Source organism: Leisingera sp. ANG-M1 (assembly GCF_000813745.1).
Taxonomy (GTDB): domain Bacteria; phylum Pseudomonadota; class Alphaproteobacteria; order Rhodobacterales; family Rhodobacteraceae; genus Leisingera.
In genome coordinates this window covers 222,274-270,628 of the sequence record NZ_JWLC01000007.1, presented here as the reverse complement: position 1 = coordinate 270,628, position 48,355 = coordinate 222,274, and the positions used below count along the sequence as shown (strand labels likewise).

59 protein-coding genes (1 of these 59 cut by a window edge) are annotated in these 48,355 nt (G+C 61.6%); 51 read left to right on the top strand and 8 right to left on the bottom strand.

Annotation, left to right across the window (positions count from 1 at the left end; all coding sequences use genetic code 11):
* Positions 1 to 253 precede the first annotated feature (253 nt).
* From RA19_RS06770 to RA19_RS06750, 5 genes are all read left to right on the top strand, one after another.
* Positions 254 to 1,447: a hypothetical protein gene (locus tag RA19_RS06770; RefSeq protein WP_039160818.1), complete on the top strand. Its 1,194-nt coding sequence runs from the start codon at positions 254 to 256 to the stop codon at positions 1,445 to 1,447.
* Positions 1,448 to 1,702: 255 nt separating this feature from the next.
* Complete coding sequence (rpsJ, locus tag RA19_RS06765; RefSeq protein ID WP_019298501.1) at positions 1,703 to 2,017, top strand: 30S ribosomal protein S10; 315 nt, start codon at positions 1,703 to 1,705, stop codon at positions 2,015 to 2,017.
* An 18-nt stretch (positions 2,018 to 2,035) separates the two neighbouring features.
* Entirely contained in the window at positions 2,036 to 2,740 is a 705-nt protein-coding gene (rplC, locus tag RA19_RS06760; RefSeq protein ID WP_039125998.1) for a 50S ribosomal protein L3, read from the top strand.
* Positions 2,737 to 3,354, top strand: a complete 618-nt coding sequence (gene rplD, locus RA19_RS06755; protein ID WP_039160816.1) for a 50S ribosomal protein L4 — start codon at positions 2,737 to 2,739, stop codon at positions 3,352 to 3,354. Before rplC ends, rplD begins: the two co-directional genes overlap by 4 nt.
* Positions 3,351 to 3,647 (top strand): 50S ribosomal protein L23, encoded by a 297-nt coding sequence (locus RA19_RS06750; RefSeq protein ID WP_039160813.1) that lies wholly within the window; start codon positions 3,351 to 3,353, stop codon positions 3,645 to 3,647. Before rplD ends, RA19_RS06750 begins: the two co-directional genes overlap by 4 nt.
* Before the next feature lie 459 nt (positions 3,648 to 4,106).
* Here RA19_RS06750 and RA19_RS26485 read toward each other — a convergent pair whose 3' ends face one another.
* Together RA19_RS26485 and RA19_RS06745 are read right to left on the bottom strand one after the other, a co-directional pair.
* A complete protein-coding gene (locus tag RA19_RS26485) occupies positions 4,107 to 4,307 on the bottom strand; it encodes a hypothetical protein (RefSeq protein WP_152615702.1) in 201 nt (66 codons plus the stop codon).
* Between the two features lie 10 nt (positions 4,308 to 4,317).
* Complete coding sequence (locus RA19_RS06745; protein ID WP_152615701.1) at positions 4,318 to 5,328, bottom strand: SDH family Clp fold serine proteinase; 1,011 nt, start codon at positions 5,326 to 5,328, stop codon at positions 4,318 to 4,320.
* A gap of 282 nt (positions 5,329 to 5,610) precedes the next feature.
* Here RA19_RS06745 and rplB point away from each other — a divergent pair, with 282 nt between their 5' ends.
* The 8 genes from rplB to RA19_RS06705 all read left to right on the top strand — a co-directional run bounded on the left by rplB (position 5,611) and on the right by RA19_RS06705 (position 10,402).
* Positions 5,611 to 6,453 carry a 50S ribosomal protein L2 gene (rplB, locus tag RA19_RS06740; RefSeq protein WP_039160811.1) on the top strand — a complete coding sequence of 281 codons (843 nt, stop codon included), beginning with the start codon at positions 5,611 to 5,613 and terminating at the stop codon, positions 6,451 to 6,453.
* Positions 6,454 to 6,456: 3 nt separating this feature from the next.
* Positions 6,457 to 6,735, top strand: coding sequence for a 30S ribosomal protein S19 (gene rpsS, locus RA19_RS06735; protein ID WP_024088539.1), 279 nt, complete (start codon positions 6,457 to 6,459; stop codon positions 6,733 to 6,735).
* A 3-nt stretch (positions 6,736 to 6,738) separates the two neighbouring features.
* A complete protein-coding gene (gene rplV / locus RA19_RS06730) occupies positions 6,739 to 7,119 on the top strand; it encodes a 50S ribosomal protein L22 (protein WP_008557868.1) in 381 nt (126 codons plus the stop codon).
* Positions 7,119 to 7,829, top strand: coding sequence for a 30S ribosomal protein S3 (gene rpsC / locus RA19_RS06725; protein ID WP_039160809.1), 711 nt, complete (start codon positions 7,119 to 7,121; stop codon positions 7,827 to 7,829). Before rplV ends, rpsC begins: the two co-directional genes overlap by 1 nt.
* A 12-nt stretch (positions 7,830 to 7,841) precedes the next feature.
* Positions 7,842 to 8,255, top strand: coding sequence for a 50S ribosomal protein L16 (rplP, locus tag RA19_RS06720; protein WP_039125980.1), 414 nt, complete (start codon positions 7,842 to 7,844; stop codon positions 8,253 to 8,255).
* Positions 8,256 to 8,613: 358 nt separating this feature from the next.
* Positions 8,614 to 8,865, top strand: coding sequence for a hypothetical protein (locus tag RA19_RS06715; protein WP_152615700.1), 252 nt, complete (start codon positions 8,614 to 8,616; stop codon positions 8,863 to 8,865).
* Between the two features lie 184 nt (positions 8,866 to 9,049).
* Positions 9,050 to 9,700 carry a sulfotransferase family 2 domain-containing protein gene (locus RA19_RS25690; protein WP_052261680.1) on the top strand — a complete coding sequence of 217 codons (651 nt, stop codon included), beginning with the start codon at positions 9,050 to 9,052 and terminating at the stop codon, positions 9,698 to 9,700.
* 81 nt (positions 9,701 to 9,781) lie between these two features.
* On the top strand, positions 9,782 to 10,402 hold the full coding sequence (locus RA19_RS06705; RefSeq protein WP_039160805.1) for a TIGR02466 family protein: 621 nt from the start codon (positions 9,782 to 9,784) through the stop codon (positions 10,400 to 10,402).
* Positions 10,403 to 10,474: 72 nt separating this feature from the next.
* On the opposite strand, the gene RA19_RS06700 is transcribed toward RA19_RS06705, so the two are convergent.
* The gene (locus RA19_RS06700) at positions 10,475 to 10,837 is read right to left on the bottom strand and encodes a DUF6122 family protein (RefSeq protein WP_241479032.1); all 363 of its coding nucleotides are present in this window, start codon (positions 10,835 to 10,837) and stop codon (positions 10,475 to 10,477) included.
* A gap of 115 nt (positions 10,838 to 10,952) precedes the next feature.
* Between RA19_RS06700 and RA19_RS06695 the strand changes: the two genes are divergently transcribed.
* The 37 genes from RA19_RS06695 (at position 10,953) to RA19_RS06515 (ending at position 44,106) form a co-directional block, all read left to right on the top strand.
* Complete coding sequence (locus tag RA19_RS06695) at positions 10,953 to 11,663, top strand: sulfotransferase family 2 domain-containing protein (RefSeq protein WP_039160803.1); 711 nt, start codon at positions 10,953 to 10,955, stop codon at positions 11,661 to 11,663.
* Between the two features lie 222 nt (positions 11,664 to 11,885).
* A complete protein-coding gene (rpmC, locus tag RA19_RS06690; RefSeq protein WP_039125973.1) occupies positions 11,886 to 12,086 on the top strand; it encodes a 50S ribosomal protein L29 in 201 nt (66 codons plus the stop codon).
* Between the two features lie 11 nt (positions 12,087 to 12,097).
* A complete protein-coding gene (gene rpsQ, locus RA19_RS06685) occupies positions 12,098 to 12,328 on the top strand; it encodes a 30S ribosomal protein S17 (protein ID WP_005621877.1) in 231 nt (76 codons plus the stop codon).
* Between the two features lie 100 nt (positions 12,329 to 12,428).
* Positions 12,429 to 12,797, top strand: coding sequence for a 50S ribosomal protein L14 (gene rplN / locus RA19_RS06680; protein ID WP_005621870.1), 369 nt, complete (start codon positions 12,429 to 12,431; stop codon positions 12,795 to 12,797).
* 2 nt (positions 12,798 to 12,799) lie between these two features.
* On the top strand, positions 12,800 to 13,105 hold the full coding sequence (rplX, locus tag RA19_RS06675; protein ID WP_039160800.1) for a 50S ribosomal protein L24: 306 nt from the start codon (positions 12,800 to 12,802) through the stop codon (positions 13,103 to 13,105).
* The gene (gene rplE, locus RA19_RS06670; protein WP_039160798.1) at positions 13,105 to 13,668 is read left to right on the top strand and encodes a 50S ribosomal protein L5; all 564 of its coding nucleotides are present in this window, start codon (positions 13,105 to 13,107) and stop codon (positions 13,666 to 13,668) included. Before rplX ends, rplE begins: the two co-directional genes overlap by 1 nt.
* Positions 13,669 to 13,687: 19 nt before the next feature.
* Positions 13,688 to 13,993 (top strand): 30S ribosomal protein S14, encoded by a 306-nt coding sequence (rpsN, locus tag RA19_RS06665; RefSeq protein WP_039125969.1) that lies wholly within the window; start codon positions 13,688 to 13,690, stop codon positions 13,991 to 13,993.
* A 13-nt stretch (positions 13,994 to 14,006) separates the two neighbouring features.
* On the top strand, positions 14,007 to 14,399 hold the full coding sequence (gene rpsH, locus RA19_RS06660; RefSeq protein WP_019297998.1) for a 30S ribosomal protein S8: 393 nt from the start codon (positions 14,007 to 14,009) through the stop codon (positions 14,397 to 14,399).
* Between the two features lie 13 nt (positions 14,400 to 14,412).
* Entirely contained in the window at positions 14,413 to 14,946 is a 534-nt protein-coding gene (gene rplF / locus RA19_RS06655) for a 50S ribosomal protein L6 (protein ID WP_039160796.1), read from the top strand.
* An 11-nt stretch (positions 14,947 to 14,957) separates the two neighbouring features.
* Positions 14,958 to 15,317, top strand: a complete 360-nt coding sequence (gene rplR, locus RA19_RS06650; RefSeq protein ID WP_039125967.1) for a 50S ribosomal protein L18 — start codon at positions 14,958 to 14,960, stop codon at positions 15,315 to 15,317.
* Positions 15,318 to 15,433: 116 nt separating this feature from the next.
* Positions 15,434 to 16,003, top strand: a complete 570-nt coding sequence (gene rpsE, locus RA19_RS06645; protein ID WP_039160792.1) for a 30S ribosomal protein S5 — start codon at positions 15,434 to 15,436, stop codon at positions 16,001 to 16,003.
* Between the two features lie 13 nt (positions 16,004 to 16,016).
* Complete coding sequence (gene rpmD, locus RA19_RS06640) at positions 16,017 to 16,205, top strand: 50S ribosomal protein L30 (RefSeq protein WP_039160789.1); 189 nt, start codon at positions 16,017 to 16,019, stop codon at positions 16,203 to 16,205.
* A 174-nt stretch (positions 16,206 to 16,379) separates the two neighbouring features.
* Positions 16,380 to 17,312 (top strand): hypothetical protein, encoded by a 933-nt coding sequence (locus RA19_RS06635; RefSeq protein WP_039160786.1) that lies wholly within the window; start codon positions 16,380 to 16,382, stop codon positions 17,310 to 17,312.
* Positions 17,313 to 17,552: 240 nt separating this feature from the next.
* A complete protein-coding gene (locus RA19_RS06630) occupies positions 17,553 to 17,762 on the top strand; it encodes a DUF1127 domain-containing protein (protein WP_039160784.1) in 210 nt (69 codons plus the stop codon).
* Positions 17,763 to 18,030: 268 nt separating this feature from the next.
* Positions 18,031 to 18,246 carry a DUF1127 domain-containing protein gene (locus RA19_RS06625; protein WP_039160781.1) on the top strand — a complete coding sequence of 72 codons (216 nt, stop codon included), beginning with the start codon at positions 18,031 to 18,033 and terminating at the stop codon, positions 18,244 to 18,246.
* 601 nt (positions 18,247 to 18,847) lie between these two features.
* Positions 18,848 to 19,483, top strand: a complete 636-nt coding sequence (locus RA19_RS06620) for a hypothetical protein (protein ID WP_152615699.1) — start codon at positions 18,848 to 18,850, stop codon at positions 19,481 to 19,483.
* A 155-nt stretch (positions 19,484 to 19,638) separates the two neighbouring features.
* Complete coding sequence (gene rplO / locus RA19_RS06615) at positions 19,639 to 20,109, top strand: 50S ribosomal protein L15 (protein WP_039125962.1); 471 nt, start codon at positions 19,639 to 19,641, stop codon at positions 20,107 to 20,109.
* 112 nt (positions 20,110 to 20,221) lie between these two features.
* Complete coding sequence (gene secY / locus RA19_RS06610; RefSeq protein ID WP_039160779.1) at positions 20,222 to 21,586, top strand: preprotein translocase subunit SecY; 1,365 nt, start codon at positions 20,222 to 20,224, stop codon at positions 21,584 to 21,586.
* Positions 21,583 to 22,230 carry an adenylate kinase gene (locus RA19_RS06605; protein WP_039160777.1) on the top strand — a complete coding sequence of 216 codons (648 nt, stop codon included), beginning with the start codon at positions 21,583 to 21,585 and terminating at the stop codon, positions 22,228 to 22,230. Before secY ends, RA19_RS06605 begins: the two co-directional genes overlap by 4 nt.
* A 409-nt stretch (positions 22,231 to 22,639) precedes the next feature.
* Complete coding sequence (gene rpsM, locus RA19_RS06600; protein WP_019298012.1) at positions 22,640 to 23,008, top strand: 30S ribosomal protein S13; 369 nt, start codon at positions 22,640 to 22,642, stop codon at positions 23,006 to 23,008.
* Between the two features lie 14 nt (positions 23,009 to 23,022).
* The gene (gene rpsK / locus RA19_RS06595; protein ID WP_008560534.1) at positions 23,023 to 23,412 is read left to right on the top strand and encodes a 30S ribosomal protein S11; all 390 of its coding nucleotides are present in this window, start codon (positions 23,023 to 23,025) and stop codon (positions 23,410 to 23,412) included.
* A 113-nt stretch (positions 23,413 to 23,525) separates the two neighbouring features.
* Positions 23,526 to 24,542, top strand: coding sequence for a DNA-directed RNA polymerase subunit alpha (locus tag RA19_RS06590; protein WP_039125959.1), 1,017 nt, complete (start codon positions 23,526 to 23,528; stop codon positions 24,540 to 24,542).
* A gap of 173 nt (positions 24,543 to 24,715) precedes the next feature.
* On the top strand, positions 24,716 to 25,144 hold the full coding sequence (gene rplQ, locus RA19_RS06585) for a 50S ribosomal protein L17 (protein ID WP_039125958.1): 429 nt from the start codon (positions 24,716 to 24,718) through the stop codon (positions 25,142 to 25,144).
* Positions 25,145 to 25,340: 196 nt separating this feature from the next.
* Positions 25,341 to 27,752, top strand: coding sequence for a CHASE3 domain-containing protein (locus RA19_RS06580; protein WP_039160774.1), 2,412 nt, complete (start codon positions 25,341 to 25,343; stop codon positions 27,750 to 27,752).
* Between the two features lie 267 nt (positions 27,753 to 28,019).
* Positions 28,020 to 30,920, top strand: a complete 2,901-nt coding sequence (locus tag RA19_RS06575; RefSeq protein ID WP_241479031.1) for a CHASE3 domain-containing protein — start codon at positions 28,020 to 28,022, stop codon at positions 30,918 to 30,920.
* A 319-nt stretch (positions 30,921 to 31,239) separates the two neighbouring features.
* Complete coding sequence (locus RA19_RS06570) at positions 31,240 to 32,325, top strand: 3-deoxy-7-phosphoheptulonate synthase (protein WP_039160771.1); 1,086 nt, start codon at positions 31,240 to 31,242, stop codon at positions 32,323 to 32,325.
* A 100-nt stretch (positions 32,326 to 32,425) separates the two neighbouring features.
* Entirely contained in the window at positions 32,426 to 33,475 is a 1,050-nt protein-coding gene (locus RA19_RS06565) for a TauD/TfdA family dioxygenase (RefSeq protein ID WP_039160768.1), read from the top strand.
* A gap of 154 nt (positions 33,476 to 33,629) precedes the next feature.
* Complete coding sequence (locus tag RA19_RS06560) at positions 33,630 to 35,018, top strand: trypsin-like peptidase domain-containing protein (RefSeq protein ID WP_039160766.1); 1,389 nt, start codon at positions 33,630 to 33,632, stop codon at positions 35,016 to 35,018.
* Between the two features lie 86 nt (positions 35,019 to 35,104).
* Complete coding sequence (locus tag RA19_RS06555; protein ID WP_039160764.1) at positions 35,105 to 36,409, top strand: replication-associated recombination protein A; 1,305 nt, start codon at positions 35,105 to 35,107, stop codon at positions 36,407 to 36,409.
* A 187-nt stretch (positions 36,410 to 36,596) separates the two neighbouring features.
* The gene (gene crcB, locus RA19_RS06550) at positions 36,597 to 36,977 is read left to right on the top strand and encodes a fluoride efflux transporter CrcB (protein WP_039160763.1); all 381 of its coding nucleotides are present in this window, start codon (positions 36,597 to 36,599) and stop codon (positions 36,975 to 36,977) included.
* Entirely contained in the window at positions 36,974 to 38,020 is a 1,047-nt protein-coding gene (locus RA19_RS06545; RefSeq protein ID WP_039160761.1) for an RluA family pseudouridine synthase, read from the top strand. The genes crcB and RA19_RS06545 overlap by 4 nt, the downstream gene beginning before the upstream one ends.
* Positions 38,017 to 38,685, top strand: a complete 669-nt coding sequence (locus RA19_RS06540; RefSeq protein ID WP_039160758.1) for an HAD family hydrolase — start codon at positions 38,017 to 38,019, stop codon at positions 38,683 to 38,685. Before RA19_RS06545 ends, RA19_RS06540 begins: the two co-directional genes overlap by 4 nt.
* A 3-nt stretch (positions 38,686 to 38,688) precedes the next feature.
* The gene (locus RA19_RS06535; protein WP_039160755.1) at positions 38,689 to 39,393 is read left to right on the top strand and encodes an ATP12 family chaperone protein; all 705 of its coding nucleotides are present in this window, start codon (positions 38,689 to 38,691) and stop codon (positions 39,391 to 39,393) included.
* 232 nt (positions 39,394 to 39,625) lie between these two features.
* The gene (locus tag RA19_RS06530) at positions 39,626 to 40,642 is read left to right on the top strand and encodes an amino acid ABC transporter substrate-binding protein (protein WP_039160753.1); all 1,017 of its coding nucleotides are present in this window, start codon (positions 39,626 to 39,628) and stop codon (positions 40,640 to 40,642) included.
* A gap of 125 nt (positions 40,643 to 40,767) precedes the next feature.
* Positions 40,768 to 42,000 (top strand): amino acid ABC transporter permease, encoded by a 1,233-nt coding sequence (locus tag RA19_RS06525; RefSeq protein WP_039160751.1) that lies wholly within the window; start codon positions 40,768 to 40,770, stop codon positions 41,998 to 42,000.
* Between the two features lie 3 nt (positions 42,001 to 42,003).
* Positions 42,004 to 43,302: an amino acid ABC transporter permease gene (locus RA19_RS06520; RefSeq protein ID WP_039160749.1), complete on the top strand. Its 1,299-nt coding sequence runs from the start codon at positions 42,004 to 42,006 to the stop codon at positions 43,300 to 43,302.
* Positions 43,303 to 43,314: 12 nt separating this feature from the next.
* Positions 43,315 to 44,106: an amino acid ABC transporter ATP-binding protein gene (locus RA19_RS06515; protein ID WP_039132239.1), complete on the top strand. Its 792-nt coding sequence runs from the start codon at positions 43,315 to 43,317 to the stop codon at positions 44,104 to 44,106.
* A 53-nt stretch (positions 44,107 to 44,159) separates the two neighbouring features.
* On the opposite strand, the gene RA19_RS06510 is transcribed toward RA19_RS06515, so the two are convergent.
* From RA19_RS06510 to argB, 5 genes are all read right to left on the bottom strand, one after another.
* On the bottom strand, positions 44,160 to 44,606 hold the full coding sequence (locus RA19_RS06510; RefSeq protein WP_039160747.1) for a DUF411 domain-containing protein: 447 nt from the start codon (positions 44,604 to 44,606) through the stop codon (positions 44,160 to 44,162).
* A 100-nt stretch (positions 44,607 to 44,706) separates the two neighbouring features.
* Positions 44,707 to 45,204 carry a SixA phosphatase family protein gene (locus tag RA19_RS06505; protein ID WP_039160745.1) on the bottom strand — a complete coding sequence of 166 codons (498 nt, stop codon included), beginning with the start codon at positions 45,202 to 45,204 and terminating at the stop codon, positions 44,707 to 44,709.
* Positions 45,201 to 45,902 carry a hypothetical protein gene (locus tag RA19_RS06500; protein WP_039160742.1) on the bottom strand — a complete coding sequence of 234 codons (702 nt, stop codon included), beginning with the start codon at positions 45,900 to 45,902 and terminating at the stop codon, positions 45,201 to 45,203. Before RA19_RS06500 ends, RA19_RS06505 begins: the two co-directional genes overlap by 4 nt.
* 109 nt (positions 45,903 to 46,011) lie before the next feature.
* Positions 46,012 to 46,806, bottom strand: a complete 795-nt coding sequence (locus RA19_RS06495; protein ID WP_039160868.1) for a sterol desaturase family protein — start codon at positions 46,804 to 46,806, stop codon at positions 46,012 to 46,014.
* A gap of 133 nt (positions 46,807 to 46,939) precedes the next feature.
* Positions 46,940 to 47,800, bottom strand: a complete 861-nt coding sequence (gene argB / locus RA19_RS06490) for an acetylglutamate kinase (protein WP_039160866.1) — start codon at positions 47,798 to 47,800, stop codon at positions 46,940 to 46,942.
* Positions 47,801 to 47,935: 135 nt separating this feature from the next.
* Here argB and RA19_RS06485 point away from each other — a divergent pair, with 135 nt between their 5' ends.
* Positions 47,936 to 48,355, top strand: the 5' portion of a protein-coding gene (locus RA19_RS06485; protein ID WP_039160740.1) for an SDR family NAD(P)-dependent oxidoreductase. Its footprint extends 309 nt past the window's final position; 420 of the gene's 729 nt are visible here — the first part of the coding sequence; it begins with the start codon at positions 47,936 to 47,938; its stop codon lies off the right edge, out of view.

Below are 48,355 nucleotides of genomic sequence, written 5' to 3'. Positions count from 1 at the left end.
CGTCGGCGCCGGCGTTGTGTCGAAGATCATCGAGTAATCAGCAGCGCTGATACTTGATGGAAAGGGTCGCTCATCCGAGCGGCCCTTTTTCTATGCGGCTCGAGACTCTTCGAGAGTTCGAGGGCCTAGATGCTGGACCTTGAATAGCACTCGTATAGGTGGCTGGGATGTCGCCAAATTCATGCCATAATAGTTTCACGTTCCAAGCTTTTTCCGCCGTCAAGAAAGGGGAAAGCTTTTAAGGAGTCTTTGAGTGGGACGTGTAATCTATTTGTTTCTGATCGCCCCTTGGTGGGTATACGCAGCGGCGGCTGCAGGTTTCTTGTATTTGAGTGAGCAAGTTTATCAGAACGAGTTGAAAGAACGGGCCGATGCCACAGCTGCACTGGCCCAGCCCGTTCCAGACCGGGTGGACTTGTCTGCTTTTGACAGGCAGAACGATGTCGGTCTGGCGGACGAGGTGCACATTGCTGGCTGGATCAATACGGATTTCAATTATCATCTTCGCAAAACCAAGAAAGGCAGCGTCCGCGCAGAAGGGTATATGTATGTGTTGCAAGGGGCCTCTGACACTTCGAGCACTAAACAGGTCCGTGCCATTATTTTGATGTCAGAGCGTGAGAAAGCTGATTTCATCCGCCGGATCTCCGAGTTTCAGGTCCCCGGTAAGCTGGACGAGACTGGGCATTTGTACTTTGCGTTCAATGGAGTGAGAACTAATGAAGGATCATTTTCAGACCTTGTTAACGATGCCTTCAAAGAACAGGGGCTGACGAAGGGGCCGGACTTCATTGTCGTCGAACCGTTTTGGGAAGGCCGGGAAAAGGGATTGACCTACACGGGCGATCCTCAAAGGTTTCGCGAGAAGCTGTGGAAGCTTTCCGGTGTTCTGCTTGTACTGGCAGCGATCAAATTCGGATTGGCGCGCCGCAGCAAGCGGCGGCAGAGTGAACGGGACGCGGCCAGTGTCGAACGCGCAATCTTCGCCAGTTCTCCCGTCGCCAGCGCTGGCGAGAAAGGTGCCGGGTTTGGCAGGCCGGACCTCGGAATGTCTCAGCCGAAAACGCTGCGCCAGATTGCAGCAAAGGTGCAGAAAACGTCAGCTGAAAGGCCCGGTCCTGAACTTCAGTTCGAGGCCAGTAGGGAGGCCCTTGGATTGGCAAAGGCAGGGTTTCTGCAGCGCTTCATCAAGGCGTCCAGAAAATCCCAGATCATCCTCTTGGGGATGGTGTTTGTTCTTCCGCTTTGTGTAATGAAACCCGCCTTTGGAGGAGTTCTTCTTCCTGTCGCGCTTCTGGTCTACATCTACTGGTCAATTGGCACCAAGGTTGCCTCATCAGTGAGGGAGGCATTGGAGGAGGTGGGCCTTCTCAAACCCAGAATTTCCAGCTTGGCAAAGCAAGACCCTTTCAGCCGGCTGGAAGCCCAGGCAAGGAATGTCCGATAGCGCAAATTAGGGCAGTTGGCCTGACTGCCCTAACTATCTGGACAAGATGATAAACAAACTCCAAATCCACCGCTCTCCCCAAACGCAACCGTTTCGGTGCGAAACCCCTTGCCACACTGCCTTTTCAGGCGTATAGGGCGCGAGTTCGCTGATGCGAATTGGGGCGGGATGATTCCCGCCTTTTGGGTTCGATGAGGGGTTGCGGTGGTCGCAGGCCCTCCTCTCAACCCCAACGCCTGAATAAAAGGCTGTACGATGCAAAGCCAAAACATCCGTATCCGGCTGAAGGCATTTGACTATCGCGTGCTGGATGCGTCCACGCAAGAGATCGTCAACACTGCCAAGCGGACCGGCGCGCAAGTGCGCGGCCCGATCCCGATGCCGAACAAGATCGAGAAATTCACTGTTCTGCGTGGCCCCCACGTTGACAAGAAATCCCGCGACCAGTTCGAGATCCGCACCCACAAGCGCCTTCTCGACATCGTCGACCCGACCCCGCAGACCGTGGACGCGCTGATGAAGCTCGACCTGGCCGCCGGCGTTGACGTCGAAATCAAGCTGCAGTCGTAAGATCGGAGGGTATAGATTATGCGTTCCGGTATTATCGCTAAAAAAGTGGGCATGACCCGCCTGTTCCTGGAAGACGGCAAGCAGATCCCTGTGACCGTTCTGTCCCTGGACGGCCTGCAGGTTGTTGCTCAGCGCACCGAAGAAAAAGACGGCTACACCGCTGTTCAGCTGGGTGCAGGCTCCGCCAAGGCAAAGCGCACCTCGCAAGCCATGCGCGGCCACTTCGCCGCTGCCAAGGTTGAACCCAAGCGTAAGCTGGCCGAATTCCGCGTTCCCGCGGATGGCCTGATCGAAGTCGGCGCCGAAATCTCGGCCGAACACTTCCTGGCTGGCCAGAAAGTGGACGTCACCGGCACCTCGATCGGTAAAGGCTTTGCAGGTGCCATGAAGCGTCACAACTTCGGCGGTCTGCGCGCCTCGCACGGTGTGTCGATCTCGCACCGTTCGCACGGTTCGACCGGTCAGTGTCAGGACCCCGGCCGCGTCTTCAAAGGCAAGAAAATGGCCGGCCACATGGGTGCAGCCCGTGTGACCACCCAGAACCTGGAAGTGGTGAAAACCGACGCCGAGCGCGGCCTGGTCTTCATCAAGGGCGCCGTACCGGGCCCGAAATCCGGCTGGGTTACCGTCAAGGACGCCGTGAAGAAGAAAGCCCCCGAGGGCCTGCCTTTCCCGGCCGCTCTGAAAACTGCGGAAGCTCCCGCGGAAGGTGGTGAAGCATGAAACTTGACGTGATCAAACTCGACGGCGCCAAAGCCGGTGAAGTTGAACTGTCGGAAGACCTGTTCGGCCTGGAGCCGCGTGCGGACATCCTGCACCGCGTGGTCCGCTGGCAGCGCAACAACGCGCAGGCCGGCACCCACAAGGTGAAGACCCGTTCGGAAACCTCCTACTCGACCAAGAAGATCTACCGCCAGAAGGGCACCGGCGGCGCACGCCACGGCGACCGCAACGCGCCGATCTTCCGCAAGGGTGGTATCTACAAGGGTCCGACCCCGCGTTCGCACGGCCACGAGCTGACCAAGAAGTTCCGCAAGCTGGGCCTGCGTCACGCGCTGTCCGCCAAAGCAAAAGCGGGCGAGCTGGTCATCATCGAGGACGCAGCAGCTGAGGGCAAGACCGCCGCTCTGGCCAAACAGGTGAAGAACCTGGGCTGGAAACGCGCTCTGGTCATCGACGGCGCTTCGGTCAACGAAGGCTTCCTGCAAGCGTCGCGCAACATCGAAGGTCTGGACATTCTGCCGACCATCGGTGCCAACGTCTATGACATCCTGAAGCGTGACACCCTGGTGATCACCAAAGCAGGTGTCGAAGCACTGGAGGCTCGCCTGAAATGAGCGCGAAAGCAGAACACTACGACGTGATCCGCAAGCCGATCATCACCGAGAAATCCACCATGGCGTCCGAGAACGGCGCAGTGGTTTTCGAAGTGGCGATCGACTCCAACAAGCCGATGATCAAAGAAGCTGTCGAAGCTCTCTTTGGCGTCAAGGTGAAAGCGGTCAACACCACCGTCACCAAGGGCAAGGTCAAGCGTTTCCGCGGCCAGATGGGCAAGCGTAAAGACGTGAAAAAAGCCTATGTCACCCTGGAAGAAGGCAACACCATCGACGTGTCCACCGGACTCTGATATCTGCCTTTTTGACAAGATTGAGAGGCCCTCGCGCAAGCGGGGGCCTTTTGCGTTGGGGCAGGGGGCTTGGGCATGGCGGGGCTCCTTGTGGCGGCGGTGGCTCAAGGTATAGCTACTGCCGGTTAAGATCCGCGAAGCCTTGCGTGCGGTGGGCGCGCAACACCCGTCAATGCACTTCGCTGCAATCTTGCTCCCAGGCGCTGAATCAAGGCCGCAGGCCGCCGCGCCAGCGCCGTCCCGCCCCCATGGGGCGGCGCTTTGGCTGGTGGTGTGCCTGTCGGTGAGGTCGTACGGATTTGGCCGGGATAAACTGCCAAACGCCACGTTGCTAGCGCCACCCCGCGGGACGGCGCTGGCGCTCTTGGTGGCTAAACTTTCGAGATATGGCTGTGTTCAAAAGAAAAACCCCGCAGGATTGCGGGGCTTGATAGCAGTTGGATCAGGATGAATGTGGTGTCAGCCTGCCGAGTGTACAACGGTACGACGCGCTTCAAGGCTACGCCGCCGCTCAAAAGGCGAAGCAAGGTCATAGCCCTTGGATTTTGTGCCGTTTTCACGCAGCCCTCTAATTGCCGAAAGCGCTTCTTCGAGTGTGTGTAGGTCTCGTTCGACTTGCGGATTCGAGGCGATCACAGACTTCATGTTAAGGTTTTCCATGATGTTCTCCCTATAGAAGCGTTATAGTGTGTCTGTTCTGAAACACAATATCTTTGCCACGACGTTGCATGTAGTCCTGTAGGAGCCGGTGGTATTTGCCAATTGCGTCGTTTTTTTGAGCATCGGCGCCAAAGTCTTCCACAACAAGGTTAAGATCACGTTGAAGGACAGCCATTGAAATTCCGCGTGAGTGAGATTTCCAACGGTCTGTTGAGTTAAGTTTGGTGCCAATCTCTTCAGCTCTGTCCGCCTTCATGTCATCAGTAACGGGCATTCCTCGGCCTTCAGTTCGAGTCCAGTCTTTGAACTTGTACTTAGTGAGCCAGTCTACCAGCAGGGCAGTTGAGAGGTCGCGGGCCTTTTCAAAAGAGTCGAGTTCAGCTGGATCAAACTTTTCAATCATGAACGCCATTTCGGCAGCAGATAGGGAACCTGCCTGAGACTTGGCCACGAGCTCTTCATACTTGTTAAGATACCCCAAGGCAGGGACGAAGAAGCCGCTAGTTTGGCTCCGTACTTGGGGGTCTACGGGGCCAAGAACGGAATAATAGTCCATGTAAATATTGTCGCCGCACATGACTAGAACGGTACCTGCAGACATGGCGCGGTTTGGAACGATAAAGTTGATTTCACCTTGGGGGTAATGATGTCTCAATACATCGGCGATGCGTTCAACCACTTCAATCGAGCCACCATCTGTTTCCAAAACCACACTTAGGTCCTTGTTGCGTTCGGATCCGTCAGTGGCGATTTCTTCGGTAAATGTGCGGACGATGTCGTCAATTCCCGCATACATCGGGGCTACAATCGTGATGACATCACTTTGCATGGTGGCTTCAAGGTGAGTAAGCCTCTGATGCAGCTCGTGTTCAATGTAATGGTTTGAAGTTGTAATATCCAATTTTCGACCCAATGTTTGTCGTGCCTTCTTGCCTATACTTTGCTCATAAGTAGTGATGACTTGCAACCTTTTGAAGATCACCTCGTTTGCTGTGCGCGCGTAGGGTGCGAATTTTCCCAACAGAAGATTTCTAACCTCAGGCAACGCCTTATTGAAGGAATGAGAGAAGCGTGCATTCCTTCGAGCAACTCTTTGTAAGCCCCTAGACTCCCCCAGACACCTCTGCTACACGCCATCCATCCTGAAGGCCCCGGATTCGCTCCGGGGTCGTTACGTTTGTCAGGATGTGTGAACTCGGGGACCTTCGGGGCCCTAAAACTTTGGCACCTACGGGGGCCTTAAACATAGCTGGGCCAAAGACAATAACCTAAGGCCTGGCACGCTAAACGGAAGACAGAAAGCATGGCACTTAAGTCGTATAAGCCGACGACGCCGGGCCAGCGTGGGCTGGTTCTGATCGACCGTTCGGAGCTTTGGAAAGGGCGTCCGGTCAAGTCTCTCACTGAGGGTCTGACCAAATCGGGCGGCCGGAACAACACCGGACGGATTACTTCCCGCCGCCGCGGCGGCGGCGCAAAGCGTCTCTACCGGATCGTTGACTTCAAACGGAATAAATTTGATGTCGCCGCAACCGTCGAGCGCATCGAGTATGACCCCAACCGTACTGCCTTCATCGCGCTGGTGAAGTATGACGACGGCGAGCAGGCCTATATCCTGGCTCCGCAGCGTCTGGCAGTCGGCGATCAGGTCATCGCCTCCGCAAAGGCAGACATCAAGCCGGGCAACGCAATGCCGTTCTCGGGCATGCCGATCGGTACCATCGTCCACAACATCGAGATGAAACCGGGCAAAGGCGGCCAGATCGCCCGCGCAGCCGGCACCTACGCTCAGTTTGTTGGCCGTGACGGCGGATACGCTCAGATCCGCCTGTCCTCGGGCGAACTGCGCCTCGTGCGTCAGGAATGCATGGCCACCGTTGGTGCCGTGTCGAACCCCGACAACTCGAACCAGAACTTTGGTAAAGCCGGCCGCATGCGCCACAAGGGCAAGCGCCCGTCTGTGCGTGGTGTGGTTATGAACCCGATCGACCACCCGCACGGTGGTGGTGAAGGCCGGACCTCCGGTGGCCGCCATCCGGTGACCCCCTGGGGCAAGCCGACCAAAGGCAAGCGCACCCGCAACAAGAACAAGGCGTCGCAGAAGCTCATCATCCGCTCGCGTCACGCCAAGAAGAAAGGCCGCTAATCCATGGCACGTTCCGTATGGAAAGGCCCCTTCGTTGATGCTTATGTCCTGAAAAAGGCCGAAGCAGCGCGTGAATCGGGCCGCAATGAAGTGATCAAGATCTGGTCGCGCCGTTCCACCATCCTGCCGCAGTTCGTCGGCCTGACCTTTGGTGTCTACAACGGCAAAAAGCACATCCCAGTCAACGTCTCGGAAGACATGATCGGTCAGAAGTTCGGTGAGTACTCGCCGACCCGCACCTATTATGGCCATGCCGCTGACAAAAAAGCGAAGCGGAAGTAAGTCATGGGTAAGGAAAAGAATCCCCGCCGCGTGGCAGACAACGAAGCAATGGCAAAACTGCGCATGCTCCGTACCTCCCCGCAGAAACTGAACCTGGTGGCTCAGATGATCCGCGGCAAGAAAGTTGAGAAGGCGCTGACCGACCTGACTTTCTCCAACAAGCGGATTGCGCAGGACGTGAAGAAATGCCTTCAGTCCGCCATCGCGAATGCTGAAAACAACCACAACCTGGACGTCGATGAACTGATCGTCGCCGAGGCATGGGTTGGCAAGAACCTGACCATGAAGCGCGGCCGTCCGCGGGCTCGTGGCCGGTTCGGCAAAATCCTGAAGCCGTTCGCGGAGATCACCATCAAGGTGCGTCAAGTTGAGGAGCAAGCCTAATGGGTCAGAAAGTCAATCCGATCGGCATGCGCCTGCAGGTGAACCGCACCTGGGACAGCCGCTGGTACGCCGACACCAAAGACTACGGTGATCTGCTGCTCGAGGACCTGAAAATCCGCGAGTTCATCCAGAAAGAATGCAAGCAGGCAGGCGTTGCGCGCGTGATCATCGAGCGCCCGCACAAGAAATGCCGTGTGACCATTCACACCGCCCGTCCGGGCGTCATCATCGGCAAGAAAGGCGCGGACATCGAAGTCCTGCGCAAGAAAATCGCCAAGATGACCGAGTCCGAGCTGCACCTCAACATCGTTGAAGTGCGCAAGCCGGAACTGGACGCGCAGCTGGTTGGCGAGTCCATCGCTCAGCAGCTGGAGCGCCGTGTGTCCTTCCGCCGCGCCATGAAGCGTGCGGTTCAGAACGCCATGCGCATGGGTGCCCTGGGCATCCGCGTGAACGTTGCCGGCCGTCTGGGCGGCGCGGAAATCGCGCGTACCGAATGGTACCGTGAAGGCCGCGTGCCGCTGCACACCCTGCGTGCAGACATCGATTACGCTCACTCCGAAGCGATGACCCCTTACGGGATCATCGGGATCAAGGTCTGGATCTTCAAAGGCGAGATCATGGAGCACGATCCTTCGGCGCGTGACCGTAAAGCACAAGAAATCCAGGACGGCCCTGCACCCCGTGGTGCTGGTGGCGGCCGTCGCTAAGGAGGATTTGAGATGCTTCAGCCAAAGCGCACTAAATTCCGCAAAATGCACAAAGGCCGGATCCACGGCCTGGCAAAAGGCGGTTCCGACCTGAACTTCGGCACCTATGGCCTGAAGGCAACCACCCCTGAGCGTGTGACTGCACGCCAGATCGAGGCTGCCCGCCGTGCCATGACCCGCCACATGAAGCGTCAGGGCCGTGTTTGGATCCGTATCTTCCCGGACACTCCGGTGACCTCGAAGCCGACCGAAGTCCGTATGGGTAAAGGTAAAGGCTCCGTGGACTACTGGGCAGCCAAGGTTAAGCCTGGCCGCGTGATGTTCGAGATCGACGGCGTCAGCGATGAGATCGCCCGCGAGGCCCTGCGCCTGGCGGCGATGAAGCTGCCGGTCAAGACCCGCGTCGTGGTCCGCGAAGACTGGTAAGCCCGGCTTCCGTCTGAAAATTTGAAACCCCCGCCGGGCCTCCGGCGGGGGTTTTTCTATGCCGGCATGTGTGCTGTCCGCAGTTTTGGCGCAAAACCTGCTGGCGGCGAAAGTATCCGGCATTTTAGCGGGTTACTCTTTCTTAACAGTATGTTCACTCTTTGTTTCGATCCTGCTGCCCTGGGTTGTTTTGGCTGTCTTCTGTTCGCACCTCCTTTCTGCGGTTGCGCGGCCGGCCGGAACGGCCTGAGTGTTTTGTTACAATGGAGTGCCAGAAATGCGCCTGATGGTTCCTGCCGCCCTGCTTTTTGCCGTGTCCGCCTGCGGTATTGCGGATCTTGACCGAAATGATCAAACGATGGTGTTAGCATCCGAAACCGGTTTCCAGCCGCCAGCCGGGCAGGGGGGCGGGGTGAAGAGCTTCCTGCCGCAAGGCAGCGTCACCCGCGGCGGAAACGCCGTGCACTGGATCACGCCGAACGGCTGCACCTATTCGCGCACCCAGGCGCCCGGCTATGCGCCGGTTTGGTATCTTGTCCAGAATCCGCACCATGTGGGCATGCCCAACGCACACCGCGGCTGCCCCAATGCGGTGGCTGAAGGGCTCTGAGGACGCAGCCGGCGGGGAGGCTTGCCGGGGCGCTGGCGCGGGCTTTGTCCGGCGCTGGCCCCGGTGCCCGCGCCTGCCATAGGGGCAAAGGGTTGTTAACCTTGTTGTAAGCGGTTCGTTTTACGATCCGGTCCTGAATTTTTACGGGGCCAAATGGCCGTATTTACAAGAAGGAAAGACCGCGATGGGCTTCTCCCCGCCCGAAACCGCTGCACCTCTGCCTGCCGTGAATGGATGGGAGGCACTGCCGTTCAGCTTCATCCATATTCCCAAGTGCGGGGGAACCTCGGTCAGCTCAGCTCTGGGTCTTCAGCGCAATGTTCACCATACTGCTGCCGCACGGCGGCAGCTGATCGGCAGAGACCGCTGGCAGGCGCTCCCCTCGTTCTCCATCGTGCGGAATCCGTTTGCCCGGGTGACGTCGCTGTACAGGTACCGCGCCGCCCGCAACCACCCGTCGCTGCTTGGCGGGCGCATGGGGCTGAACGAATGGGTCCGCCGCGGAATCTGGGAGCGCGACCCGGCGGTCTGCACCCAGCTGTATTCCTTCCTGCCCTGTGCAGCCTGGCTGCTGGACGAACAGGCGCGGATCATGGTGGATCTGGTGATCAAGCTCGAGACCATCCGTCAGGACTGGTGCAAAGTAGAGGAGCTTGTCGGCATGCAGATCCCCTGCGGCCATGAAAATGCGACCCGCAAGGACACGGCGACCGTTGAAGCGGCTTTGGATCAGGAGAGCGTGGAAATGATCCGGGAGCGCTTCCGGGCGGATTTCGTTCTGTTCGGCTATGATCCGGACAATGTCCAGAGTGCTGCCCCGGCCGCAAAAGCCTAAGGGCCGACCCCCGGCTGCAGCGGCGGCTGGGGCTGGCGGAAGCTGCTCGCCAAGACGGCAGCTCTGCGCTATCAGACCGCCATGGCCCAGATTGACTCGCTCTTCGTGACCCGCCTCTACCGCGCGCAACTGTCCGAACACGGACCCAAGGTTGATGCGCAGGAACTGGAAAACTCCTGCCTTGTCATCGCCGGGGATGATGATGCCGGGCAGGACTGGTGCGAGGAGAACGGCTATCCCGGCTATACCTCCTATGCCTCGCTGACGGATCTGCCCTGGCGGTTTCCGATCTTTGCAGATGTGGTGAAGTCGCTGGATTTGCACGTCGCGGCCTTTGCCCAGGATCTTGAGCTGGACCTGGACGGCCGCAAGCTGGTTCTTGAGGACCTTTGGATCAACATCCTGCCGGAGGGCGGCACCCATGCCAGCCACATTCACCCTCATTCGGTGATTTCCGGCACCACCTATGTGTCGATGCCGGACGGTGCGTCGGCGCTGAAGCTTGAGGACCCGCGCCACGCGATGATGATGGCGCATCCGCCGCGGGTGAAGGATTGCCGCCAGGAACTGCGTACCTTTGTCTATCAGTCGCCCTCAGTGGGTGATGTGCTCTTGTGGGAAAGCTTCATCCGTCACGAGGTGCCGCTGAACATGGCCGAGGAAGAGCGGATCTCGGTGAGTTTCAATTACAAGTGGGAGTGAGCTGGCTCCCCGGAACCGCTCCGGGGAAGCGTTTCGCCTGCGAGCGGGCGGAGCCCTAAAGGCCCGCCCCCTTTACCACGTCCCCTGCATCACACAATCCAGCCCGTCGGTTGCCAGATGCCACAGGCAGCCGAGCGCGAGAGCGCGGGTCTTCCAGTTCGGCACCAGCAGCGCTGCGGCAAAGAGTGCGGCGGCAAGCCCCGAATGCAGCGGGTGAAAGCCGATGCTGCAGCGGTTCGGATCGAAGATGGGGGTTGCCAGCAGGTGGTCGGCATCAATCGCATTTGCCAGGATCATCAAACCGGCGGCGGCGAGCCAGCGCGGCTTTCCGAACACCAGCCGGGCGATGCCGAAGGGCGCCAGAAAATGAAAGCCGTAGTGGATTGCGGCAGGGGCCAAAGCTATCAGCGAAACAATCATGCGGTGCAGTGCCATAGCCGATCCGGTCGGCAATCCGTGGTTGTTTGCAAAATTTTAGCCGACTCCCGGTAGACGTCTTGATGATCATTCACTCATCAGAGGTCAAAAGGTTTTGCAACAACAGAATTCAATGAATCGCAGGGCTCAAGCAGAGCAGAGTTTTGCGCGGCTGAAGTCGGTGCTGGATAAGCCTTATTTCTTTGTGCATGTCAATAAATGCGGCGGAACCTCTGTCGCTGCGGCGTTGAATATCGCGCAGCTGCATGGCTCTGTGAAGACCATGATCAAGCTGTTCGGACCCGGCTTTTTCGCGTCCAGGAAAGCGTTTTCGGTTGTCCGCCGCCCTTATGAGCGGATGTGCTCCCTGTACCGCTACAGAGTCAAGCGCAATGAGGCTGAGTTCAACGGCCGGACGCTTGAGCTGAACGAGTGGGTATACCGCGCAGTCAAGCTGCAGGACCCGCAGTTTGTCCTTGGCGAAGAGATGATGAAGCCTGCGCTGGATTGGATGGTGGATTCTGCGGGAAACAATCTCGTCGACCTTGTTGTGCAGCTTGAAAACATTGAAGAGGACTGGGGTAAAATCCAGGCCCTGACGGGCTGCAAGGCAGAATTGCCGCGCATGAATGCAACCCGCTCCACGCCAGAGACCTCGATTGCTGCGCTGAGCAGCGAGAGCCGGGAGATCATCGAGGATTTCTTCGACGTGGATTTCGACACTTTCGGCTATGACCGGTTTGAGGCTGCGGCGTGGCGCCCTGCCGGCTCTTCGGCACTTTCCGCCAACAGCGTTCCCTTGGCGTCTGAAGCCCCAGCTGCCGGCGCACAGCGGCCTGCATGACCGGATGCGGTCAGGGCGCGCTACCGCCGCCCTGATCCGGGGGAAGCTTTCGCTTGCCCCCGTCTGCCTTCTCCTTTATAGGGACCCATCGCTTGCCCCCTGTCCGGCTCGGATCGGGGGCAGGTGATTCTTTTTGCCGCGGTTTCCCGCGGTTGACATAACCCACCAGGTAACAAGGTGACCCTCGGGGCCTTCTGGTGCTTTGGACAAGGAACAAAGGCGATGAACGCCAATGATCTGCGCGAGAAGACCGTGGATGAACTCCGCGATATGCTCGCATCCCTGAAAAAAGAGAGCTTCAACCTGCGCTTTCAGCAGGCAACCGGTCAGCTGGAATCGACCGCAGGCATCAAGGCGGCCCGCCGCAATGCTGCACGCGTCAAGACCATCCTGAACGAAAAAGCTGCAGCAGCAGCCGAATAAGGAGCGACACAATGCCCAAACGTATCCTGCAAGGCGTTGTGACCAGCGACGCAAACGCCCAGACCGTCACCGTCTCGGTTGAACGCCGCTTCACGCACCCGGTTCTGAAGAAAACCATCCGTAAGTCCAAGAAATACCGGGCTCACGATGAAAAGAACGCTTTCAAGGTCGGCGATTCCGTACGCATCATCGAATGCGCGCCGAAATCGAAAACGAAACGCTGGGAAGTTCTGGAAGCCTAAGAGTCTCATCCGAGACTCCTGGCGGCTAGGCTGAAAAGCAAAGTCGAAACCCTGGGGGATCACAGCACGCATCGCTGCCCCATAGGTCGGGAGAAACCACATGATCCAGATGCAAACAAATCTGGATGTTGCTGACAACTCCGGCGCCCGCCGAGTTCAGTGCATCAAGGTTCTGGGTGGCTCCAAGCGTAAATACGCTTCCGTTGGCGACATCATCGTCGTCTCGGTTAAAGAAGCCATCCCGCGCGGCCGCGTGAAAAAAGGCGACGTCCGTAAGGCCGTTGTCGTGCGCACCGCCAAAGAAGTCCGCCGCGAAGACGGCACTGCAATCCGTTTTGACCGGAACGCAGCCGTTATCCTGAACAACAACAACGAGCCGGTCGGTACCCGTATCTTTGGCCCGGTTGTTCGTGAACTGCGCGCGAAGAACTTCATGAAGATCATCTCGCTGGCTCCGGAGGTGCTGTAATCATGGCTGCGAAACTCCGTAAAGGCGACAAGGTCATCGTGCTGTCAGGCCGTGACAAGGGCAAAGAAGGCACCATCGCCTCTGTTGACCCGAAGGCCGGCAAAGCCGTTGTCGAAGGCGTGAACATGGCGATCCGCCACACCCGCCAGACCCAGAACAGCCAGGGCGGCCGTCTGCCCAAGGCACTGCCGATCGACCTGTCGAACCTGGCACTGCTGGACTCCAACGGCAAAGCAACCCGCGTCGGCTTCCGCGAGGAAGACGGCAAGAAGGTCCGCTTTGCAAAAACCACCGGGGAGACTGTCTGATGGCTGACGCTGCAACCTACACCCCGCGCCTGAAAACCTCCTACAAAGAGACCATCCGTGGCGCTCTGAAAGAGGAATTCGGCTACAAGAACGATATGATGATCCCCAAGCTGGAGAAGATCGTTCTGAACATCGGCTGCGGCCGCGCTGCTGTCAAAGACAGCAAGAAAGCGAAATCCGCACAGGCCGACCTGACCGCGATTGCGGGCCAGAAGGCTGTCACCACCGTGGCAAAGAACTCCATCGCCGGCTTCCGCGTTCGCGAAGGCATGCCGATGGGCGCCAAGGTGACCCTGCGCGGCGACCGGATGTACGAATTCCTGGATCGTCTGACCACCATCGCGATGCCCCGTATCCGCGACTTCCGCGGCGTTTCGGGCACCTCTTTCGACGGCCGCGGCAACTATGCCATGGGCCTGAAAGAGCACATCGTGTTCCCGGAAATCGATTTCGACAAAATCGATGAGCCCTGGGGCATGGACATCGTGATCGCCACCACCGCGAAAACCGACGCGGAAGCAAAGGCGCTGTTGAAAGCTTTCAACATGCCCTTCAACAGCTGAGCGCGGGAAGGATAGAGACATGGCTAAGAAAAGCATGATCGAACGCGAGAAGAAGCGCGAGCGCCTGGTGGCAAAATACGCCGCAAAGCGTGCCGAGCTGAAAGAAATCGCAAACGACGAAAGCCGTCCGATGGAAGAGCGCTTCAAGGCGCGCCTGAAGCTGGCGAAACTGCCGCGCAACTCGGCTCCGAGCCGTTTGCACAACCGCTGCCAGCTGACCGGCCGTCCCCACGCTTACTACCGTAAGCTGAAGGTCAGCCGTATTGCGCTGCGCGAGCTGGGTTCTGCTGGTCAGATCCCCGGCCTGGTGAAATCGAGCTGGTAAGGGAGAGACTGATATGAACGATCCTATCGGCGATATGCTCACCCGTATCCGTAACTCTCAGATGCGCGGCAAGTCCACCGTCATGACCCCGGCTTCCAAGCTGCGGGCATGGGTTCTGGACGTGCTGGCGGACGAGGGCTACATCCGCGGTTATGAGAAGATGACTGGTGAAAATGGCCACCCGGCCATCGAAATCAGCCTGAAATACTTCGACGGCGAACCTGTCATTCGCGAGCTCAAGCGGGTTTCCAAGCCCGGCCGCCGCGTTTACATGGGCGTCAATGACATCCCGTCGGTCCGCCAGGGCCTGGGCGTGTCGATTGTCTCCACCCCCAAGGGTGTGATGTCGGACGCAAACGCACGCGCAGCCAACGTCGGCGGCGAAGTGCTTTGCACCGTCTTCTAAGGGAGGCTGATTGATGTCCCGTATTGGTAAGAAACCGGTCGAACTGCCCAGCGGTGTCACCGCGAGCGTTTCCGGCCAGACCGTCGAAGTGAAAGGCCCGAAAGGCGCCCGCACCTTCACCGCCACTGATGACGTGACCCTGACCGTTGAAGACAACGTTGTTAAGGTCGAGCCGCGCGGCAAGTCCAAGCGTGCCCGTCAGCAGTGGGGCATGTCCCGCACCCAGGTTGCAAACCTGGTGACCGGCGTGACCCAAGGCTTCAAGAAGGAGCTGGAAATCCAGGGTGTGGGTTACCGCGCTCAGATGCAGGGCAACACCCTGAAGCTGAACCTGGGCTACAGCCACGACGTCGACTTCGTTGCACCCGATGGCATCACCATCACCGCACCGAAGCAGACTGAAATCGTTGTGGAAGGCATCGACCAGCAGCAGGTGGGCGAAGTCGCGGCGAAAATCCGCGAATGGCGCCGTCCGGAGCCCTACAAGGGCAAAGGCATCCGCTACAAGGGCGAGTTCATCTTCCGCAAGGAAGGCAAGAAGAAGTAAGGACCAGCAAAATGGCAAACAGCAAACGTACCCTGTTTCTGAAGCGCCGGCTGCGCGTCCGGAACAAGCTTCGCAAAGTGAACGCAGGCCGTCCGCGTCTGTCCGTGCACCGTTCGAACAAGAACATCTCTGTTCAGCTGATCGACGACCTGCGCGGCGTGACCGTGGCCTCCGCTTCGACCCTGGAAAAAGATCTGGGCGTTGTTGGCAAGAACAACGTCGAAGCAGCGACCAAAGTCGGTGCTCTGATCGCCGAACGCGCGAAAGCGGCTGGCGTGACCGAGGCCTACTTCGACCGCGGCGGCTTCCTGTTCCACGGCAAGGTGAAGGCTCTGGCCGACGCTGCGCGTGAAGGCGGCCTGAAGATCTAATCTCTTGCGGGCGGTCTTCCGGGACCGCCCCGATGATCCGGGAGGCCGGGCTTCGGCCCGGTTCTCACCAAGGATTGAGAAAACAGGCGCCTAGCGCCCTATGAAAGGAATGCCTGATGGCAGAACGTGAAAACCGCCGCGGCCCCCGCCGCGAGCGTGAAGAGGCACCGGAATTTGCAGATCGCCTGGTCGCGATCAACCGCGTGTCGAAAACCGTAAAAGGCGGTAAGCGCTTTGGCTTCGCAGCCCTGGTTGTTGTTGGCGACCAGAAAGGCCGCGTGGGCTTTGGCAAGGGCAAGGCGAAAGAAGTGCCCGAGGCGATCCGCAAGGCGACCGAGCAGGCCAAGCGCCAGATGGTCCGCGTGCCGCTGAAAGAGGGCCGCACCCTGCACCACGACATCAACGGCCGTCACGGCGCTGGTAAAGTGGTCATGCGCACCGCTCCGGAAGGTACCGGTATCATCGCAGGTGGTCCGATGCGCGCAGTCTTCGAAATGCTGGGCGTCAAAGACGTCGTTTCGAAGTCGATCGGCTCGCAGAACCCCTACAACATGATCCGCGCCACCATCAACGGCCTGACCAAAGAGCAGAGCCCGCGTTCGGTTGCACAGCGCCGCGGCAAAAAGGTTGCTGACATCCTGCCCAAGCGGGACGACGCACCGGCAGCTGCCGAAGCTGAAGCGTAAGGAGTAGAGAGACATGGCAAAAACCATCGTCGTCAAGCAGATCGGCTCCCCGATCCGCCGCCCCGCCAAGCAGCGCGCGACCCTGGTCGGCCTGGGCCTGAACAAGATGCACAAGACCCGTGAGCTGGAGGACACCCCTTCGGTCCGCGGCATGGTCAACTCGATCCCGCACCTGGTTCAGATCATCGAAGAGCGCGACTAAGCCTCTTTTGATGCAGACTTTGGAAAACGCCTCCGGGAAACCGGGGGCGTTTTTCGTTTGCAACCGGCCGCGGCCTGGGGCTGTTCTTCGATCCGACCGAGCGGATGTGTTGCGCGGTGACCTGCGCATGATATGCGTATGGCTCTGCTCCTAGAGGAAAGTACTGGACCGGCTATGGCGAACCCCACCCGCCCCCCTGCGAAAGAACGCGCCCGCGCGGCGGCAACTGCGATTGCCGGAATTCTCTTCCTGGCTTTTGGAATCTTCGGCCTGACTGGGCGCAGCGACTGGAATCCGCTTGTTTCGGCTTCGGAGCGCACAGCGGAAAACATCGCCGTATCCTCGGTGGCTGCCTATGTCTCGTTGCGCGCGATCAATGCGGCGCTCTCCACCGCACAAGAGGTTGAAGTGGGCGCGTCTGTGGTCGGCCAGGCGAGCCTGCAACCGCTGAAAGTATTGGAGCCGGTGGATGATACAGTGGAGCGTGTCGCGGACGCAGTTTTCCTTGTTGCAGCCGGAGCGGCACTTGCCGCTGCCGGCCTGGCGCCGGTGACTTCGCTTGGTTTGGCCGTTCTCGGGGCCGGTCTCCTGGGCAGGGCCGGCGCCGGCAGTTTTCCCGCCTTTGCGAGGGCTGTGAAACCGGCGTGTGATAGAGCGATCGCCTTTGGCACCGCTGCCGGTCTTGCCGTCCCTCTGGTTTTTGCTGCTGGTGCCTGGCTCGGCGAGCGCGCCACGGCGGGGCAGATGGCCGAGGCAATGGCCGAGCTGCAAGCCGTCGAGCAACAAGCCAAAATTCTCATTGGGGCAGACACTGATACTGAGGCCGGGTCCTCGGCAAAGGAAGATGCCCAAACAGGCGCTTGGAACTGGCTGAGCAGCACGGTTGCACAGGCGGGCGGCGCTGTCAGCGGGGCCTTTGAGCAGACCGGAAGGTATATGGATGCAGCGCAGGTGTTCTTTGAGGAGGCCGACACGATTCTTCGATCCTCTTTGGCGATCGTCGGCATCTTTATGCTCCGTATGTTTGTTCTGCCGATGTTCCTGATGTGGGGGGCGCTGACGCTGCTGAAAACAATGCCGCGAGCAGCTGCCGGAAGACGGCAGTAATAATTGCCCCCGTGCAGAGCAGCCCGCCCAGTTGGCCTCCCCTCCCTTTTCAGCGGTGGTTTGCTCCTGGACGGTGTGCTTAGCCGACCGGAAGGGCCCCTTGCACCGCTTGCATAGCGGGCAGTCCGAACCGTCAGTTGTTGGAATCACCCTCGCATCCTATCTCAGTCCTGTCACAGAACGGACCGTAAGACAGACCGCCGGGAATAGGCCCGGCCCCCTGAGACAAGGAACTTAACGATGGCACATGTACTCTCCGCTTCCGCAGGCATTTCGCTGACCGCCCGCATCCGCTCCGCTTTTGAAGGCGTGATCGCATCCTGGATGAAGGCCCGCGAATTCCAACGCACCTACAACGAACTGGACGCGCTCTCCGATCACGAGCTGTCCGACATCGGCGTCCGCCGCGCTGACATCGCCGACATCGCCCGCGCGCACGTCTACGGCTAAGAATTCCCTTCCTCCCGGGCGCTCCTCTCCTCCTCCTCTTTTGCGCCCCGGGCCAAGACGCTCCTGCCATCCGGCGGGAGCGTTTTCTTTTGCGGCAGGCCCAAAGGTTTCTCACGCAAATGTGCTATGCGGCTGCTGCATAGCCGCCAGACCGACGCGTGTGTTGCCGTGACCGGCGGCGGCACCTATCTCCCCTGCGTTACAAAACTGTCACAAGAAACACTCCGGCCGGGAATTGGCCCGGCCCAACTGATAGGAAACGCAAGAGATGGCATATTCGACTCTGTCCGCCCCTGCCTCATCCAGCCTCACCGCCCGCCTGCGCAGCCTGGCCGCAAGCCTGATCCAGGACTGGAAACTGCGCCGCGAATACAAGCGCACCGTGACCGAGCTGCGCGGCCTCTCCGCCCGTGAGCTGGCCGACATCGGCCTGGACCGCAGCTCCATCCCCGGCACCGCCCGCGAGAATGTCTACGGCCGCTGAAAGATTTCAGGTTCCGGAGCCTCCTCCCTCCCTCGGTCCCGGACCAGATGCACCCCTGCCCAACGGCGGGGGTGTTTTGCGTTTCAAGGATGAAGCGTGACGTTCTAAGAACGACCTTCGCCTGGCCGATAGGCCGGGCAGCGCCCGACCCTCCCGTCAAACCGAAGGTTTGCCTCCGGCAAAACGGGGAGGGCGCTTCACGCCCGCCCAGGGTCAGGCGCCGCCCTTCGAGGATTTCAAAACCGTGGCTGAGGAGGGGCAGGGTGCTGTTGCGCCCCCTGCGAACGCCCCGCCCACGCAGAATTTACCCAGGCCTGCGAGATTGCTTCCTGATCATGATCACCCGCCGGGCCTGACACACCCGGCAACTGGAACAGGGCTCCGGTCTGGCACCCGGAGCGCGCAAGGCTTGAGCTTTCTGCATGGGCGATGCCCATCCCATCTCCACCCAGGCGGCGCCGCCACCCTTTCACGGCCAGCCAGAGACGGAACGGAAAGAATCAAAGACAGATCGAGCAGCAACCGGCAGGGCAGGGGCCTTGCGGGAGAGAAAGTCATTTCCGATAACGGAACTGCATTTTCAATGTTTGGGGCTGATCACATGACGCTGCCGAAAATTTTTCCTGAAAGGTACATTCCAGTAAAATACTTCCTTTCCTCCTACAGAGCTTTCTCTGATGCGGAAGTGGCGTTGAGGCATCTGCGTGAGGGGCGCGCGGGCAACCACCTCCCATACAGCGAATGGCGCATACATTGGGTCGCAACCTGTTCGTTGCTACGAACAGCGATCTACCTGTTCAGGCAAGATGCAAAAATCTGTGTTGGGGAGAGCCTTGGGAAGGAAATTGCTGCGGAGTTCAAACTCATTGGAGATCATAGATCGGAGCATCAGATCTTTTGGGATTTCATTGTCAATGAGCGAAACAACTTGATCAAGGAATACAAGTGGGGAGCGTACAAGAAGTGGTTGGATGCGGAAGGTAATCTCGCCCGTCCTAGCCTTGTAGAAATTGCCCTTTCCGAAGAGAAGTATGATGTGAAACTTGAGATACAATCAGGAGTGTACAAAGGGAAGGATGCACTTGAAGTTGCGGAAGAAGGTGCAACTTGGACACGGGATAGAATCTTTAGCGCAATATCTCGAGCTGGCTTACACCCTGATGAACCGCGCGGCATCTATTCCTTCAAGCCGCCACCACCTTCCTTGATTGGAGGAGCCATGGGAGAGCCGGGTTAAAGAGTGGTGCATCGTGTATGTTCTCCACCCTTGATCCCAACCCCCATCCCGTCTATAGGCACCCGGTGGCCTTCCGGGCCACGGAATCACCAATCAAGAAACGCCGCGGTTGGCCCATCACGCTTCGGGGGTCACATCCGGCAAGGAGAAGCGACATGAAACTTCACGAACTGCGCGACAACGCTGGCGCCGCCAAGAAACGCACCCGTGTGGGCCGCGGCCCGGGTTCGGGCAAAGGTAAAATGGGCGGCCGTGGTATCAAAGGCCAGAAATCCCGCTCGGGTGTGGCCATCAATGGCTACGAAGGCGGCCAGATGCCGCTGTACCAGCGTCTGCCCAAGCGCGGCTTCAACAAGCCGAACCGCAAAGCATACGCAGTTGTGAACCTGGGCCTGATCCAGAAGTTCATCGACGCAGGCAAGCTGGACGCCGCGAACATCACCGAAGATTCGCTGGTTGCATCCGGCCTGGTGCGCCGCAAGCTGGACGGCGTCCGCGTTCTGGCCAAAGGCGAAATCACCGCCAAAGCCACCATCTCGGTCACCGGCGCATCGGCCGCTGCCGTTGAAGCCGTGGCAAAAGCTGGCGGCGCTCTGACTGTGGCAACTGCAGCCGCCGCAGAGTAACGGCTTGTGAGCGGCGCCAATGCCGCTTACATAGTCTTCGAGTTTTCCTAAGACGCCGCCCGAGCCGGAAAACGGTTCCGGGCGGCGTTTCCGCTAAAGAAGAGACCTTTTCATGGTATCAGCAGCAGAACAAATGGCGGCGAACACCAGCTGGGCGGCCCTTGGCAAAGCCACGGATCTGCGCAACCGCATCCTGTTCACCATCGGCCTTTTGATTGTCTACCGGCTTGGCACCTTCATTCCGGTTCCGGGCATTGACGCAGAAGCCCTGCGCCAGTTCATGGAGCAGGCGGGCCAGGGCATCGGCGGCATGGTGTCGATGTTCACCGGCGGCGCGCTTGGCCGGATGGGGATTTTTGCCCTGGGCATCATGCCCTATATTTCCGCCTCCATTATCGTTCAGCTTCTGACTTCGATGGTGCCCTCGCTTGAGCAGCTCAAGAAAGAGGGCGAGCAGGGCCGCAAGAAGATCAACCAGTACACCCGCTACGGCACCGTGGCGCTGGCGACCGCGCAGGCCTATGGCCTGGCTGTGTCGCTGGAGCAGGGCGACCTGGCCACCGATCCTGGCATGTATTTCCGCATGGCCTGCATGATCACCCTGGTCGGCGGCACCATGTTCCTGATGTGGCTGGGCGAGCAGATCACCCAGCGCGGCATCGGCAACGGCATCTCGCTGATCATCTTTGTCGGCATTATCGCCGAGGTTCCTGCGGCAATTGCCCAGTTCTTCGCCTCCGGCCGCTCCGGCGCGATTAGCCCCGCGGTGATCATCGGCGTGATCGTCATGGTCGTCGCGGTGATCATGTTCGTGGTGTTCATGGAACGGGCGCTGCGCAAGATCCACATCCAGTACCCGCGCCGCCAGGTCGGCATGAAGGTCTATGACGGCGGCTCCTCGCATCTGCCGGTCAAGGTGAACCCAGCGGGCGTGATCCCGGCGATCTTCGCCTCCTCGCTTCTGCTGCTGCCGACTACCATTTCGGCGTTCTCCTCGGGTGCGGCGACCGGTCCGGTGATGTCCTGGCTGCTGGCCAATTTCGGCCCCGGCCAGCCGCTGTACCTCTTGTTCTTCGTGGCGATGATCGTGTTCTTCGCCTACTTCTACACCTTCAACGTCTCCTTCAAACCGGAAGACGTTGCCAACAACCTGAAGAACCAGAACGGTTTTGTTCCCGGCATCCGCCCGGGCAAGAAAACCGCGGAATACATCGAGTATGTTGTCAACCGCATCCTGGTTCTCGGCTCCGGCTATCTGGCACTGGTCTGCCTGCTGCCGGAAGTCCTCCGCGGCCAATTCGCCATCCCGGTATATTTTGGCGGCACATCCGTTCTGATTGTGGTATCGGTGACCATGGACACCATTCAGCAGGTGCAAAGCCACCTCCTCGCGCATCAGTATGAGGGCCTTATCGAGAAGAGCCAGCTGCGCGGGCGCAACAAGAAACGGACAAAACGGGGACCCTCTCGCCGATGACCAACATTATTCTCCTTGGCCCGCCTGGTGCGGGCAAAGGTACGCAAGCGCGTTACCTGGTTGAATCCCGCGGCATGGTGCAGCTCAGCACCGGCGACATGCTGCGGGAGGCCCAGACCTCCGGCTCTGAAATGGGCAAGAAAGTTGCCGCCATCATGGCCGAGGGCAAGCTGGTCACCGACCAGATCGTGATCGGCCTGATCCGCGAGAAGCTGCAGGAAGGCGCCGAGGGCGGCTTTATCTTCGACGGTTTCCCGCGCACCCTGGCGCAGGCCGATGCCCTGGGCAACCTGCTGCGCGACATGGGGCTGAAGCTGGACGCCGTGATCGAGATGGAAGTGGACGACGCGGCGCTGGTCGCGCGGATCACCGGCCGCTCCACCTGCGGCGGCTGCGGCGAGGTCTACCACGACCAGACCAAGCCTTGGCCCGAAGACGGCAAATGCGCCAACTGCGGCAGCACCGAGGTGAAGCGCCGTGCGGACGACAATGAGGACAGCCTCAAGACCCGTCTGATGGAGTATTACAAGAAGACCTCGCCGCTGATCGGCTACTACTATGCCAAGGGCAACCTGCAGCGCATTGACGGCCTCGCCTCGATCGACGAGGTGCGCCAGAACATGTCCTGGATCATGGGCAGCTGAAGCTTGCGGCCCGCAGCGAATTCCGACGCCCCGCGCTGCGAATGCCCGGGGCGTTTTTATTTGGCCAATGCGTATCGAGGCCAGTGGTGAGCAGCCTTGTCAGGCGGGCCGGATTGGATCGGTGAAACGGAAGATCTGCGCCCTGCATCGGGGGAGGGCGCAGGGCCGCTTGGCGGTTCGGGTAAGGAACGGCAGGACACCGGTCTGCGTTTCCTGCAACGAGGGCTTGACTGCCCATTACTCAGCCCCTAGTTACCCACATCCCTTCTGGGAATGATTCCCGGCAGGCGGATTCGTCTGCCTGCTGAATTACCTCGAAATGCTGGACCCTCTGGCCACACTGCCACGGTCAAGTGTTGTGAAAAAAGGTTCCGGCGCTACGGAACCGCAACGAAAAGGAAAGTGACACGTGGCACGTATTGCCGGCGTTAACATCCCGACTGCAAAGCGGGTTCCCATCGCCCTCACCTACATCACCGGTATCGGCAACACTTCGGCGAAAGCCATCTGCGAAGCTGTTGGCATCGACGCAACCCGTCGTGTGAACGAACTGTCCGACGCTGAAGTTCTGGCCGTGCGCGAGCACATCGACGCCAACTACACCGTCGAAGGCGACCTGCGCCGTGAAGTGACCATGAACATCAAGCGCCTGATGGACCTGGGCTGCTACCGTGGCCTGCGCCACCGCCGCAACCTGCCGGTCCGCGGTCAGCGTACCCACACCAACGCCCGCACCCGCAAGGGCCCGGCGAAGCCGATCGCCGGCAAGAAGAAGTAAGGGGGGCTTGATCAATGGCACGCGATAAAACCCGCATTAAGCGCAAAGAGCGTAAGAACATTGCTTCTGGCGTTGCGCATGTGAACTCGTCGTTCAACAACACCAAAATCCTGATCTCCGACGTGCAGGGCAACGCGATCTCCTGGTCGTCCGCCGGCACCATGGGCTTCAAAGGCTCGCGGAAATCCACTCCTTACGCGGCTCAGATGGCTGCTGAGGACGCGGGCAAAAAAGCCCAGGATCACGGTGTGAAGACCCTGGAAGTCGAAGTTCAGGGCCCCGGTTCGGGCCGTGAATCGGCTCTGCGCGCTCTGGCCGCCATCGGTTTCAACATCACCTCGATCCGTGATGTGACCCCGATCGCGCACAACGGCTGCCGTCCGCCGAAGCGCCGCCGCGTCTAATTCGCATTTTTTGCTGGGGCCCCGCTTGATTCGCAGGGCCCCAGTGCGTCATTTAAACCTCGGGCGTCCTTGGCCTTCTGGACATGGGGCAAGGACAGGAATGGAGGGAACGCATGATCCATAAGAACTGGGCAGAGCTGATCAAGCCGGCACAGCTGGAAGTGAAGCCTGGCAATGACCCGGCACGGCAGGCAACCGTCGTGGCAGAGCCGCTGGAACGCGGTTTCGGCCTCACCCTGGGCAACGCGCTGCGCCGCGTTCTGATGAGCTCGCTGCAGGGCGCTGCCATCACCAGCGTGCAGATCGACAACGTGCTGCATGAATTCTCCAGCGTTGCCGGTGTGCGTGAAGACGTCACCGACATCATCCTGAACCTCAAGGGCGTGTCCCTGCGCATGGAAGTCGAAGGCCCCAAGCGCCTGTCGATCAATGCCAAAGGTCCGGCAGTTGTCACCGCTGGCGACATTGCCGAAACCGCAGGCATCGAGGTTCTGAACCGCGATCACGTGATCTGCCACCTGGACGATGGCGCCGACCTGTTCATGGAACTGACCGTGAACACCGGCAAAGGCTATGTCTCGGCAGAGAAGAACAAGCCGGAAGACGCGCCTATCGGCCTGATCCCGATCGACGCGATCTACTCGCCGGTCAAGAAGGTCTCCTATGACGTTCAGCCGACCCGTGAGGGCCAGGTTCTGGACTATGACAAGCTGACCATGAAGGTGGAAACCGACGGCTCCATCACCCCTGATGACGCCGTGGCTTTTGCTGCCCGCATCCTGCAGGACCAGCTGTCGATCTTCGTCAACTTCGACGAGCCGGAATCGGCTGGCCGCCAGGACGAGGACGACGGTCTCGAGTTCAACCCGCTTCTGCTGAAGAAAGTGGACGAGCTGGAACTGTCCGTGCGTTCGGCAAACTGCCTGAAGAACGACAACATCGTCTATATCGGCGACCTGATCCAGAAGACCGAAGCGGAGATGCTGCGCACCCCGAACTTCGGCCGCAAGTCGCTGAACGAGATCAAGGAAGTGCTGTCGGGCATGGGCCTGCACCTGGGCATGGACGTCGAGGACTGGCCGCCGGACAACATCGAAGATCTGGCCAAGAAGTTCGAAGACAGCTTCTAAAGGTTTCGAGGAGGGCTCCGGCCCTCCTCTTCAATGCCCGGAACTGCCGGGGAATGAGAGTGAGAAAGGCTCCAGTGGAGCGTTTCGAGCTTGAATGGGCTTCCGCCCCAAGGTGAGCAGCTGACACGCATCAGCCGCCTGACAAAGCAAAACGCAAGATAAGGATTGAAATTATGCGTCACGCACGTGGTTACCGCCGCCTGAACCGTACTCATGAGCACCGTAAAGCCCTGTTCTCGAACATGGCCGGCTCGCTGATCGAGCACGAGCAGATCAAGACCACCCTGCCCAAAGCAAAAGAACTGCGCCCGATCGTTGAAAAACTGATCACCCTGGCAAAACGCGGCGACCTGCACGCTCGCCGTCAGGCAGCTTCCAAGCTGAAAGAGGACAAGGACGTCGCGAAGCTGTTCGAGGTTCTGGGCCCGCGCTACAAGGACCGTCAGGGCGGCTATGTCCGTGTCCTGAAGGCCGGCTTCCGTTACGGCGACATGGCTCCGATGGCGATCATCGAGTTCGTCGACCGCGACGTTTCCGCCAAAGGCGCCGCCGACAAGGCCCGTCTGGAAGCAGAAGAAGCAGCTGCAGAAGCTGAAGAATAAGACGCTCTGAACCTTTGGGTTCAACTGTCTGGCCCCCGCTCCGCCTGGAGCGGGGGTTTTTCGTTTCCGGCCCCTGGTCCGCCCTTATCCGGCGGGCGCGGCGGCGCCCTTGCGCTGCGCAAAGCCTGCGTCAATCCAATAGAAAGGAGTTTCTATTTTATTCGGTTCCAAACGATTCCATCAAAGGAACCAAAGGATGTCCAAAGCCGCGCCTGCAGGCCGAAACCGCTTCTCGATTTCAAACATTAAAACCCGGCCGAAAGTGCTGCTGGCGTCACTGCTGCCGCTGGTGCTGGTTGTCGGGGTTGGTGTTCTTGCAGTGGTCAACCTCGGCAAAATGGCCGAGCGTGCCAAGTGGGTCGAGCACACTCAGTATGTTCTAAGCGAATCCGAGGCCATTCTGGCAGCGGCACTGAACATGGAAACCGGTCTGCGCGGCTACCTCCTGGCCGGCCAGGAGGAATATTTCGCCCCTTACCAGGAAGGCGGAACCGAGGCTTTTGCCAAGCTTGCGGCGCTGCAGGAAACTGTCAGCGATAACCCCGTCCAGGTCGAGCGGCTGCAGGAGGCGCAGCGCATTCTGAGCGGCTGGCAAAGCGATGTGGCAGAAACCGCGATTACCCTGCGCCTGGAAATCGGCGACTCCCAGACGATGAACGACATGGCGGACGAAGTGAAAAAGGCCAGGGGCAAGGTTTTCTTTGATGAGTTCCGCGCGAAGATCTCCCAGATGATCGAAGAAGAGGAAGTGCTGCTGGCAGACCGGCGGAACACTTTTGCCGCGCTGGTGAACGCAGGGATTGCCGACCCGGATTACCTGAACAACTCGTTGCAGGCGGTCGAGAACACCCATCAGGTGATCAGCCAGGCCAAGGACCTGCTGGCTGCGGCGGTGGACATGGAAACCGGTATGCGGGGTTTCCTGCTGGCTGGGGACAAAGCCTTCCTGGAACCCTATCTGGCCGGCAGCAAGCGGTTCAACGATATTCTGGCGGATCTGCGGCTCGCGATGTTTGACGACATGATGCAGATGAACCGGCTGAACGCGATTGGCGAAACCATCGACGAGTGGCGCAACACCGTGGTGGTGCCGATGCTGGACCTGCGCCGGGAAATCGGCGACGCGGCCACGATGGATGATATGGCGGATCTGGTGGCTGAAGGGCGCGGCAAGACTTATTTTGATGCCTTCCGGGCGGTGATGGCCGAGTTCCAGGCCGAGGAAGAGGCGCTGATGGTGACCCGCCGCGAGGCCAATGAGGCGATCTCCGCCCAGACCCGGACCCTGCTGCCGGTTGCAATCGGTGCTGCGGTTCTGTTCGGTTCGGTGCTGGCGCTGGCCATTGGCAGCAGCATGGCGTCTGCGGTGCAGAGCATCACCAAGGCCATGAAGGGGCTGGCAGATGGCGACAACGCCGTGAAGATCACTGGCCAGCAGCGCGGCGACGAGGTTGGCGACATGGCCCGCTCGCTGGAGGTGTTCCGCGACCAGCTGGCCCAGATGCAGGAGGCCGAGCAGAAGAAGGCCGAGGGCAAGGACGCCGAGCTGAAGAACGTAGTCCAGGAGCTGAGCTCCCGCCTGTCGCGCCTCTCCGAGGGGGATCTGACCATTCAGATCCAGGAGAACTTCCCGGAGGAGTACGAACAGCTGCGGGCAGATTTCAATGCGTCAATCGAGAATCTGAGCACTACCGTCGTGCAAGTCGTCGATTCCACTTCGTCGATCCGCAATGGCGCCGCCGAGATCAGCCAGGCTTCGGATGACCTGTCGCAGCGCACCGAAAGCCAGGCCGCGACTCTGGAGCAGACCGCAGCGGCGATTGACGAACTGACTGCCAGCGTGCGCAACGCCGCCGAAGGCGCCCGCAATGTGGAAAGCACGGTCCAGGAGGCCCGCCAGGAAGCCGAAGAGAGCGGCGAGGTTGTGCAAAGCGCAGTGACCGCAATGGGCGGTATCGAGGAAAGCTCCACCAAGATTTCGCAGATCATCTCGGTGATCGACGACATCGCTTTCCAGACCAACCTCCTGGCGCTGAACGCCGGGGTCGAGGCCGCCCGCGCGGGCGAAGCGGGCCGCGGCTTTGCGGTGGTGGCCAGCGAGGTGCGGGCGCTGGCGCAGCGGTCCTCGGACGCGGCGATGGAGATCAAAACGCTGATCGGCGACAGCACCCGGCAGGTGGAGCAGGGCGTGGACCTGGTCGGCCGTGCCGGCGAGGCGCTGCAGTCGATCGTGGGCCGGGTCAGCCATATTTCGCAGCTGGTCTCGGAGATTGCCGAGGGTGCTGCCGAGCAGTCCACCGGGCTGGCCGAGATCAACACCGGCATGACCCAGCTGGATCAGGTGACCCAGCAGAATGCGGCGATGGTGGAAGAGGCCACGGCAGCCGGCCACATGCTGAACAATGATGCCGGAAAACTGTCAGAACTTGTGTCGAATTTCCGGATCTCCGGTGACACTGCAGTCCGGACCGCCCCCCCTGCGCCGGCCCTTCCGGATGCCGGACCGGCACCGTCGGCGCATGGCGATGGCTGGGCCGAAGAGCCCGCACCGGTTCCGGCTGCCGCGGCGGAGGGCAATGCCGCCCGCAATCTCTGGCAGGATTTCTGATCCCCGGGGCCGGTCCGGCGGGAGGCTGGCAGGCAGGCTTGCAGCAAGAAACCGAATAAAATGACCACTGAAGGCGCTGCCTTGGCCCCTGTTCCTCCCGGAGCAGGGGCTTTGCAGCCTCATGGGGGCGGCTGAACCGTGCAAGCACAGCAAAACAAGCAAACCACCATAAAATCCCCGGGCCTGCAGCAGGCCGGCAAGGGTCCGGAAAGGAGTCGCCTTCTTACTTGGGGAGAGTGATTCAGTGTTTACCGAAGGAATAACAAAATGCCTTCACGTATCAGTTCCGGCGGCGGCCGTTTCTCCATCTCCAACATCAAGACCCGGCCCAAAGTGCTTCTGGCGTCACTGCTGCCGCTGGTGCTGGTTGTCGGTGTCGGGGTGATGGCCGTTGTGAACCTTGGCAAAATGGCTGAGCGTGCCAAATGGGTGGAACATACCCAGTTCGTGCTGGGCGAAGCTGAATCGATTGTTGCATCGGCAGTGGATATGGAAACCGGGCTGCGCGGCTATCTGCTGGCGGGACAGGAGCAGTTCCTGGAGCCCTATAACGGCGGCGAGGCCAGCGCCTTTGCAACGCTCGGGTCGCTGCAGCAGACCGTCAGCGACAACCCGCCCCAGGTGGAGCGGCTGCAGCAGGCCGAAGGCATCCTGCGCGACTGGCAGGCCAATGTTGCCGAAGGCGCCATCACTTTGCGCCGCGACATTGGCGACGCCAAGACCATGAATGATATGGCGGCCCTGGTGGGCGAGGCCCGCGGCAAGGCGTTCTTTGACAGCTTCCGCAGCCAGATCGCTACCTTCATCAGCCGCGAGCAGGCGCTGCTGGAAGAGCGCCAGGCTGCGTTTGAAGCGGCCAGAGGCGATGTTGCAGCAAGCCGGGAAACCGTGACGGAGGCCAACCGCTGGGTGGAACACACCCGCACGGTCCTGGCTCAGGCGTCCCGCATTGCTGCCCATGCGGTTGATATGGAAACCGGCTACCGCGGTTATATGCTGACAGGCGAAAAAGCCTTTCTGGAGCCATACAACAATGGCAAGACAGCGTTCCGCGACGCGATAGCCGAGCTTCAGAAAACCGTCAGTGACAACCCACCCCAGGTTGGCCGTCTCCAGGAAGCGGATACTTTGATCAGCGGTTGGATCAAGAATGTCATCGAACCGGGTATCAAGCTGCGCCGCCAGGTTAACATCGGTGTCGTGACGCTTGATGAAATCGACCGCTTTGTATCGGAGCAAAGAGGCAAGCAGTATTTCGACGCCTTCCGGGCCCTGATGGCCGAGTTCTCTGCGATTGAGGCCAAGCTGATCGTGGAACGCCAGGCAGCGGCCAAGGCGGCAGAGGCGGCAATTGCCGATGCGCTGGCCACCATGAATGATACCCAGAACTGGACGATCCACACCTACAAGGTGATCGCGACTGCCAATGACATCATCGCGGCGGCGGTGGATATGGAAACCGGTATGCGCGGATATCTTCTGGCCGGCCAGGAGGCCTTTCTGGAGCCTTACACCGCAGGCGGCGCCCGCTTCGGCGAGCTGGTCACGGGGCTCAGCAAAACCGTCAGCGACAACCCGGCCCAGGTCGAATTGCTTGGCGAGGTTCAGGCGACGATTGACGGCTGGCGCGAAAACGTCACCGAGCCGATGATCGCTCTGCGGCGCGACATCGGTGATGCCGCCACCATGGACGACATGGCGGATCTGGTGGCCGAAGGCCGTGGCAAGACCTATTTCGATGCCTTCCGGGCTGTGATGGCCGGGTTCCAGGCAGAGGAAGAGGCGCTGATGGCGACCCGACGCGAGGCGAATGAGGCAATCTCGGCGCAGACCCGCACCATGCTGCCGGTGGCGATCGGCGTGGCGGTGCTGATCGGCGCAGTGCTGGCGCTGGCAATCGGTACCAGCCTGGCCAAGGCCGTGCAGGGCATCACCAAGGCGATGCGGGGCCTGGCAGATGGCGACAACGCGGTGAAGATCACCGGCCAGGAGCGCGGCGACGAGGTCGGCGGCATGGCCCGTTCGCTGGAGGTGTTCCGCGACCAGCTGGCCGGAATGCAGGAGGCCGAGCAGAAGAAGGCCGAGGGCAAGGACGCTGAGCTGAAGAACGTGGTTCAGGAACTGAGCGCCCGCCTGTCGCGCCTCTCGGAAGGGGATCTGACCATTCAGATCCAGGAGAACTTCCCGGACGAATACGAGCAGCTGCGCGCCGACTTCAACGGTTCCATCGACACGCTGAATTCGACGGTGCTGCAGGTTGTCGATTCGACCTCTTCGATCAGCAACGGTGCGGCCGAGATCAGCCAGGCCTCGGATGACCTGTCGCAGCGCACCGAAAGCCAGGCCGCGACTCTGGAGCAGACCGCAGCGGCGATTGACGAGCTGACTGCCAGCGTCAAGGCCGCGGCAGAGGGGGCCCGCAACGTGGAAAGCACGGTGCAGGAAGCCCGCCAGGAAGCTGAGGACAGCGGCGAAGTGGTGCAGAACGCAGTGACCGCAATGGGCGGGATCGAGGAAAGCTCCACCAAGATCTCGCAGATCATCTCGGTGATCGACGACATCGCCTTCCAGACCAACCTCCTGGCGCTGAACGCCGGGGTCGAGGCCGCGCGCGCGGGCGAAGCGGGCCGCGGCTTTGCGGTGGTGGCCAGCGAGGTGCGGGCGCTGGCGCAGCGGTCCTCGGACGCGGCGATGGAGATCAAAACGCTGATCGGCGACAGCACCCGGCAGGTGGAGCAGGGCGTGGACCTGGTCGGCCGTGCCGGCGAGGCGCTGCAGTCGATCGTGGGCCGGGTCAGCCATATTTCGCAGCTGGTCTCGGAGATTGCCGAGGGCGCTGCCGAGCAGTCCACCGGGCTGGCCGAGATCAACACCGGCATGACCCAGCTGGATCAGGTGACCCAGCAGAATGCGGCGATGGTGGAAGAAGCCACGGCGGCCGGCCATATGCTGAACAATGACGCCGGAAAACTGTCAGAACTTGTGTCGCGCTTCCATTTGAGCGGCGGCACCGGCCGGAGCGCTGCCCGTATTCCGGCAGAGACCGATGCAGCCGCGGCGCCGTCAGCCCATGGCGCTGATGATTGGGAGGTCGAGGCCAGCCCCGCGCCCATTGCTGTGCCGGCTTCAGATGGCACAGCCGCCCGCGATCTTTGGCAGGACTTCTGATCTGCCGGTACTTGCGCGCAGCCGCAGGCTCTGATCAGCAGGCCTTCCCCGGCGGAGGGCCTGCCGGTGTTTCCCGGCGCAAGCTGCCCTGTGTGATTTTCCGGGTGACAGCGTTCCGAATCTCCGTTAGCGTTCACCGCATGACCCGTACCGTTGCCGCATTCTGGTATTTCTTCTATCCGCGCCACATGGCGGACGGAGGGGTCAGCGCATTCTGAAAACCGGTCAGAACGCAACAGGATACCAACCAGCCGCCCCGCACCCGCAGGCGGCTTTTTTCATGCCTGCCGGCCGGGGCCCCCGCCAAGGAAGCAAGGACATGACACCCCAGACCGAAAACCTCCGCATCACCGGCATGCAGGAACTGATCTCTCCCGAGGATCTTGCCGTGCAGATGCCCGGCACGCCGGCGGCCACGGAAACAGTGCTGACCAGCCGCAAGGCCATCCAGGACGTGCTGCATGGGCGCGACGACCGGCTGATTGCCGTTGTCGGCCCCTGTTCCGTTCATGATCCCAAGGCGGCGATGGATTATGCCGAGCGGCTGCAGCCGCTGCGTGAGCGGCTGTCCGGGCAGCTGGAGATCGTGATGCGGGTCTATTTTGAGAAACCCCGCACCATCAGCGGCTGGAAGGGGCTGATCAACGACCCCGGCCTCGACGGCTCTTTCCGCATCAACGAGGGCCTCGGCCTGGCCCGGCGCCTGTGCCTGGACATCAATGCGCTGGGCCTGCCGGTCGGCACCGAGTTCCTGGACACTGCGGTGCCGCAGTACATCTCGGACCTGGTGGCCTGGGCTGCCATCGGCGCTCGCACCACCGAAAGCCAGATCCACCGCGAGATGGCCTCGGGGCTCAGCTGCCCGGTGGGCTTCAAGAACGGTACCCGGGGCAATGTGCAAATCGCGGTGGACGCGGTGCGGTCGGCAGCCCATCCGCATCATTTCATGGCGCTGGCCAAATCCGGCCGCGCAGCGATTGCCGCCACCAGCGGCAATCCGGACTGCCACCTGATCCTGCGCGGCGGCGGCGGCACCAACTATGACGCGGCCTCGGTCGATGCCGCCTGCCAGCTGGCGGAGAAGGACGGTATCCGCGGCCACGTGATGATCGACGCCAGCCACGCCAACAGCAGCAAGGACCCGATGAAGCAGCCGGCGGTGCTTGCCGATGTGGCCGCGCAGATTTCAGGCGGCGACAGCCGGATCACCGGGGTGATGATCGAAAGCCACCTGGTGGCGGGCCGCCAGGACCTGGGCACGGGCGCGCTCACCTATGGCCAATCCATCACCGATGGCTGCCTGGGCTGGGAGGACACGGTTGCGGAACTGGAGAAACTGGCCGAAGCCGTGACCGCGCGGCGGGCAGCGGCGGCGCAGGAAAGCGGCCAGCTGGCAAAAGCCTGACAGGCACAGGAAGGCGGATCCCGGGCGGCGGCAAAGAAGGCTCTTGCCAGCCCGCTGTCTTGCGGCATTCTCAGAGCTGCGGCATCGCAGGGAGGAAAGAATGCTGGAGCAATTGCCGGAACGGTTTGAAGGAGCCTCCGCCTGGACCGGTGCGCAGATGCGGGCGCATCCGGAGCGCTGGCTGGTGCAGCTGGCGCCGGAAGACGTCGCCGATCTGGAGCAGGCGGCCCGGCATTGTCTGAACCTGGGCCGGGATGCCGGGCAGATCACCAAGGCGGATTTTCCGCTGGCCCGCTTTGGCGGGCATCTGGCCGCGCTGAAGGAAAAGCTGCTGCATGGCATCGGCTTTGAAGTTCTGCGCGGCCTGCCGGTTGCGGGTTACAGCCGGCAAATGGCCGCTGCCATCTTCTGCGGCGTCGGGGCGCATCTGGGTGCGGCGCGCTCGCAGAATGCGGCAGGCCACATCCTGGGCCATGTGCGCGACATTGGCGCTGACGCCAATGACCCCAACACCCGTATCTATCAGACCCATGAGCGCCAGACCTTCCATACAGACAGCGCCGATGTGGTGGGGCTTTTGTGCCTGCAGGAGGCCAGGAAGGGCGGTGATTCCCTGCTGGTCAGCGCCGAGGCGATCTGTAACCGGATGCGTGCCGAACGCCCGGATCTTCTGAAGCTTCTGTTCGACCCGCTGGCCACCGACCGGCGCGGCGAGGTGCCGGAAGGGATGCAGCCCTTCATGACCATCCCGCCGCTCAGCTGGCATGCGGGCAAGCTCACCGTGTTCTACCAGCGCCAGTACATCGACAGCGCCCAGCGGTTCCCCGAGGCGATGCGGCTGACGCAGGCGCATGTGGAAGCACTGGACATGTTCGACGCACTGGCCAACGATCCGGCGCTGCATCTGACCATGCGGCTGCAGCCGGGCGACATGCAATTTGTCTACAACCACTCGCAGCTGCACGACCGCACCGGCTTCACCGACTGGCCGGAACCGGAGCGCCGCCGCCACCTGTTCCGCCTGTGGCTGTCGCCCGAGGGCGACCGGGAACTGCCGGAGTGTTTCAAACAGCGCTATGGCAGCATCATCCCCGGCAGCCGCGGCGGCATCATCACCAAGGGCACAAAGCTGCACGCGCCGCTGGACTAAATGCCGCCCCTGCTTCTTTCTGGACTGAAATACCCCGGGGTGAATTGGCCGCCAGGCCAAGAGGGGCAGCGCCCCTCCTTCCTGGAAGCCTCCTGCCTTGCAATCCAGCCGTTCTCTCCGCATATCCTTCGGGCAACAAACTGCTGGAGCCCGCATGATCCGTCCCGCCCTGACCGCCCTCGCCATCATCCTGGCTCTGCCTGCCGCTGCGGAAACCAAAATCCCGCAAAGCCAGGCGGAAATCGCGCTGGGTTTTGCGCCGCTGGTCAAACAGGCCTCGCCCGCGGTCGTGAACATCTATGCCAAGGTGGTGCGCCAGGTGCAGCAGCGGCGCTCGCCTTTCATGAACGACCCGTTTTTCGATGACTTCTTCCGCGGCTTCGCCAAGCCGCAGCCGCGGGTCGAGAACTCGCTGGGCTCGGGGGTGATCCTGTCGGACGACGGCATCGTGGTCTCCAACTACCATGTGGTCGGCATGGCGACCGAGATCCGGGTGGTGACGGCGGACCGGCGCGAATACAATGCGCGGGTGATCCTGGGCGACAAGGCGAGCGATCTGGCGATCCTGCAGCTGGAGGCGGCGGAAGACCTGCCGTACCTCTCGCTGCGCGACAGTGACCAGGTTGAAGTTGGCGAGCTGGCGCTGGCAATCGGCAACCCGTTCGGGGTCGGCCAGACTGTCAGCAGCGGCATCATCTCGGGGCTGGCGCGCACCGGCATGGGCGCGGGCGATGGTTTTGGCTACTACATCCAGACCGATGCGCCGATCAACCCGGGCAACTCAGGCGGCGCGCTGATCGATGTGAACGGCGATCTCATCGGCATCAACACCCGCATCCTGTCGCGCTCCGGCGGCTCCAACGGCATCGGCTTTGCCATCCCGGCCAACCTAGTAAAGGAATTCGTAAGCCAGGCCCGCCGCGGCTCGGAAGAGTTCCAGCGCCCCTGGGCCGGCATGGCCGGCCAGCCGGTGGATGCGGATCTGGCGGCGTCGCTAGGCATGGAGCTGCCCGAGGGCATGGTGATTTCGGACCTGCACCGCGAAAGCCCCTTTGCCAAGGCGGGCTTCAAGGTCGGCGATGTGATCACCCATGTGGACGGCGAAGTGGTGAACTCACCTTCGGAAATGGTGTTCCGGATGTCGGTGGCGGGGCTGGACGGCATGTCCGCCATCACCCGCTTGCGCGGCGGCGAACGGGAAGAGATTTCGGTGCCGATGATCACCGCTCCCGACCAGCCGCCCGCCAATCCGGTGCAGCTGGATGAACGCACTGCGATGCCCGGCCTGACCGTGGCGCGGATCAATCCGCAGGTGATTGCCCGCCTCGGCCTGCCGCTGTCGTCCGAAGGCGTGGTCGTCACTGATCCCGGGCCCTATGCGGGCCGCGGCGGCGTGCAGCCGGGCGACCAGCTGCTGGCAGTGAACGGCCAGGCGGTTGGCAGCCCGGATGACGTCTATGCCATCCTGTCGGACAGCGGCCGGTGGATCCAGATCGACCTGCAGCGCCGCGGCAGCCGGATGTCGCTGAGGTTCCGCCTCTGACGGCAGCCGGCAATTGACGCTTGACGGGCGGGTCCTGCCGGCGCACGGATCAGGCAGGCAAGGTCACCGCGAAAGCGAGGGTAGCAATGGCGGATCTTTTTGATGCAGGCGGCGCACAGGGCGCGCAGCCGCTGGCGGCGGCGTTGCGGCCGCGGTCGCTGGATGATGTGATCGGCCAGAAAGCCCTGACCGCCGAAGGCTCGATCCTGCGGCGCCGGATTGCCGCGAACCAGCTTGGCAGCATCGTGCTTTATGGCCCGCCGGGGATCGGCAAGACCTCGATTGCCCGGGCCGCTGGCGAGATGCTCAGCAAGGAATTCCGCCAGCTGCATGCGACCCGCGCCGGCGTCAAGGATATCCGCCAGCTGGCCGATGAGGCGCGGATCCGGCCGCTGCTGATTTTCGTGGACGAGGTGCATAGGTTCTCGGCGACCCAGGCCGATGACCTCTTGGCGATTTGTGAGGACGGCACCGCCGATTTCATCGGCGCAACAACCCAGAACCCCTATACCGCGCTGCCGAAGGCGCTTGTGTCCCGTTCCACCATCCTGAAGCTGGAGCCGATCTCGATCGAGGACATGGAAGAAGTGCTGGACCGCGGGCTGTGCCAGCTGGCGCAGGCCGGCGTTGAGGTGGTTTTGAGCGCCGAGCAGAAGCGGGTGATTGCGGGCCGCTCCGGCGGTGATGCGCGCCGGGCGCTGACAACGCTGGAAAGCCTGGCCATCGGCCATGCGGGCGGGCAGGTTGAGGTCACGGACGCCATGCTGGAGGAGGCCTACAGGGCGGCACCGGTTAACCACGACCGCTCGGGCGATCAGCACTATGACGTGATCTCTGCCTTCATCAAGTCGATGAGGGGGGGAGACCCGGATGCGGTGCTTTACTGGCTGGCGCGTCTGATCCACGGCGGTGAGGATCCGCGTTTCATTGCGCGTCGCATCATGATCCAGGCCTCTGAGGACGTGGGCCTGGCCGACAATACGGCGCTGCAGACGGCGGTCGCGGCGGCCCAGGCGGTGGAAATGGTGGGGCTGCCGGAGGTGCAGATCATCCTGGCCCATGCAGCGCTGCATGTGGCCCGCGCGCCCAAGTCCGGCTCTGCCAACCACGGGATTGCCGCTGCGCTGGCGGCGGTGGCGAAGGAGCCGCCGATGGCGGTGCCGCTGCATCTGCGCGATGCGCATTACCAGGGCGCCGCGGAGCTGGGCCACGAAGGCTACCGCAGCCCGCATAAGGACCCGCGCGGCTGGGTTGACCAGCCCTATGCGCCGGAGGGCGCGCCGGGCCGGTTTTATGTGAGCGATGCGCGCCAGTCGCCGACCTTTGAGAAACGGGCGGACGAATACTGGGAGCGGCTGACCGGCAAGCCGGTGCCGAAGCGGTTCGGTTGAAACCGGGCTGTCCGGCTTTCCTGACGGAAAACCGGTGCCTCCGGCGGGGATAATTTTGGGCAGAAGAAGTAAGGATCCAGCTCAGTGCCAATGGCGCGGACTGCATCTCCTGTTTCGCTGAAGCCTTGCATGCGGTGCAATACGGGGAAAACTTGACATCTCCGTACGCGCGCGCGACAGGACGGGGATGATGACTTCGGTTTCCATGGTCGCGGTTGGCGGCGCTGTTGGGGCGGTGTGCCGCTATCTGGCCGGGCTGGGGGTGATCCGGCTGTTGGGCCATCACGACTTCCCGGTGGCGGTGCTGATGGTGAACATCCTTGGCTCCTTTCTGATGGGAGTCTTTGTGGTGGCAGCGGCGATGCGGGATCTGACCTGGTTGAGCCCCCTGGTGATGACCGGGCTGATGGGCGGGTTCACCACGTTTTCGGCGTTCTCGCTGGAGACCGCCAATCTGATCGAGCGCGGCGCCTTCGGGCAGGCGGCGCTATATGTTTGTCTTTCCGTGAGCCTGTCGGTCAGCGGCTTGTTTTTGGGCCTGATGGCAGGCAGAGGAGTGTTCGCATGAGCGGCGTGCAGATGATTACCGTCAGCGAGGACGACAGCGGCCAGCGCATCGACCGCTGGCTGCGGCGGCTGTTTCCGCATGTGAACCAGGGCCGCATCGAGAAGATGTGCCGCAAGGGCGAGCTGCGTCTGGACGGCGGCCGGGTGAAGGCCAATACCCGCGTTGAAGCGGGGCAGGTGGTGCGGGTGCCGCCGCTGGCGGGCAGCGACCTGAAGCCGGCCGAAGCGCGGCCGGTGCGGATTTCGGACGCGGATGCCAAGATGATCCAGTCTTGCGTCATCTACCGTGACGATGATGTGATTGTGCTGAACAAGCCCGCAGGCCTGGCGGTGCAGGGCGGCTCCGGCACCAACAAGCATGTTGACGGTCTGTCCGAGGCGCTGAAGTTCGGGCTGGAGGAAAAGCCCAAGCTGGTGCACCGGCTCGACAAGGATACCTCTGGCGTGCTGGTGCTGGCGAGGAACCGCAAGGCGGCGCAGGGGCTGACCGCGGCCTTCCGCCATAAGAACACCCGCAAGATCTACTGGGCCTTGGTGGCCGGCGTGCCGACGCCGTATCTGGGCGAGATCAAGAACGGGCTGGTGAAGGCTCCGGGCCATGGCAAGTCCGGCGAAGGCGAGAAGATGATCAACGTGCATCCGCACGATGTCGATGAAACGCCGGGTGCCAAGCGGGCGCATACGCTGTATGCCACTCTGTACCGCGTGGCGAGCCGCGCGGCCTGGGTGGCGATGGAGCCCATCACCGGGCGGACCCACCAGCTGCGGGCGCATATGTCCGGCATGGGGCATCCAATTGCCGGGGACGGCAAATACGGCGGCTCGGGGCAGGAGAACCTGGGCGACGGCTGGGGCGCCTCGATCGGCGGGGTGATCTCGAAGAAGCTGCATCTGCACGCGCGGCGGATGGTGTTTGAGCACCCGGTGACCCGCAAGGAGATTGCCGTGGCGGCGCCGCTGCCCGGGCATATGAAGGAAAGCTGGGACACCTTCGGCTGGACCGAGGATCTGGCTGCGGATGATCCGTTTGAGGATCTGAAGTGAGCGCGCCGCTGCGGCTGATCCTGTTTGATGTGGATGGCACCCTGGCCGACAGCCAGGGCGCGATCACCGGCGCGATGGCCGAGGCTTTTCAAGGGGTTGGCCTGGAGGTTCCGGCGCGGGACGCGATCCTGTCGATTGTCGGGCTGTCGCTGCCTTTGGCGATGAAGGAGCTGGCGCCGGGACAGGATGCCGTCACGCTGGACGCGCTGGTCGAGGGCTACAAGTCTTCGTATATGCTGTCCCGCCAGGCTGCGGGCGCGGCGCATTCGCCGCTTTATCCCGGCGCGTATGAGACGCTGATGGAGCTCAATGCTGTGCCGGAGTATCTGCTGGGCGTGGCAACCGGCAAGTCGCAGCGCGGGGTGGATGCCTTGATCGCGGCGCACGGGCTGGACTGTTTCGTGACCCGGCAGGTGGCGGACCATCACCCGTCCAAGCCGCATCCCTCGATGGTGCTGACGGCGATGGCCGAGACCGGGGCGGACCGGGAAAACACGGTGATGATAGGCGACACGCGGTTTGACATCGAAATGGGCAAGGCGGCGGGGGTCACCACCATTGCCGTGCCCTGGGGATACCATCCGGCAGAGACTTTGGGCGCCGATTACCTGATCCGCGATTTTGCGGAACTGCGGCCGCTGCTGGCAGAGATTTGGAAGGAGTAAGAGATGAGCGGCTGGGCACAGAAGCGGTTCTGGAAAGAGGTTTCGGTCGCCGGAACCGAGGGCGGTTTTGCAGTGGAGCTGGACGGCCGCCGGGTCAAGACACCGGCCAAGGCGCCGCTGGTGGTGCCGACCCGGGAGATGGCCGAAGCCATCGCCGCTGAGTGGAAGGCACAGACCGAATCAGTTGATCCCGGAACCATGCCTTGCACCCGGTCTGCCAATGCGGCGATTGACAAGGTGACACATCAGCACAGCGAAGTGGCCGATATGCTGGCCGAGTACGGCGATTCCGACCTGTTGTGCTACCGCGCCGACACCCCGGCGGAGCTGACGTTGCGTCAAGCGCAGGAATGGGACCCGGCGCTGGACTGGGCAGCAGAGGCGCTGGGCGCCCGGCTGCAGCCGCGCGCGGGCGTGCTGCATCAGCCGCAGGAGCCGCAGGCGCTGGAAACCCTGCGCGCCAAGGTGCATGCGATGACACCGTTCCAGCTGGCCGCATTCCATGATTTGGTAGGGATTTCCGGGTCTTTGGTGCTTGGCTTTGCCGCAGCGCAGAGCTGGCGCGGGGCGGATGAGATCTGGCAGCTGTCGCGTCTGGACGAGCGCTGGCAGGAAGAGCAATGGGGCGAAGACGAAGAGGCCCAGGCCGCTGCGGAAGTGAAGCGGCAGGAGTTTTTGCACGCCAAGCGCTTCTACGATTTTTCCTGAGAGTTCAGAAAATTACCTTTTGGGGGGTGCGCAGCGGCATAAAATTATACGCTGGAATAATTTGTGCGCACCCCGCACATCGAAATTCCTGATACGACCCTTGACGTTTGTTGATGAATGCGCCCAGAATTGGGCGCGAATTAGGGGTAAACCCTTCTTCGGTCTCATTTCCGGCGGGGGATCGCCGGTAATAAAGAACCGCCGAATGGCGGACTATCAGGAAGAGGTAAAAATGAAAAAATCCGTATTTTTGGGCGCAATGGCCTTTGCCGGTCTTGCGGCTGGCGCAGCGTCTGCCGGCACGCTGGACGATGTGAAAGCGCGCGGCAAGCTGAACTGCGGCGTGACCACTGGCCTGGTCGGCTTTGCAGCTCCGAATGCGAGCGGGGAATGGGAAGGTTTTGACGTTGCCGTCTGCCGTGCTGTGGCTGCAGCCGTGCTGGGCGACTCGACCGCCGTGGAATTCGTGCCGACCACCGGCAAGACCCGCTTTACCGCGCTGGCGTCTGGCGAAATCGACATGCTGGCCCGCAACACCACCTGGACCTTCTCGCGCGACGTCGACCTGAAGTTCGAATTCGTCGGCATCAACTACTATGACGGCCAGGGCTTCATGGTCCCGAAAGAGCTGGGCGTGTCCTCGGCCAAGGAACTGGACGGCGCCACCGTCTGCATCCAGACCGGCACCACCACCGAGCTGAACCTGGCGGACTTCTTCCGCTCCAACAACATCAGCTACGAGCCGGTTCCGATCGAAACCAACGCTGAAGCACAGCAGCAGTACCTGGCCGGCTCCTGCGACGTCTACACCACTGACGCCTCCGGCCTGGCAGCAACCCGCGCCACCTTCGACGATCCGTCGGGCCACGCGATCCTGCCGGAAATCATCTCCAAAGAGCCGCTGGGCCCGCTGGTCCGCCATGGCGACCACGAGTGGGGCGACGTTGTCCGCTGGACTCTGAACGCGATGATCGCTGCAGAAGAGCTGGGCGTGACCTCGGCCAACATCGGCGAAATGTCCGCCGGCACCGACAACCCGGAAATCAACCGCCTGCTGGGCACCGAAGGCACCCTGGGCGAAATGCTGGGCCTGTCGGCTGACTGGGCGAAAAACGCGGTTGCCGCCAACGGCAACTACGGCGAAGTCTTCGCCAAGACCATCGGTGAAGACACTCCGGTGGGCCTGGCGCGCGGCCTGAACGCCCAGTGGACCGAAGGCGGCCTGCTGTACGCACCGCCGTTCCGCTAAACACATCAACGGGAAGGGCGCAGGACACTCCTGCGCCCTTTTCCTATCTGCAAAAAGCTCCGGACCGTTGCGGAGCGGGGACAACCCCGCCAGGATAGACCACCGGAGCCAGGGGATCACAATTCATGTCAACGTTGACTGACCCGCCGAACGAAGGGTTTCGGCTGTCTATGCTCATCAACGACACCCGTTACCGGTCACTGACCTTCCAGGTAATCGCGGCTGTCGTTCTTGCCCTGTGCATTTGGTATCTTGGAAACAACCTGATCCAGAACCTCCGCGCTGCCGGGCTTAATATTTCCTATTCCTTCCTCGGCGACTCGGCCGGCTATGACATCAACCAGCGCCTGGTTGAGTATGACAGCCAGTCCAGCCACGCCCGTGCCGCCCTGGTCGGCCTGCTGAATACGCTGCTGGTGGCCTTCCTGGCCTGTATCACGGCAACGGTGTTCGGTGTGATCGCCGGTGTTCTGCGGCTCTCCAACAACTGGCTCGTCTCCAAGCTGATGGCGGTCTATGTCGAGATCTTCCGCAACATCCCGGTGCTGATCTGGATCATCATCATCTTCACCATCATGACGGCGGTGCTGCCGGGCCCGCGGGCGTTCCGCGGCGACAATGCCACCTCCAGCATGCTGTTTGACGCCTTTGCCTTCACCAACCGCGGCATCTATATCCCGATGCCCTGGTTTGAGAACGGCATCTTTGCCAGCACCGCGATGAACTGGCTGCTGGTTCTGGCCGGTTTCGCAGGCTCCTGGATTGCGGCGCATCAGATCAACGTCTGGGCCAACAACAAGCAGGAAGCCACCGGCGTGCGGCCCAAGACCCTGTCGCTGATCCTCGCGGCGTGGCTGGTGCCGTTCCTGGCGCTGATGCTGATCATGGGGCTGACCTGGGAATACCCTGAGCTGAAGGGCTTCAACTTCAAGGGCGGCATCAAGATCGGCGGTCCGCTGATCGCGCTGTGGTTTGCCCTGTCGATCTATACCGGCGCCTTCATTGCCGAGAACGTCCGTGCGGGCATCCAGGCGGTGTCCAAGGGCCAGACCGAGGCCGCGTCGGCCCTGGGCTTGCGTCCGCGCCGGGTGATGAACCTGGTGGTGCTGCCGCAGGCGCTGCGGGTGATCATTCCGCCGCTGATCTCCAACTTCCTCAACATTACCAAGAACTCCTCGCTGGCGATTGCCGTGGGCTATGCGGATATCACCGCAACTCTGGGCGGGATCACCCTGAACCAGACCGGCCGCGCCATCGAATGTGTTCTCCTCTTGATGCTGTTCTATCTGACCGCCTCGCTGGTGATCTCGATGGTCATGAACGTTTACAACGCATCCGTGAAGTTGAAGGAGCGCTGAGACATGACTGATCAGACAACCAACTCCATTGCCTTTGTCGCGGACGGCACCATCCCGCCGTCGCCGCCGCCTGCCGGTGAAACCGGCCCGATCAAATGGCTGCGCGAGAACCTGTTCTCCAACGCCGTCAACTCGGTCCTCACCATTCTGGCACTGCTGGCGATCTATATGATCCTTGCCAGGATCCTGCCCTGGGTGCTGAACGGCGTCTGGACCACCAGCTCGCTGGCGGAATGCCGCGAAGTGCTGCAAGGCAAAGTCGGCGCCTGTTTCTCGGTGCTGACCGAGCGCTGGAACCAGCTGCTTTACGGCTTCAAGTATCCGGTGGATCAGTACTGGCGCCCGAACCTGGCCCTGGTGCTGCTGCTGGTCGCAATTGCGCCGGTGCTGTTCTTTGACCTGCCGCGCAAGCTGCTGGCCTTTACTGCCGTCTACCCCTTCCTGGCCTTCTGGCTGATCTGGGGCGGCACCATCCTGGCGCCGATCGTGGCGCTGCTGGGGTTTGCCGCGGGCGCCTTTGTGTTCCAGACCTACGGCAAGAGCAGCTTTGCCATCGGCTTCTTCGGGGCCATCGCTGCGGCCTTTGCGGTTTGGATCATCGGTGGCGCGCTGATCCCTGAAGGAGCATCGGACAACGCCATGCTGCAGGCCGTGCCGTCGCGCGATCTGGGCGGCTTCATGCTGAACCTGATGCTGGGCGTGACCTGTGTGTCACTGTCGCTGCCCTTGGGCATCGCGCTGGCGCTGGGCCGTCAGTCCGACATGCCGCTGATCAAGTGGATCTGCGTGATCTTCATTGAATTCGTGCGCGGCGTGCCGCTGATCACCCTGCTGTTCGTGGCATCGGTGATGCTGGCCTACTTCTTCCCGCCGGAAAGCACCGTCGACCTGTTCCTGCGCGTGGTGATCATGATCACCATGTTCTCGGCAGCCTATATCGCCGAGGTGATCCGCGGCGGCCTGGCGGCCTTGCCGAAGGGACAGTATGAGGCGGCTGACAGCCTTGGCCTGGACTACCCCCAGGCGATGCGGCTGATCATCCTGCCGCAGGCGCTGAAGATCTCCATCCCGGGTATCGTGAACGTGGCCGTCGGCCTGTTCAAGGACACCACCCTGGTTTCGGTCATCTCGATGTTCGACCTGGTGGGCATGATCCGCGGCCCGATCCTCGCCTCCACCGAGTGGAACGGGGTCTATTGGGAGCTTCTGGGCTTTGCCGCGCTTCTGTTCTTCGTCGTCTGCTACGGCATTTCTCAATACTCACAGTGGCTCGAGCGCCGTCTCGCCACCGACCACCGTTAAGGAGTTCAACATATGTCTGAACTTATGTCCGACCGCCAAATCGACCGCTCCAAGATGCAGGTGAGCGACGAGGTCGCCATCGAAATCAATGGCATGAACAAGTGGTACGGCTCGTTCCACGTGCTGCGCGACATCAATCTGACCGTCAACCAGGGCGAGCGGATCGTGATCGCGGGGCCTTCGGGTTCCGGCAAGTCGACCCTGATCCGCTGCCTCAATGCGCTGGAAGAGCATCAGCAGGGCAAGATTGTCGTCGATGGCACCGAATTGTCGAACGACTTGAAAAACATCGACAAAATCCGCTCGGAAGTGGGCATGGTGTTCCAGCACTTCAACCTGTTCCCGCATCTGACCATCCTGGAGAACTGCACCCTGGCGCCGATCTGGGTCCGCAAGACGCCCAAGAAAGAGGCCGAGGAGCGGGCGATGCATTTCCTGGAGAAGGTGAAGATCCCGGAGCAGGCCAACAAGTACCCCGGCATGCTGTCGGGCGGCCAGCAGCAGCGGGTGGCGATTGCGCGGAGCTTGTGCATGATGCCGCGGATCATGCTGTTCGACGAGCCGACCTCGGCCTTGGACCCGGAGATGATCAAGGAGGTGCTCGACACCATGATCGAGCTGGCGGAAGAGGGCATGACCATGCTCTGCGTGACTCACGAGATGGGCTTTGCCCGCCAGGTGGCGAACCGGGTGATCTTCATGGACGCGGGCCAGATCGTGGAGCAGAACGAGCCCGAGGAGTTCTTCAACAACCCCAAGAGCGACCGGACCAAACTGTTCCTCAGCCAGATCCTGGGCCACTAAGGCCAAAGGTGTACGAATTGGAAAGGCCGGGCACAGCGCTCGGCCTTTTTTGTTCAGGCGTGGCTTGCAAAAACCTCGGTGCGGCCGTCTGCCAGGATCAGCAGCGTGTCGAAGGGCTCGCGCTCATCTCCCATTTCCATGCCAGGGGAGCCGATCGGCATACCAGGCACAGTCAGGCCGCGGGCTTCGGGGCGTTCTGCCAGCAGCCGCTGGATGTCTGCCGTCGGCACGTGCCCCTCAATCACATAAGGCCCCGCCAGCGCGGTGTGGCAGGAGGCCAGATCGCCAGTGATGCCAAGCTGTTCCTTCATGGCCCACAGTTGGTCATCCGGCACATTGCGCACCTCCGTGGCCAGGCCAGCGGCGGCGAGATGGTCTGCCCAGGCGGTGCAGCAGCCGCAGGTTGGCGATTTCATAATGCGGATTGTCTCTTGCGCTGCGGCGGGCAGGCTGACGAGAGGCAGGGCGGCTGCGGCCAGCAGCAAGGAACGGCGGTGCATGAGTGTCTCCAATCCGGGGCATGTCCGGAGCGGATATTAGTGCTCCTGCGCGAGGGGGCCAGAGGCCTCCCGCGCAGGATGCGTTGCTGTGCCGCAGGGGTTATTCGCCCAGCAGTTCGCGCGGGACGGCAAAGTCGATCACGTTGCCGCTGCTCCAGGCCAGGTCGCGCCAGGTGTCAATGGCGAACCGGACCACCAGGGTAGCGCCGGTCGGGTAGTCGTCAAACCGGGAATGATCGGGCGGGCTGGCGACGATGGAATGGGCAAAGGCAGCAATGCCCGGGTTGTGGCCGATCATCATCACGCAGGGCTGTTCAGCCTCGCTGAGGGCCTTGAACATGATGTCGGAATTGGCGTGATACAGCCGCTCGGTAAAGGCGGCGGGTGCATCCAGCCCCATCAGCTCCCAGGTTTCACGGGTGCGCTGGGACGAGGAGGAGATCACCTGATCCGGAAGGTAGCCGCATTCCTTCAGCCAGGCGGCAATCGCCGGGGCCGAGCGCCGCCCCCGTTTGTTCAGCGGGCGGGCATGATCGCTTGGCACATTGGTGTCCCAGGCGGATTTGGCGTGGCGGGTCAGGATCAGGGTGCAAGTCATCGGGTATGAAAATGCCTCATGTGGTGTGCGGTTTGTTCGGGGTCCCGGCCTGCGGAACGGCTCAGCGGGCAGGCCCGCCGGGCGAGGCAGCCGCCGGTCATGCAGCCGGCGCCTGCGCTGGTATCAAGATAATCGTGGCAGGCCGCCAGATCGTAGGGGCCTCCGTCCGCCAGCGCTGATACGGGGCAGGCGCTGAGGCAGGGACGGGAAGGGCAGCTGTTGCAGGGAGAGTCTGCCAAAGGCGGGGGGGGGATGTCAAATTCCTGTTTGAAATGAAGGGCCCCCCGCAAGGAAATCAGCATGCCGAAGCGATCATGCACCATCATCTGTGACGGCGATGTGAAAAACCGCCCCGAGGCCAGCGCCCAATTGATGAACGGCGTATAAGGCGGGCCGGTAAATGGGAAATGGGCGGTGCCGCCCAGGTTTGCTGCCAGAGTGCCCAGCACCCGCTCCGACCAGCGGTCCACAGGGTCGGGGGCGCCATCGCGGGCTTCTGCGCTGGCGGAGAATACGGGCCAGAAATCCCCGGTGGTGCCCAGGAGAACCAGCGTGCCGCCCTCCAGCGCCTGCACCGGCCGCAGCCGTGGGTGCAGCGCGGCATAGACCGCCAGCCCGGCTGGTGCAGCAGCGGTTTCGATTGCGGCGTAGGAAAGCCCGCCTTGGGGCGGCGGTGCGGGTAGATCGGTCAGGGTCATGGGCGGCGTCCGGTCAGGTGGCTATGGTGCGAGCCTAACAGCGGGTTTCCTGCCCGCAGAGTGCAAAAACGTCCCGCTGAGGCCTGCCGGCGTCTTCCCGCCGGGGAGGTCAGCGGCGGCGGAAGGGCAGCAGCAGGCTCCAGCCCAGGCGGGCCGGGCGGCTGTCCTGCCATTGCAGCCCCACCGTCATGCCCTCATGGCCGCCGCCGGGCTGCGCAGTGTAGGTGCCGAACAGCCGGTCCCAGATGGACAGCGCAAAGCCAAAGTTGCTGTCATGCTCTTCGCGGCGGACCGAGTGGTGCACCCGGTGCATGTCCGGCGTCACCAGCAAAAGCCGCAGCAGCGCATCTGCGGCGGGCGGCAGCCGCAGGTTGGCATGGTTGAACAGAGCGGTGCCATTCAGCAGCATCTCGAACAGCACCACAGCCAGGGCAGAGGGACCCAGCAGATAGACCAGCCCGATCTTCAACAGCATCGACAGGGCGATCTCGACGGGGTGAAACCGCACGGCGGTGGTCACATCCATGTCACGGTCGGCGTGATGCACCCTGTGCAACCGCCACAGCAGCGGCACCTTGTGGGTGATCAGATGCTGCAGCCAGATGGCAAAATCCAAAACCAGAACCGCCAGCAGCACTTCGCTCCAGGCGGGCCAGGCCAGCGTATTCAGCAGCCCCCAGCCCTGTTCCGCAGCGTCCAGCGCTGCCCCAACCGCCAGCAGCGGCAGGCCGAGGGCCAGGGCGCGCAGCATGAGCGTATTCAGCAGGGTGATCGAGAGATTGGTGACCCAGCGCTGCCCACGCGGCAGCCGCCGTTCCCGCTTTGGCGCCTTGACCTCGGCCAGGGCAAACAACGCAAACAGGCCCAGAAAAACACCCAGGCGGATCAGGCTTTCATGCTCCATGGATGCAGCGATGCGCATATGTGGCGAAAAAGCAAGCCCCGCCACTCCACTGCTGCTTCTTTCTGGCCAAAAATATCCCGGGGTGAATTGGCCCCGGGAAGGGCCAAGAGGGGCAGCGCCCCTCCGGCGCGGCTCAGGCGCGGATCATCGAACCGGCGCCGTGATCGGTGAACAGCTCCAAAAGCACCGAATTCTGCACCCGGCCGTCGACGATGGTGCAGGCGCGCACGCCGTTGCGGACCGCATCCAGCGCGGTTTCGGTCTTGGGGATCATGCCGCCGGCAATGACTCCGCTGGCAGTCATCTCCTCAACGTCTGCGGCGCTCAGCTCGGTCACTACCTCGCCTTCGCCGTTCTTGACGCCGGCCACATCCGTGAGCAGCAGCAGGCGGTCGGCCTCCAGCGCCTTGGCGATGGCACCGGCAGCGGTGTCGCCGTTGATGTTGAAAGTCTCGCCATCGCGGCCTGTGCCGATCGGGGCAATCACCGGGATCATGTCCTTTTCGAACAGGCCGTAGAGCACCTTGGGGTCCATCTCGGCCGGCGCGCCGACAAAGCCCAGATCCGCATTGGCCTGATCGCAGGTGATCAGATTCGCGTCCTTGCCCGACAGTCCCACCGCGCGGCCGCCCTGGCGGTTGATCGCCTGCACGATGCGCTTGTTGACGACGCCGGACAGCACCATTTCCACCACTTCCATGGTGGCTGCATCGGTGACCCGCTTGCCGTTCACGAACTCGGACTGGATCTGCAGCTTTTCCAGCATCGCGTTGATCATCGGCCCGCCGCCGTGCACGATCACCGGGTTCACACCCACTTGCCGCATCAGAACGATGTCGCGCGCGAAGGTGTCCATCGCCTCGTCGCTGCCCATGGCGTGGCCGCCGAGCTTGATGACGACAATGGCCCCGTCATAGCGCTGCAGGTACGGCAGGGCGCTGGAGAGGGTCTCGGCAGTGGCAATCCAATCGCGGTTCATGTTCTGTGTCTTCATCGCTGTCATCATCCCTTTGAAGCTCTGGTTTAGGCGGTTCCGCCTCCGCTGCCAAGAGCAGCCATTGCAGATGCCGGTTACGGTGTTAGCTTGACGTGCAAAGCATCCCGCAATTCACTTCATGAGGACCGTCCCATGCGCCGTAAAACCTTGCTCCTGACCGGCGCCAGCCGCGGTATCGGCCATGCCACCGTGCGCCGGTTCAACGCCGAGGGCTGGCGGGTGATCACCTGCTCGCGCCAGCCGTTCCCGGCTGAATGCCCTTGGGGCGGCGGTGAGGAGAACCATGTGCAGCTGGACTTGTCGGATCCGTCCGACACGATCAACGCAGTGGGCCAGATCCAGGAGCGGCTGGACGGGCAATTGGATGCGCTGGTCAACAATGCGGGTATATCGCCCAAGGGGTCGAACGGAGAGCGGCTCAGCACGCTGGACACCGACCTGATGGACTGGGGCAAGGTGTTCCATGTGAACTTCTTTGCCTCGGTGGTCTTGGCGCGGGGCTTGAAGGATGAACTGGCGGCGGCCAAGGGCTCGGTGGTCAATGTGACCTCG

Excerpts from the sequence above, each read along its gene's own strand:
- rpsJ (WP_019298501.1), top strand. The coding sequence starts at position 1,703 with ATGCAAAGCCAAAACATCCGTATCCGGCTGAAGGCATTTGACTATCGC.
- rplC (WP_039125998.1), top strand. The coding sequence starts at position 2,036 with ATGCGTTCCGGTATTATCGCTAAAAAAGTGGGCATGACCCGCCTGTTC.
- rplD (WP_039160816.1), top strand. The coding sequence starts at position 2,737 with ATGAAACTTGACGTGATCAAACTCGACGGCGCCAAAGCCGGTGAAGTT.
- RA19_RS06750 (WP_039160813.1), top strand. The coding sequence starts at position 3,351 with ATGAGCGCGAAAGCAGAACACTACGACGTGATCCGCAAGCCGATCATC.
- RA19_RS26485 (WP_152615702.1), bottom strand. The coding sequence starts at position 4,307 with ATGGAAAACCTTAACATGAAGTCTGTGATCGCCTCGAATCCGCAAGTC.
- rplB (WP_039160811.1), top strand. The coding sequence starts at position 5,611 with ATGGCACTTAAGTCGTATAAGCCGACGACGCCGGGCCAGCGTGGGCTG.
- rpsS (WP_024088539.1), top strand. The coding sequence starts at position 6,457 with ATGGCACGTTCCGTATGGAAAGGCCCCTTCGTTGATGCTTATGTCCTG.
- rplV (WP_008557868.1), top strand. The coding sequence starts at position 6,739 with ATGGGTAAGGAAAAGAATCCCCGCCGCGTGGCAGACAACGAAGCAATG.
- rpsC (WP_039160809.1), top strand. The coding sequence starts at position 7,119 with ATGGGTCAGAAAGTCAATCCGATCGGCATGCGCCTGCAGGTGAACCGC.
- rplP (WP_039125980.1), top strand. The coding sequence starts at position 7,842 with ATGCTTCAGCCAAAGCGCACTAAATTCCGCAAAATGCACAAAGGCCGG.
- RA19_RS06715 (WP_152615700.1), top strand. The coding sequence starts at position 8,614 with ATGGTGTTAGCATCCGAAACCGGTTTCCAGCCGCCAGCCGGGCAGGGG.
- RA19_RS25690 (WP_052261680.1), top strand. The coding sequence starts at position 9,050 with ATGGGCTTCTCCCCGCCCGAAACCGCTGCACCTCTGCCTGCCGTGAAT.
- RA19_RS06705 (WP_039160805.1), top strand. The coding sequence starts at position 9,782 with ATGGCCCAGATTGACTCGCTCTTCGTGACCCGCCTCTACCGCGCGCAA.
- RA19_RS06700 (WP_241479032.1), bottom strand. The coding sequence starts at position 10,837 with ATGGCACTGCACCGCATGATTGTTTCGCTGATAGCTTTGGCCCCTGCC.
- RA19_RS06695 (WP_039160803.1), top strand. The coding sequence starts at position 10,953 with ATGAATCGCAGGGCTCAAGCAGAGCAGAGTTTTGCGCGGCTGAAGTCG.
- rpmC (WP_039125973.1), top strand. The coding sequence starts at position 11,886 with ATGAACGCCAATGATCTGCGCGAGAAGACCGTGGATGAACTCCGCGAT.
- rpsQ (WP_005621877.1), top strand. The coding sequence starts at position 12,098 with ATGCCCAAACGTATCCTGCAAGGCGTTGTGACCAGCGACGCAAACGCC.
- rplN (WP_005621870.1), top strand. The coding sequence starts at position 12,429 with ATGATCCAGATGCAAACAAATCTGGATGTTGCTGACAACTCCGGCGCC.
- rplX (WP_039160800.1), top strand. The coding sequence starts at position 12,800 with ATGGCTGCGAAACTCCGTAAAGGCGACAAGGTCATCGTGCTGTCAGGC.
- rplE (WP_039160798.1), top strand. The coding sequence starts at position 13,105 with ATGGCTGACGCTGCAACCTACACCCCGCGCCTGAAAACCTCCTACAAA.
- rpsN (WP_039125969.1), top strand. The coding sequence starts at position 13,688 with ATGGCTAAGAAAAGCATGATCGAACGCGAGAAGAAGCGCGAGCGCCTG.
- rpsH (WP_019297998.1), top strand. The coding sequence starts at position 14,007 with ATGAACGATCCTATCGGCGATATGCTCACCCGTATCCGTAACTCTCAG.
- rplF (WP_039160796.1), top strand. The coding sequence starts at position 14,413 with ATGTCCCGTATTGGTAAGAAACCGGTCGAACTGCCCAGCGGTGTCACC.
- rplR (WP_039125967.1), top strand. The coding sequence starts at position 14,958 with ATGGCAAACAGCAAACGTACCCTGTTTCTGAAGCGCCGGCTGCGCGTC.
- rpsE (WP_039160792.1), top strand. The coding sequence starts at position 15,434 with ATGGCAGAACGTGAAAACCGCCGCGGCCCCCGCCGCGAGCGTGAAGAG.
- rpmD (WP_039160789.1), top strand. The coding sequence starts at position 16,017 with ATGGCAAAAACCATCGTCGTCAAGCAGATCGGCTCCCCGATCCGCCGC.
- RA19_RS06635 (WP_039160786.1), top strand. The coding sequence starts at position 16,380 with ATGGCGAACCCCACCCGCCCCCCTGCGAAAGAACGCGCCCGCGCGGCG.
- RA19_RS06630 (WP_039160784.1), top strand. The coding sequence starts at position 17,553 with ATGGCACATGTACTCTCCGCTTCCGCAGGCATTTCGCTGACCGCCCGC.
- RA19_RS06625 (WP_039160781.1), top strand. The coding sequence starts at position 18,031 with ATGGCATATTCGACTCTGTCCGCCCCTGCCTCATCCAGCCTCACCGCC.
- RA19_RS06620 (WP_152615699.1), top strand. The coding sequence starts at position 18,848 with ATGACGCTGCCGAAAATTTTTCCTGAAAGGTACATTCCAGTAAAATAC.
- rplO (WP_039125962.1), top strand. The coding sequence starts at position 19,639 with ATGAAACTTCACGAACTGCGCGACAACGCTGGCGCCGCCAAGAAACGC.
- secY (WP_039160779.1), top strand. The coding sequence starts at position 20,222 with ATGGTATCAGCAGCAGAACAAATGGCGGCGAACACCAGCTGGGCGGCC.
- RA19_RS06605 (WP_039160777.1), top strand. The coding sequence starts at position 21,583 with ATGACCAACATTATTCTCCTTGGCCCGCCTGGTGCGGGCAAAGGTACG.
- rpsK (WP_008560534.1), top strand. The coding sequence starts at position 23,023 with ATGGCACGCGATAAAACCCGCATTAAGCGCAAAGAGCGTAAGAACATT.
- RA19_RS06590 (WP_039125959.1), top strand. The coding sequence starts at position 23,526 with ATGATCCATAAGAACTGGGCAGAGCTGATCAAGCCGGCACAGCTGGAA.
- rplQ (WP_039125958.1), top strand. The coding sequence starts at position 24,716 with ATGCGTCACGCACGTGGTTACCGCCGCCTGAACCGTACTCATGAGCAC.
- RA19_RS06580 (WP_039160774.1), top strand. The coding sequence starts at position 25,341 with ATGTCCAAAGCCGCGCCTGCAGGCCGAAACCGCTTCTCGATTTCAAAC.
- RA19_RS06575 (WP_241479031.1), top strand. The coding sequence starts at position 28,020 with ATGCCTTCACGTATCAGTTCCGGCGGCGGCCGTTTCTCCATCTCCAAC.
- RA19_RS06570 (WP_039160771.1), top strand. The coding sequence starts at position 31,240 with ATGACACCCCAGACCGAAAACCTCCGCATCACCGGCATGCAGGAACTG.
- RA19_RS06565 (WP_039160768.1), top strand. The coding sequence starts at position 32,426 with ATGCTGGAGCAATTGCCGGAACGGTTTGAAGGAGCCTCCGCCTGGACC.
- RA19_RS06560 (WP_039160766.1), top strand. The coding sequence starts at position 33,630 with ATGATCCGTCCCGCCCTGACCGCCCTCGCCATCATCCTGGCTCTGCCT.
- RA19_RS06555 (WP_039160764.1), top strand. The coding sequence starts at position 35,105 with ATGGCGGATCTTTTTGATGCAGGCGGCGCACAGGGCGCGCAGCCGCTG.
- crcB (WP_039160763.1), top strand. The coding sequence starts at position 36,597 with ATGATGACTTCGGTTTCCATGGTCGCGGTTGGCGGCGCTGTTGGGGCG.
- RA19_RS06545 (WP_039160761.1), top strand. The coding sequence starts at position 36,974 with ATGAGCGGCGTGCAGATGATTACCGTCAGCGAGGACGACAGCGGCCAG.
- RA19_RS06535 (WP_039160755.1), top strand. The coding sequence starts at position 38,689 with ATGAGCGGCTGGGCACAGAAGCGGTTCTGGAAAGAGGTTTCGGTCGCC.
- RA19_RS06530 (WP_039160753.1), top strand. The coding sequence starts at position 39,626 with ATGAAAAAATCCGTATTTTTGGGCGCAATGGCCTTTGCCGGTCTTGCG.
- RA19_RS06525 (WP_039160751.1), top strand. The coding sequence starts at position 40,768 with ATGTCAACGTTGACTGACCCGCCGAACGAAGGGTTTCGGCTGTCTATG.
- RA19_RS06520 (WP_039160749.1), top strand. The coding sequence starts at position 42,004 with ATGACTGATCAGACAACCAACTCCATTGCCTTTGTCGCGGACGGCACC.
- RA19_RS06515 (WP_039132239.1), top strand. The coding sequence starts at position 43,315 with ATGTCTGAACTTATGTCCGACCGCCAAATCGACCGCTCCAAGATGCAG.
- RA19_RS06510 (WP_039160747.1), bottom strand. The coding sequence starts at position 44,606 with ATGCACCGCCGTTCCTTGCTGCTGGCCGCAGCCGCCCTGCCTCTCGTC.
- RA19_RS06505 (WP_039160745.1), bottom strand. The coding sequence starts at position 45,204 with ATGACTTGCACCCTGATCCTGACCCGCCACGCCAAATCCGCCTGGGAC.
- RA19_RS06500 (WP_039160742.1), bottom strand. The coding sequence starts at position 45,902 with ATGACCCTGACCGATCTACCCGCACCGCCGCCCCAAGGCGGGCTTTCC.
- RA19_RS06495 (WP_039160868.1), bottom strand. The coding sequence starts at position 46,806 with ATGGAGCATGAAAGCCTGATCCGCCTGGGTGTTTTTCTGGGCCTGTTT.
- argB (WP_039160866.1), bottom strand. The coding sequence starts at position 47,800 with ATGAAGACACAGAACATGAACCGCGATTGGATTGCCACTGCCGAGACC.